The following is a 43,994-nucleotide window of genomic DNA, read 5'->3' on the forward strand; positions in this document are numbered from 1 at the left end:
ACTATTTCAAAGAAACAAAAGCACCAGTAGGTTATGAATTATCTAAAAAAGAATATCCGTTTGAAATCACAGCGGATAAGTTAAGTGAAGTAGAAACGGTTACTGCGACCAACAAAAAAGAAGTTAAGTTAGGCTCAGTCATTCTGAAAAAAGTAGATAGTAAAGAGTCAGAAATAACCTTATCAGGCGCAGAATTTTCTCTTTACAACGCAGAAACAAAAGAGTTATTAAAAGAAGGACTTACAACAAAAGCTGATGGCCAACTAGAAGTAAAGGATTTGCCACTTGGCAAGTACTATTTCAAAGAAACAAAAGCACCAGTAGGTTATGAATTATCTAAAAAAGAATACCCGTTTGAAATCACAGCGGATAGGTTAAGTGAAGTAGAAACGGTTACTGCGACCAACAAAAAAGAAGTTAAGTTAGGCTCAGTCATTCTGAAAAAAGTAGATAGTAAAGAGTCCGAAGTAACCTTATCAGGCGCAGAATTTTCTCTTTACAACGCAGAAACAAAAGAGTTATTAAAAGAAGGACTTACAACAAAAGCTGATGGCCAACTAGAAGTAAAGGATTTGCCACTTGGCAAGTACTATTTCAAAGAAACAAAAGCACCAGTAGGTTATGAATTATCTAAAAAAGAATACCCGTTTGAAATCACAGCGGATAAATTAAGCGAGGTAGAAACAATCACAGCGCCCAACCAAAAAGAAGTGGTTTATGGAGCTGTAACATTGAGAAAAGTAGATTACACGAATAAAGATATTCTTTTAAAAGGTGCGCAATTTGCCTTATATAATGCTGAAACAAATGAGTTGTTGAGAGAGAAGATTGAAACAACAGACTCAGGAGAAATTACACTTTCTAAATTAATTCCAGGTAAATATTATGTGAAAGAAACGAAAGCACCGATAGGGTATGAGTTATCAACTAAAGATTATCCATTTGAGATTAAAGCTAACGAAATAAGTAAGGTAGGTTTATTAACAATCACAAATGAAAAATCAAGAATACCTAAAAGCGGTTCTGTAATTTTAGAAAAAGTAGACGAAGCACAGAGTGATAAAAAATTAGTGGGAGCTGAATTTACGCTATATACTGAGGAAGGCGAGGTCCTTCAAACCGGTTTAACAACAGATGAGAACGGTCAACTTAGAGTGGACGACTTGCTAGAAGGTAACTACTATTTTGTAGAAACGAAAGCACCAGACGGTTATGAACTTTCAGAAGAACCATATTCATTTAATGTTAAAGCGGGAAAAGAAAGTAATATTACACGACTAAAAGTAACGAATAAAGCTAAAGAATCAGTTGGTTCAGTTGTTTTAGAAAAAGTGGATGAAGCACAAAGTAATAAAAAATTACCGGGTGCCGAGTTTTCACTTTATACGTCAGATGGTGAAATGATTCAATCTAGTTTAGTAACTAATGAAGCTGGAATTCTCCAAGTTGATAATTTAAAAGCTGGATCGTACTACTTTGTAGAAACGAAAGCGCCAACCGGTTATTCGACAACTTCTGCTAAACAGTCATTTGATATTAAAGAAGGTGAAGTAGCCGAAGTAGCCCAAGTTAGAGTGACTAATCAAGCAATAGCTTATAAAGGGTCCGTTATGCTAACTAAAACAGATAATATAGATGAGACCAAAAAATTGTCAGGAGCAGAATTTACTTTATATAAAGAAAGTGGCGAGATTGTTCAGGATGGATTAGTAACAGATGCAACAGGAGTCTTGCGTTATGACAACTTATCTGAGGGGGCATATTACTTTGTAGAAACGAAAGCACCAGTTGGTTATAGCTTATCTCAAGAAAAACACTCGTTTGAAATAAAAGCAAATGAAATGAGTGAAGTAACTCAAGTTTATGCAACCAACGCAGCAGAAGCAAAGGAACCAACAGGATCAGTAGAGTTAACCAAGGTAGATGAGCTAAATCAAAGCCAAGTTTTAAAAGGTGCTGAGTTTGCATTGTATGACGCAAACGGCAGAATATTGAATGAAAAGCTAACAACAAATGAAAAAGGTATGTTACGAGTAGATGGGTTAAAATTAGGTAATTACTACTTTAAAGAAACCAAAGCGCCAATTGGTTACCAATTATCACAGGAAGTCTTTAACTTTGAAATAAAAGCAAATGATACAGCTAAAGTAGTCCAAGTCAAAGCAACTAATCAAGCAGAAATTAAATTAGGTTCTGTTGAATTAACGAAAGTAGATTCAGCGAATAAACAGAAGGTTTTAAAAGATGCTGAGTTTGCTTTGTACAATAAAACTGGTATTCCAATAAACGATAATTTAGTAACTGATGATCAAGGGAAAATACATGTTGAAAACTTGGCAGCAGGTGATTATTATTTCGTAGAAACGAAAGCACCAGCTGGATATAAATTGTCGAAAAATATTTATGAATTTAAAATTATTGCAAATGAAACAAGCAAAGTCATCCAAGTGGAAGCAACTAATGAGGCTGAGGATGAGGAAATTAAATTAGGTTCTGTTGAATTAACGAAAATTGATTCAATAGATAAAGAAAATGTATTAAAAGATGCTGAGTTTAATTTGTATAAAGAAGGAACTATTAAACCTATTCAAACAAAATTAGTTACTAACGATAAAGGAAAATTACAAGTACGTAATTTAGAGATAGGCAACTATTACTTTAAAGAAACAAAAGCACCAATAGGTTATCAATTATCATCTAAACATTATACGTTTGAAATAAAAACCGATGAAATATCTGAAGTAGTTCAAGTTATGGCAACGAATGAAAAAGTGAAAGAATTAGGATCTGTGGAATTAACCAAAGTAGATTTCAAAGATAAAACAAATGTATTAAAAGATGCCGAGTTTTCATTGTTTAATTCAAAAGGAAAATTATTAAAAGAAAAATTAACAACAGATAATAATGGGAAGTTGCGAGTGGACAATTTAACAGTAGGAAGTTACTATTTTGAAGAAACGAAAGCTCCGAAAGGTTATCAAATAGACAGAAGTAAACATTTATTTGATATCAAGAAAAATACAATAAGTAAGCTAGTTTCTCTTCAAGTAACTAATAAAAAAATTGGGTACTTAGGTTCTGTTGAGCTAACGAAAGTGGATGGTGTTGATAAAAACAAAGTATTAGAGGGAGCCGAGTTTTCATTGTACACTTCAGATGGAAAACTGCTTCAAGAAAAATTAACAACAAACAAAGACGGAAAATTAGTAGTAGCAAAATTAAAATTGGGAAGTTATTATTTTAAAGAAACAAAAGCCCCACAAGGGTATAAGTTATCAACTGATAATCATCTGTTTGAAATAAAAGCAAATGAAACAAGTCCAGTTGAAAAAATAGTTGTTACAAATACTAAAATACCGGGAACACCCTCTAAACCAAATCCATCTACAAAAACAACGATTAAAAAAATTCTGCCAAAAACAGGAGAAGAATTACATGAGTTCTTTGTGTATGGATGGTCTGCTTTACTAGGTTGTGTGTTTTTATTTTGGAAAAAGAGACAAAGTAATCAAGATATCGAATAAATAAAATAAGAGATTACCCTGAAAAAAAGGGCAATCTCTTATTTGTTTACTCTGAAAGAAATGGTGTAGCTTTGACTGTTAATGATTCCTTGGTGAAAGGATGAACTAAACTTAACTCTTTTGCATGAAGCATGAGTCGTGAAGCGTTCGTTGGTTTTGAATGATAAAGTGGATCACCTAAAATAGGTTTACCAATAGAGGCAAGATGAACTCTGATTTGATGGGTTCTTCCAGTTTCTAACCAACATTCTACCCAAGTTAAATGGCCGTCTTTTTTTTGAGTTGTAATATGTGTGATGGCTGTTTTCCCACTTTTTTCATCAACCACTCTTTTTCGTCTGTCGTGTCTGTCACGTCCAATTTTTTTATTAATAACCATAGTATCTTTTGGAAGTGAGCCGTTTATTTGGGCTTCGTAAACACGATGAATTTCTTTTTTTTCTAACATTCTACCTAAAATAGGTAAGACAATTGGGTTTTTAGCAAAAAGAATTGCGCCACTTGTTTCTTTATCTAAGCGATGAACTACGTATGGTAGTTGATTTTTAGGTTTTAAGTAGGTAGCCAAATCATTAAGTAAAGTGTCTGATTCATCTGGTTGATTAGGATGTGTTTTTTTCCCGAACGGTTTATTGACGATAATTAAATGCTCATCTTCCCATAACACATCAATTTGATTTTCTTGACCTAGATTTATTGTTGGTGTTTCGTAATCTTCTGATTCAAAAAGTAAAGAGATCACGTCACCTGGTTTAACTAATTGATGAAACATTGCTTGTTTGTCATTAATTTGAACATTTTTTCTCACGCGTAAAAAATGACGAACTTTTCGGGGGATTAGCCATTCAAATTCTAACAAATCCTTAAGATTATCTGCATTTACGTCTTCTGGTAGCACAAATTTAAATTCCATGATACACTCCTGTGTGACTTATTGGTAAAAATTTATAATTTTTTTAAAATTGTAACACACTTTGTTAACAACTTCATGTTAAGATAATTGACATTAGTAAGATAAGTCCTTAGCCTCATCAATTAAAAACAAGGCTATGATAGAATGAATATAATAAAAAGACAAAAGTAAGAGGAGCTGCGAATGGAGCATATAAAGAAATTTTGGGAGATAATTAAAACCTATACAGCAAAATTTTTGGCCTGGTTTGGGCCTTATTTTCAAACATTTAGAGCTTGGCGAAAACGAGTTTGGAAAAAATATCATATTAATAAAATTTTGATTTTAGCTGTGTTAACAGTGGTTTTAGTCATGAGTGTTTATTTGTTTTATTTAGCTAAAAATACGAATGTTTCCAGTTTGAAATCAGGTTTAGAGCAAGTGACTACTATTTATGATAAAGATGGAGATGAAGCTGGAACGCTAGCAAAATATGGTTCTAAAGGAAGTTTTGCTCAAATAAATGACATTTCACCTTATATAAAAGATGCGGTTATTTCAACTGAGGACCGAGGATTTTATGAACATAAAGGCTATAGTATCAAAGGAATTGCTCGTGCAGCTGTTAGAAAAGTTGTCCGGCGTAACAATAGTGGTGGTGGTGGTAGTACTATCACACAACAACTAGCTAAAAATGCCTTTTTAAGTCAGGAACAAACGATGACGCGTAAAGCTAAAGAGTTGTTTTTAGCGATTGAAATTGAAAAAGAATATACAAAAGATGAAATTTTAGAGATGTATTTAAATAAGTCCTATTTTGGTAATGGTGTTTGGGGCGTTCAAGATGCGTCGTTGAAGTATTTTGGTAAGAATGCCAAGGATGTTACGGTTGATGAAGCAGCAGTGATTGCAGGTATGCTTAAAGGGCCAAGTATTTATAATCCCATTGATGATATGGAAAATGCTGTAGCAAGACGAGATACTGTTTTATCAGTGATGGTAGATAATGGAAAGCTAGAAAAAGCAACAGCAGATGAGTTAATGAAGCAACCGATAAACCTTTCTGATGCTTACGTACCAGAACATGACACATATAAATATCCTTATTATTTTGACTCAGTGATTGCAGAAGCAATTAAAAAAACCGGATTAAAAGATGAAGATATTTCAACAGGTGGTTACAAAATTTTTACAACACTTGATCAGCAATATCAAATTGGAATGGATCAAACTTTTGAAAATGATAGTTTATTTCCAGCTTCAGCCGCTGATGGTGCCATTGTGGAAGGTGCTTCTGTTGCGCTTAATCCAAAAACAGGTGGTGTGATGGGTATCGTAGGTGGGCGAGGTGAGTATACTTACAGAGGATTTAATCGAGCAACAGACTCAATGCTATCGCCAGGTTCAACGTTAAAACCAATCTCAGTTTATACGCCTGCTCTTGAAGCAGGATATAAACCAGATGATGTGTTAAAAGATGAGGCACTTAGTTATTATGATGTTCAAAACTACTCGAGAACGTATGCAGGTGAAGCAACGATGACACAAGCTTTGATTCAAAGTTTAAATGCTCCAGCTGTCTGGTTATTAAATGAAATAGGGATCGATCGAGGCTTTAAAAAAGTTGAGCAATTTGGGATTAAATTAGATGAAAAAGATCATTACCATGGTTTAGCTTTGGGAGGTTTAACTAAAGGAACGACACCTCTTAATATGGCGAGTGCCTATAGTGTGTTTGCTAATCAGGGAAACCAAACAACACCTCATTTTATCACAAAAATAGAAGATGCTAATGGTGCGATTATTTACGAAAATGAAAAACCTAAATCTAAAAGAGTTACAACACCAGAAGTAGCTGATGAAATGACAAGTATGCTTCAAGGGGTGTTCAGCTCAGGAACAGGGATGGAAGCAAAACCAGCTGGTTACACAATAGCAGGTAAGACAGGGACGACTGAAAATATTAATGCAGACGGTATGTCAAAAGATCAATGGATTATTGGATATACTCCTGATGTAGTTGTTTCAACTTGGATTGGTTTTGATAAAAGCGGTCCAGATCATTTCTTGACAGGAAGTAGCGGAAGTAACTTAGCTAATATCTTTAGAGATGAAACACAACGTGTCTTAGCAGCTTCACCTAACACACCGTTTTCAGTAGGTGATGTTACACAAGAAAATACTGAAGAAGAGAATAAACAAGGCATTAATGACTCCTTAAATGAAATCAGTGGAAAAGTGAAAGATGGAGCAAACACTATTGGCGATGGTATCAAAAAAGGTGTCGATGCTGCAGGTGAAATGTGGGGAAAACTTTGGAATAAAGTTACCCAGTAATTGATAGGATTTTATCTTTAATAATGTTACAATGATAACGGATATAAAAAGTAAAGGAGCTATTTTTATGACAGCTAATATTTATGATAGCGCGAATCAAATCGAACGCGACATTCGTCAAATGGACGAATTCAAGGCATTACAAGAAGCATTTGAAGCAATGAAAAAAGAAGAAGAATCTTTTGTTTTGTTTAGAGATTTCCAAGAATTACAAATGGAATTACAACAAAAACAAATGCAAGGCTTAGAATTTTCTGAAGAAGATGCCACAAAAGCTCAAGAAATGGCAGTTAAAGTTCAAGATACTGCAGTCATTCAAGATTTGATGGCAAAAGAACAAGCGTTTAGCATGATTATTAATGATTTAAACCGAATCATTATGAAACCTGTTCAAGAATTATATCAAATGGGTGAATAATAGTAATAGGGGGAGGTTAAGTAAAAACTTGACTTCCCTATTATTTTTTTATAGAAAAATGTACTTGAAATAGGTATGATGTAAGGAAGGAGTGATTAAGATGAGGTTTATTCATACAGCCGATTTACATATTGACCAACCTTTTTCTGGGATTAATTCAGAGCAAACGTATATTCAGGATTTGCTAAAAACATCTAATCAAGAAGTCTTATCAAAAATTGTTGATCGATGCATAGAAAAAAGAGTGGATTTTTTATTAATCGTGGGAGATACATTTCATCAAGCGCAGTCATCTATTCACACGCAAAAATTTTTAATGGAACAATTTTTACGTTTAGAACAAGAAGACATTAAAGTGGTACTTTCGTTTGGTAACCATGATTATTATCAAGAAAATCGTTACTGGTTCGAGTGGCCAGCTAATGTCATTTTATTTAAAAAAGAAGAAGTTCAAACTAAAACAATTCAACTAAAAAATGGAGAATCAGTTTCAATTAGTGGATTCTCTTATGAACATCAGTGGGTTGAACAGCCGATGGTGAACGACTATCCGGCTAGAAGCCAAGAAACAACATATCATATAGGCTTTTACCATGGTGATAATACAGGTAAATATGCACCATTTTCACCAGCAGAGCTATCAAGTAGTTATGATTATTGGGGATTAGGTCACATTCATAAGAGTGAGATTATTTCTGAAAATCCATTAATTGCCTATTCAGGAACACCTCAAGGACACACAAAAAAAGAAGACCAAGTGCAAGGTGTGTTGTTAGTTGATATTAATGCAGGTGGTAGCGATTTTGGTTGGTTGGATGTTTCTAATATCAGTTGGAACAAAAAAGAGATTGAAATAACAGAAGAGCTATCTAAAAAAGAACTCTTAGCAGCTGTTGAGAGTCAAATAAGCGATGCACATTATGCGTATCCACTTAATATTATTGAGGTAAATTTAACGACAACAGCAGAAAATGCGAGTGACTTGTTAAATGAAAAAGAAGAGATGTTGTTATATTTGCAAGAAAGCTTATTAAAATCATCTAATTATAAAGTATGGTTGAAAGATATTAGCGTTCTTCAAAGCACCTCTGATAAATTAATTATGGGATTTGAAACGACTTTAATTGATGATTTAGGCAGAAAGTACCGTAACAGAAATAATTTTGATAAAGCGGTGAGTGATTTGCTACAACAACCAGCAATTGCAAAATATTTATCTTGGGAAGAAGAAGATATTGTTGCATGTGTCAACGAAAGTAGCCAATTAATTAAAGATAAAATGATTTTTAAAAATGAGGCAAGCCAATGAAACTATTACAATTAAAAATTGACGGATTTGGAAAATTTAATAATCAGGTATTTGATGTGAATTCGCAAAACCAATTGTTTTTTGGTGAAAATGAAGCGGGAAAATCAACTGTTTATCAGTTTATACGCACGATTCTTTTTGGATTTCCTAAAAAAAGAGAAATGATTCGAGATTTTACACCAGTTAACGGGGCTATTTATGGTGGGAAAATTATTTTTGAAGATAAACTTCATGGGAAAATAACTGTTGAGCGTTATAAAGAAAAGAACAAAGGACAAGCAGCCATTCAATTTGAAAATGGTCAATTAGGTAATGAATTAACTCTTGAAAAATTGTTAGCACCTCTAACGAAAGAGACTTTTGACCAGATATTTAGTTTCCAACAAGAGCAATTAGTAGAACTAAATCAAATGAATGAAGTTAGGTTGCAGCACTTACTTTTAACGGTAGGTTTAACAGGTAGTGAACGTTTAACTAAAATGAGCGATGTCTTTTTAAAAGAACGTCAAAAACTTTTTAAACCAAGTGGTCGAATTCCTGAAATTAATCAGCGATTACGTCAATTAAAAAAATTAGAGCAACAGATTGAATTAGTAGAATCTCAAGAAGCGACTTATCAAGTGAAACGCCAAAGAATGAGTGAGTTAACGCAATTAATTAATAATGCAGACAAAGATAAAAACCGCCAATCTGAGTTAGAAAAAACTATTTTAGAGCAACAAAAACGATTTCCAATGTATATTGAATGGGAATCGTTAATGAAAGAGTTATCTAGTGATGTGGAAGCGCCAAGTACAAAAATTGAGTCAGTAAAACATGGCTTAAATAATCATCGCTTTTTGTTAAATAAAGAAAAAGAATTACTTGAAAGTCAGAGTAGCAATTTGGAAGTTGAATCTCCTGCTTATCAATTTTATTTGGAAAACCAAAGTATTTTTGATGACTTATTAGAAGATCAATTAGCAGTTGAATCGATGACTGAAAGACGTCAATTATTAGAAGAGCAGTTAGGTGAGTATCGTAAAAGTAAAGAAACGCTTTACGAAAAATATCGGTTATCTGAGGAAAAAATCAATATCGATTTATCTCCTGAAGTTGAAGAGGAAATTCTTGCTTTAGCCAAAAGTGAAGAAGAGCTTGTTCGTGAAAAAGTTATTCTTTCTAACGAGAAGAGTCGGTTAGTTATTAAACAAAAAGATATGGATACTCAACTAACGACTGTTGAAAATCAATTGGCCGTTATTCCAACGGATGAAGTAGAAAATGACTCTAAAAAAATGACGGATCCATTATCTAAAAAGCTGTTCTCTGGTTTATCAATTGCAGTTTCGTTGTTATTTTTATCATTAGCGGTAGTTCTTAAAATTAATTGGATTTATATTCCTGTGGTGGCATTATTTGGTTTAGGTGTTTATGGTTTTTTAACGGCTAATAAAGCATCTAGCAAAGAAAAACATGCTTCAAAAGAAGTGACACAGGAAGATTATTTACTGCAGTTGACAGCATCTGATGAAGTGGAACATTCTCTTCATGAGCTTGAAAGTCAATTAGCTGATATAGAAGCTAAAATAGTAACGTTACAAGATAAAAAACAAGAGTGGGCAGACCGCTATGGTTTTTCAATGAAAGAAACGATGACGTTGTGGTTATCTCGAATTCCAATTTATATGCAACTTCAAGATATTCAAGAAAAAGAAGAAGAGATGAAGAAGAATTTAGCTGATGCAGACCGAGTATTGCATTCGTATGCTGAACTATTAACATTTTCTAAGCAATGGATACCAATAGAAAATAAATCAACAAAAGAAATTTACCATGAGATGAAACGGTTTGTTGATGAGCAGCAGACTTATTTAAAAGATAAGGCGATGGCAAGTAACAACCAGCAAAACTTCCAAGGTCAACTACATAGTGTCAAAAAACAAGTAGAAAAAAGTGAACAAGATTTATTAGCACTTGTCGGTAATTCTACAGTTTCAAGTATAGAAGACGTGAATATTTGGTTGAAAAAACAAGAATTATCTAAACAAAGTCAATCAAGAATAGAAGAACTAGAAGTAACATTAGGTGGCTATTTTGATTTAACAAAACGTTATACTTTAGTAGATATTAATCACCATTTAATTAGTGTGAAAAATCGAGAAGATGATTATTTAGAAACAATTAATCAACATCAAGATGAATTTCAAACACTAAAATATGAGTTATCCCAAATGGAAAAAAATGGATCTTTAGATACTCTTTATCAAGAGCGAGAAAATAAATTGTCAACGATTAAAGAATTATCTGACCAATGGATAACGAATAAAATAGCAGAAGAATTGACACAGGATGTGTTCCAATATTTATCTGATCAACAACTACCTGCTCTTTTAGCGACAGTTACTTCTTATTTTAAAATCTTAACAGAAGGTACTTATTTCAAAGTATTTGTTAAAAATAATCAATTGTATGTGAGAGATAAAGAACAAAAAGTTTGGCCGATTATTCAGCTCTCAACAGGTGCTAAAGATCAATTGTACACCGCTTTTAGACTCGCATTTATTCATCTTCATACAGAAGATTATGAGGCACCAGTTATTATTGATGATGGTTGGTTACATTTTGATGCTAAAAGGAAATTAACGTTATTCAAGTTATTGGACGGTTTTAGTAAGCAAACTCAAGTGATATGCTTATCTTCAGACCAAGCGGTTAAATCATATTTTGAAACACATGACTTATCAATTGTAACTATCGGAAGGGATGAAGCAATGTGAAAAAACTTAGAGAATTAGCTGTGGATGAAACATTTGAATTGTTTGTCTTATTAAAGACAGCCGATGTAAGAGTAGCAAGAAATGGTAAAAAATTTATTGCTTTTACGTTTCAAGATACCTCGGGAACAATTGATGGCAAGTATTGGGGTGCTTCAGAAGACGAAATTGAGAAATTTGTTGTTGGTAAAGTTGTTTTATTAGGTGGTAAACGAGAAGTTTATCAAAATATGGCACAAATCAAAATTCTTAGTTTGCGTTTGACACAAGTAGGAGAACCAGATGACCCAGCGTTATATATGGAAAAACCTCCTGTTCAAATAGAAGAATTGAAAGAAACGTTTAATCAATATTTATTTGAAATAACCAATGCTAAATGGCACCGAATTGTACGTCATATTTTGGGGAAATATCAAAAAGAATTTTTTGATTTTCCGGCAGCCAAAAAAAATCACCATGCTTTTGTTGGTGGACTAGCTTATCATACTATTACTATGTTAGAACTTGCTAAAGGTGTATGTGGTCAGTATCCTGAACTTAATCCATCACTACTTTATGCAGGTGTTATCTTGCATGATGTTGGTAAGGTAAGAGAGTTATCAGGACCAATTGGAACAGAGTACACACTAGCAGGGAATCTGCTGGGGCATATTGTTATGATTGATGAAGAGATTACGAAAGCATGTGTGGAATTAAATATAACAGAAACAGATGAAGAAGTATTGGTATTAAAACATGTCTGCTTAGCACATCACGGTTTATTAGAATACGGTTCACCTGTTAGACCTAAAATTATGGAGGCGGAAATACTGCATCATCTAGATAATTTAGATGCCTCTATGCAAATGATGTTAGGTGCGTTAAAACAGATTGAACCTGGGGAGTATACTGACCGTATATTTGGGTTAGATAATCGTAATTTTTATTTACCCAAAATTTAAATAAAAAAATAAGAGGTTGGGACAATAGGTCTCAATCTCTTATTTTGGCTTTTAGTAATAATTTGTTTGATCCATTTCAAATGCTTCTTGCATGTATTTAGGAGCAACTTTCCCCTTAACTTCCCGGATAAGTTCTCCTTGGACAATTAGACGATTTGCACCAGACACATCACAGGTGACTAAAGTAACAAGCTGTTTGCCTTTGACATCATCGATTACTTCAACCTTTGTTGGCTCAACGTATTCTTTAGAGACTGTTTTATACTCATATATATACTCTAAGTCTGTTAAAAGAATGGTATCCCCAAGTTCAACGTTAACTAAAGGAGCAAATAGAAGAGCTGGATCATACATGTAATGACTGGCAAGAGCGTAGTTACCGTAACCCATTCTCTGTTCTTCTTTCATCGTTCCTGCTCCAACTGCTAAAACGTAATTAGATACGCCTTTAAAAATGGGAAGATTTAATTTAACACTTGGTATAGCAATTCCACCAATCGTATCTAAACCAGTATCCCGTCCTTTTGTTGCTTGTGCAACTAAGTTGAAATCAAGAGATTCAACTTGGTCAAAATCAAAGTTGGCGTCTTTTTTTTCATTTTTTTTGACATCTTCTCGTGTAACGTTACTAATTGTATGTTTTTTAGTGGTATCTTTAACCAAATAATTTTTAATTTGGTTATTAAAAACTAAAGACAAACCAACTAAGAGTAGTAAAATCATTAACAAGTTAATAATCGTATTTTTTATTCGTGTACCGATTGATTTCTTTGGCTTTTTTTTATGTTTTAAGGATCTTGTGTTTTCTTTCTTGCTAATTAGAATAACCTCCTCTAATAGAGTTTAACTAATAATAACACAAAATAAGCTGAAAATGAAAAAAACAAAACGGAACTCTTAAATATTACATAAGTATTTCCGGAAACCGTTTCACTTTGTGACTATGTAATATAAACTTAATTTAACGGACAGTCTTTTCCGATTCAATTTTATTAAATAAATGGTATAGTTATAGTAATGAAATTAGTAAGAGCGAGGTGAAAGGTGTTGCAAGATTATTTGTATATTCATTTAGATGCGATTAGTAATTCCATCTTAGCTAAGGGAATGAGCCATGAAGATTTTAATCGTTATACACTTAATCGTCCTGAAAACCTTCTTTTACTTAATCACAATGAACGAGAAGGAGAGTATGAAACTCACACAGGATTTCGTGTCATTCGAGGAATGGAAGAGGTTAATCAGTATTTTTCTTTAGTTGAAAGTAGAAGTCATAGAGAAGTTAAATGGATTGATTTTAATGAGTATGATGTTTTGAAACGTTTAACACCCAATGAAATATCTGAGTTGTTATACTTTGGTCATATGAAAAATCAATTACGTTCTCCTTTTTTCTATCAACTTCAAAATAATTTTGCCTTCTTTGAATTAAATCCAGAAACTGTTAAAATTTATTATCGCAACATTGAAGATTTCTATCAAACACTGTCTCAAAAAATAACTAGTGTTGTAACAAGTCAAGCAAGTGGACCTAGAACTTTTTTTAATAGAAAAACAGTGACGATAAAGGAATTACCAAAAGATATTGTGAGTCATTTAAAAGGGGTTATGCAAGAAGGAATTGTTTTCAATTTTTCTCAAACAGGATTTATTGATGAAAAATATGTGGTACCAATTCATGTTGTGGAAGATAATTTAAGAAAAGTTGATAATTATCATTTTAAACAAGAAGTTAAGATTGGTACACTGATTTATTCAAAGGAAACAGATGAGTGGGAAATTGTAAAAGAAGAATTTGAATCAATTTTATTGAAACAATAATCTGGACTACTAGCCTTTGTGTTGACAAAACGGCCTAGTGGTCTTATTATTTTTATATTAAAAACGCAAATTGGTTTTTTAGATAAAAATAAAGTATAATGTAACTCGATGAAACTTAGGAGGACTAGCATGAAAATTACTCTGATCTATGGAGGTAAAAGCGCTGAACATGATGTGTCAATCTTATCAGCCTTTTCAATTTTAAAAGCTATCTATTACAATTACTACGAAGTACAAATTGTATACATAACTAAAGATGGACAATGGTTAAAAGGACCAGTATTTAACGAAGCACCAGATTCTGAAGAACTTCTACATTTAACGCTGAAGAATGCTCAGCCTATATTGCCAAGTGATATTAAAGAAGCCAACAGTGTGATTTTCCCAGTTCTACATGGCCCTAACGGAGAAGATGGCACCGCTCAAGGTCTTTTTGAAGTATTAAATATGCCGTATGTGGGTGCTGGAGTATTGGCAAGTGCTTGTGCGATGGATAAGATTGTTGCAAAACAGTTGTTTCAACAAGCAGGAATTCCACAACTACCTTATGTATCTGTGATCAAGCGTCATTACATGAACGAAACAGATGCTGTACTTTCAGAATGTGAGGGAACGTTAATCTATCCGATGTTTGTTAAACCGGCTAACATGGGTTCTAGTGTAGGAATTAGTAAAGTAGAAACGCGCGAGGAATTAGTCAAAGCAATTGAAAATGCTTTTTGCTATGACCGACGTGTGATTGTTGAACAAGGGATTGCTGCAAGAGAATTAGAAGTTGCTGTATTAGGCAATGATGAAGTCCGGACAACAGCTGCAGGTGAAATTGTTAAAGACGTTTCTTTTTATGACTATGATTCGAAATATATTGATAATAAAGTTGTGTTACAAGTACCGGCAGAAGTATCAGATGAAATTCATTTAAAAATGCAAGAATATGCTAAAAAAGCGTACATTGCTTTAGATGGTAGTGGGTTAAGTCGCTGTGATTTCTTTTTAACTGCGAATGGTGAAATTTTCTTGAATGAAGTAAATACTTTGCCAGGATTTACACCGTTTAGTATGTACCCGCTTCTTTGGGAACATATGGGGATTACATATAGTGATCTGTTAGAAGAATTGATTCAATTAGCTAAATTGCGTCATGAAAAAAAGCAAGCGATTGAATTAGGACAAGAATTTTAAGCTGGACGGCCACGTTCAGCTTTTTTGCTGATTTTAAAGGAGAGAGTGATAGATGAAGTTAACAGTGAAAGAAGTTGTTCAAGCAGTAAAGGGAAAACTTTTGGGAGCATTGTCACCAGATACAGAAATTTTCCATGTTGAATTTGATACGAGAAATGTACAGTCTGGGACTCTTTTTGTTCCTCTAAAGGGAAATCGAGATGGTCATGAATTTATTAAACAAGCCTTTGAAAGAGGTGCCGTTGTTACGTTTTCTGATCATTTATTAGAAACTGATACTCCTTACATTTTAGTTGAAGATACATTGAAAGCTTTTCAAGAGCTGGCAAGTTTTTATTTAAACAAATTAAAACCTAAGGTCTGCGCTGTCACAGGAAGCAATGGTAAGACGACAACAAAAGATATGATTGCAGCTGTTTTAGGTACTAAGTTTATAACGTATAAAACACAAGGTAACTACAACAATGAAATTGGTTTGCCATATACAATAATGAGTATTGATGAGAGTGTTGAAATGCTTGTTTTAGAAATGGGAATGGATAGAAAAGGAGACATCGAGTTACTAACTAAAATTGGTAATCCAGATGTTGCGGCCATTACCATGATTGGAGAGTCCCATATTGAACATCTTGGTTCAAGAGAAGGGATTGCTGCGGCTAAAATGGAGATTGTTCAAGGTATAAAACCAAACGGTATATTAATTGTCCCAGCAAACGAACCACTTTTGAAACCATTGATAAAAGAGGTGAAGCAAACAGTCGAAACATTTGGTTTAACTGAAGGTGCAGATTTATCAGCGACCATTCTAGAAGAAAGAAAAGACCAAACGTCATTTACAACGAATCAGTTTAAGGACATGGTATTTACAATCCCTGTTTTAGGTCAGTACAATGTGAGTAACGCTCTTGTAGCATTGTCAGTAGGGAATGCATTTGGCGTTCCGGTTGAAAAAATGGTAAAGGGCTTGGCAACCTTTGATATGACAAAAAATCGAACAGAATGGCTAGAAACAAAAGATGGGATTCATATTTTGAGTGATGTTTATAATGCAAACCCAACAGCTATGAAGTTAGTATTAGATTCATTTTCAAAATTAGAAAAAACAGGTAAGAAAATTGTTGTCTTAGGAGACATGCTAGAGTTGGGTGAAGAGTCTAAAGAAATGCATGCAAGTGTTTCTGAATATATTAAAAAAGACGAAATAGATGATGTCTTTTTATATGGCAAGCAGATGGAATCGTTGTATGAAGTATTAAAAAATTCTTTTGATTCATCTAAATTACATTTTTTTGAAGCAACAAAAAAAGAGGTGTTAATGAAAGCTGTCAGTGATAAAATAGAGTCAGGAGATACTGTTTTTCTGAAAGCAAGTAACGGAATGGGACTTAAGGAAGTTGTTGATTATTTATTAAATAATCATTAATGGATAGTGTTCTATTGAGAATTTTAGAATTATGTGATAGTATTACACGAATGCTCGTTTTCAATTTTTTTCATAAATGTATGAGAGATGATTGACGACTGAGGCATAGTCATTAGGAGGATATCATTTGAAATTTAGTGAATTAAATTTAGACAAGAAATTATTAAAAGCGGTAGAGAACATTGGTTTTGAGGAAGCAACCCCTATTCAAAGTGCAACGATTCCATTGGCATTAGAAGGTAAAGACGTTATTGGACAAGCTCAAACGGGAACTGGTAAAACAGCAGCCTTTGGTCTACCAATGCTTGATAAAATAGATACAGAAAAATCAATGATTCAAGGTTTAGTTATTGCTCCAACAAGAGAATTAGCTATTCAAACGCAAGAAGAAATTTACCGATTAGGTAAAGAAAAAAGAATTAAAGTTCAAGCAGTTTATGGTGGAGCAGATATTGGTCGTCAAATTAGATCATTAAAAAATAATCCACATATCGTTGTTGGAACTCCAGGTAGAATGTTAGATCATATCAACCGTAAAACGTTAAAATTAGAAAAAGTTGAAACGTTAGTTTTAGATGAAGCGGACGAAATGTTAAACATGGGATTCTTAGAGGATATTGAATCAATTATCTCTAAAGTTCCAGAAACTAGACAAACATTACTATTCTCAGCAACAATGCCTGATAGTATCAAACGCATTGGTGTTAAATTTATGAAAGAACCCGAACATGTTAAGATTAAAGCCAAAGAAATGACAGCTAACTTAATCGATCAATACTTTGTTCGTTGTAAAGAATTTGAAAAATTTGATGTTATGACACGTCTTTTTGATGTTCAAAACCCAGATTTAACAATTGTCTTTGGTCGTACAAAACGTCGTGTTGATGAATTAGCACGTGGATTAGAAATGCGTGGTTACAAAGCTGAGGGAATTCATGGTGATTTACCTCAACATAAACGTATGAGTATTTTAAAAGCGTTCAAAAATGATGAAATTGATATCTTAGTTGCAACAGATGTAGCAGCACGTGGATTAGATATTTCAGGTGTTAGTCATGTTTACAACTACGATATTCCACAAGATCCAGAAAGCTATGTTCACCGTATTGGGCGTACAGGCCGTGCTGGTAAAGAAGGAATGTCAGTAACTTTTGTTACACCAAACGAAATGAGTTACTTACATGTCATTGAAGATTTAACTAAGAAAAAAATGACAACTCTTCGCCCACCTTCAAAACAAGAAGCAATTGAAGGTCAAATTGGCTCAGCGGTTGCACAAATTAAAGATTTAATGGTTGATAATGGTTTAGAAAGCTACCAAGAAGCAGCAAGTAACCTATTAGAAGAATACTCTGCAGAAGATATCGCAGCATTGTTAATCAAACAAATCTCTAAAGATGATGCTTCTGAAGTGCCGGTTAATATCACACCAGAACGTCCACTACCTTCTCGTAAAGGTAACGGAGGCCGTGGTGGTCGCGGTGGCGGGAATAACCGTGGAGGCCGTGGTGGTAACTACCGTGGTAACAGTAACAACCGTGGTGGAAATCGTGATAATAATCGTAAAAAAGAGCAATATAACAAGAAAAAACGTAACGAAAACCAACCAGGTGATAATCGTAAACGTGCTAATAACACTAATAAAGATAAAGCCCGCGGTTTTGTTATTCGCAACAACGCAAAATAAACAAATTTTAGCTAATACTTTTGGTATTAGCTTTTTTTATTGAAAATCCTTATAATAAATAAAGAAGTTTAATCAAAGGAGAAAGTAATGATTACTGGAATTGGTGTTGATATCGTGGAGTTAAAACGAATGAAGGAAGTAATTGAACGGAACCCTAAATTTATTACTCGTGTATTGACAGATAAAGAGTTAGAAACGTTTAATCAATTAGGTGACAAGCGTAAAGTTGAATTTTTAGGTGGTCGATTTGCGTGTAAAGAGGCATTTTCAAAAGCTTATGGTACCGGGATTGGTAAAGTGAAATTGACGGATATTGAAGTATTAAACGAAGAAAACGGCAAGCCATTTGTTTCTAAGTCACCGTTTGAAGGTAATGTTCATGTTTCAATTTCTCATACAGATAGTATGGCGATTGCACAAATTGTTTTAGAAAAATAAAAAGAGGCTTAATCATATTAAGATTAACCTCTGTCATTTTATTTAGTTGAATTGTTTTTAATAATAGAAATCTTTTTTATGTTTTTAGCTGAAATCATCCGTACTTGATTATTCTTTTGAAGTTTAATTACTAAAGAATCAGGATTAGATGCATGCTGATATATACGACCAACAAGGGTTTCAAAACGATTAGAGGCTTTAGCCTGTAAGTCATCTCTATATTGAATCACAACAATACTTTTTTGAGTGATTGCTTGATTGATTTGTTGTAAGATGCGATTTTCTTGTTTTTCTTTTTCAGAATCTTCATCGATAAAAGAAGCAAAGAAACGTTGAGACGAGCGAGAAATAAAACGTGTGAATTTTTTTACACTATTGTCTGAATCGGAATCCATCGACCTGTTACTACTTGTCATTGTTTTGCCCCCCTATATTTCCTATTATTCATTATACGAATGGGAATGGTCTTAGTCAAATAAATAATAATATTATTTTACCCTTTACTTTGAAAGGAGAGAAATAAATTGCTTAAAGAATTATACCCATCCAATTTTAAATCATTGAATTTTGATAATAGTGCAGAATGGCTACCATTTTTTGATTCCAAGAAAAAGACCGTGGCTGAAATGTCGACACGTATAGTTAAGCTAAATGAAAAAGATGCTTTTTTTGCTTACTACGATAAAAATCATTTACTATTCATTGTTGGCGCAAATTTTAGCCATGAAATTATGGAGGTAAATTCTATATTAGCAATGAATTCGTCTGTTCGACTAAAAGATTATCAAAAAGGGTTAGAAGAAATAGGAAAAAGAAGATTTCTGAAGAAAATAATTATTAAGTTAGCTAGACAACCTATTCAAATAGAAGAACAATTGAGAAAAATAAAATATGAATTTAACTTAAATGAAGGCTATGTCACAGAGTTGATTTATCATACTGGACTTGTTCTAGGTGGAGGAGGAGCAAAAGGGGCGTATCAGATAGGCGTCTGGCGAGCGTTAGAGGAGATGCAGATACCATTTGCTATGATTAGCGGAACGTCTGTTGGCGCGCTAAATGGAGGCCTTATTTTGCAGGGAGATTTGAAGAGTGCAGAGGAAATGTGGCAATCTATTGTAACAGAGAAGATTTTATCAATTCCAAAAGAAACACAAGAAAGCACGTATTCAATGAATCAATTAATAAATGACTTGCAAAAGCTAACAAAAGTGGCGATTCAAGAAAAAGGAGTTAGTACGGAACCTCTTTTTTCTTTAATTAAGGACTTAATGCGTGGTGATAAGGTATTTAAGAGTAAAAAAGAATTTTATTTAGTAACGACAGAAACACCTAAAATGGAAGAAAAAATTGTTTCTTTAGAAGATATGACAGAGGAGACGTTTCCTCAATGGTTGCTGGCTTCTTCCTCATTCTTTCCAGCGATGCAAGCCTGTCAAATAGCAGGGACATATTACGTTGATGGTGGTTATCGAAATAATGTCCCAAAAGATGTGCTAGTAAAGAAAGGCGCAACCGAATTGATTGTGATTGATGTTAATGGTCCTGGGATAACTAAACCATATAAAGTACCAGAAGATATTGTTGAAATTAATATTAATAGTTCCTGGGGACTGGGAAACGTATTGTTGTTTGATGGCAATCGTTCACGCTGGAATATTGAACTAGGCTATCTTGAAACGAAAAAGAAGTTGGGCTATTATCATGGATGTGAGTATACCTTTTGTGATGCCGAGTTTAAGAAAAGTAGTTTACAGTTGAGTCGTGAATTTTATAGCTTTTTGAAAAAAGTTCCTAGATTTACAACATGGTTTGAAAAGAAAACAACAGTAAAACCATGGGAATGGTTATTAAAAAATGATATAGAACCAGAGTTTTTTAGTATATTACTATTAGAGTCATTGGCAAAAAAAGTAGCTATTCAACCGACAACTTGTTATAAAATTACTGAGCTCTGTCAATTGGTGATACAAGAGATTAAATTAGAAGGAAAATCAGAACTATTAGGCTCAGAAGAACCAATGATGCGATCATTAAGTGAGTGGCTAACAAAATACATCCAGAAGAAATTACCAATTACAGATAGTCAATTAACTGCCTCTTATTATTATTACTTTAAAGAATTTGAAGATGATAAGCGGGAGATGTATAATTTATTAATGGATGTCTCGTGGAAAAACGCTTTAGAAGCATTATTTTTAATATTTTTAGAAATGAGGAATGGATAAATGGCATAAGAGTTTTCTTATGAAATTGTTGAAGAAATTGTGGTTCTTTCAGAAAATCCAAAGGGATGGCGTAAAGAATTGAACTTAGTTAGTTGGAATGAACGTGCACCTAAGTTTGATTTAAGAGACTGGGCGCCTAATCATGAAAAAATGGGTAAAGGTGTAACGTTATCTAATGAAGAATTTAATGCCTTAAAAGAAGCAATAAAACAAATGTAGGTGAAAAAAATGAAAAGTATGACAGGGTATGGTAAAAACCATTGTTTAAAAGAAGATTATCAAATTGTTGTTGAAATTAAATCAGTTAATCATCGTTATTTAGATACACAAATTAGAATGCCAAGAGAGTTTAGTTTTCTAGAAATGTCGATGAAAAATTGTGTTAAAAAATATTTAACACGTGGTCGTGTTGAATGTTTTGTAACTATCCAAAAAGAGGCTGAAGCGTATCAAAGTATGTCTATCAAATGGAATTTGTTAGATCAATTAGTAGGAGAGTTAAACGAAGCTAAAACGACTAGATACCAAGGGAAGAAATTTTCACCAAGTAAAATTTTAACTGGAGCAATCATGCATCCAGATATTTTTGAAGTAGCAGATAAAAAAGAAGTTGATGAAACTTTTGAGCAAGATTTACTGGAAACTTTCGAAAAAGCAATTCAAGACCTTGAAAAAAGTCGATTAGCTGAAGGAACAGAAATTCAAAAATACTTTGCTACGTATCGGTTAGATATTGAAGAAGCTATAAAAAAAATAAAAGGTCAATCAGAAAAAATTGAATCTGAATACCAAGAAAAATTGGAAAAGAAAATTTCTGATTTAATTGGAGATAAAGTTGACGAAAATCGTTTATTAACAGAAGTTGCTTTATTAATAGAAAAAGGAGATATTAATGAAGAACTTGATCGTTTAGCAATTCATTTAAATAAACTATCTCAATTGTTAAAAAAAGAAACACCTGTTGGAAAAGAAATGGATTTTCTGATACAAGAAATGAATCGTGAAGTGAATACAATAGGCTCTAAATCAACAGCAATTGAAATTAAAGAACAAGTTGTTTTCCTGAAGACGGTTGTTGAAAAAATAAGAGAACAAGTTCAAAATATTGAATAGAGACGTGTTTTTTTAATTTTTTAATGAAATCAACCTTGCAAATTTTCCTTTCACAGTGCATTATAGTAAATAAAACTAAAAAAGTGTGTGAAAGGAAGACAACATGTCAGAAAGAGGGTTATTAATCGTATTATCTGGACCGTCTGGTGTTGGTAAAGGTACGGTAAGAAAAGCGATATTTGAAAGTGAAGGCAACGAGTTTGAATATTCTATCTCAATGACAACACGTCAAATGAGAGATGGAGAGAAGGAAGGTATTGACTACTTCTTTCGTTCAAAAGAAGAATTTGAAGAGTTGATTCAATCTGGAAAAATGTTAGAATATGCAGAGTATGTGGGCAATTACTATGGTACCCCTTTAGATTATGTGAATCAGACATTAGATGCGGGCAAAGATGTCTTTTTGGAAATTGAAGTTCAAGGTGCTTTAAAAGTAAAAGAACAAGTGCCAGATGGCGTATTTATCTTTTTAACACCGCCTGATTTTGATGAGTTGAAATCACGAATTGTTAACAGAGGAACAGATGACATGTCTGTTATCGAAGAAAGAATGAAAGTTGCACGTGAAGAAGTTGAAATGATGCGACATTATGATTATGCTGTAGTTAACGACCAAGTGGAACTTGCCGTTGATCGCATTAAAAAAATAATAGAAAGCGAACACTACCATGTAGAACGTGTGATTGATCGCTATGAAAAAATGTTAAAGGAGTTTTAATTATGTTAAATCCATCAATCGATAAATTATTAGAACAAGTAGACTCAAAATATTCTTTGGTTATTCTATCAAGTAAACGTGCGCACGAACTTGATTTAGGGGCACAACCGATGATTGAAGAAGATAAATTTGTTTCAGTTAAAAATGTTGGTCGTGGCCTAGAAGAAATCGCTAGCGGTGACGTTGTGATTGATCCTAATCCGGAATTAAAAAGAGAACTACTTAAACGTCAAGAAGAAGAAAAAAAAGCATTGAAACGTCGTGAACACCAAGAATTAGAAGCAAGAATTCAAATGGATCGTAAAATATAATTATCTGATTTAGATAATGTGATGACTAACAAGAAAAAAGAATCTGTGACTGTTGACGTCACAGGTTTTTTTTCATAAGAAAGACCAGGTGATTTTATGAACTTTAATCATTTGAAAAATGAAGCAAACAAAGTGATTAATCCTAAAAAATATTCAAATTATGCTGAAGGTGGACAAGTAGCAGCAGCTCTTGAGACGGCTTCAGGTAATGTTTATACTGGGATTTGTATTGATACTGCGTGTTCCTTAGGATTTTGTGCTGAACATGCAGCTGCGGCAGATATGTTAAAACATGGCGAAACGCATATTGTTAAAATGGTTGCTGTAGATCAGGATGGAAATTACTTAGCACCTTGTGGTAGATGTCGTGAGTTTTTATCTCAGTTAGATGATAGAAATGATGGAATGATAGTAATTTTGGGAGAAGATAAGACATATTTGTTAAGAGAGCTCTTACCTTTTGATTGGAAAAAGTAAATAGAAAAGGTACTGATCTAGCAAAAAATGCTAAAAGAAGTACCTTTTTTAAGTGACTATTTAAATAAGATAGAAACAGACAAACGACGCAATTTTTAGTACAATAAAGCAGATGAGAAAGGAAGAGATGCATGCTATTTATTGCAGATATTATTGTGGATGTACCATCAATGCAGACAGATCAACCTTTCAGCTATATTATTCCTGAAAATTTACAAGACGTTATTGAAGTGGGGATGCGTGTTGAAGTACCATTTGGTAATGGTAATCGTCACATTCAAGGGTTTATCGTTGCGTTAAAAAAAGTAGATAATATAGAAAATGACTTAAAACCAATAATTAATGTGTTGGATTTATACCCTGTCTTAAATGATGAGTTACTTGAATTAGCAGATGAAATGAAGGAAACAACTTATTCGTTTAAAATTACCTGTCTTCAAACGATGTTACCAAGCGTGATGCGCTCGTCTTATAAAAAGTTCGTCACATTAACAGATAATCAAGTACCACAACACGTGAGAGATGAGTTGTTTTTAGGTTTAGCTGAGATTGAGTGGGAAGAAGCAAAAGAGTCACCGCATTTTCCAGAACTACTTCGACTAAAACAAGATGGTAAAGTAGATGTTCGTTATGAAATCACAACGAAAAATAAAGTGAAAACAAAGCGTGTCATTCGAAAAAGCATCTCAAATGAAGTTTTAGAAAAAGAAAGAGAAACCATTCGTAAAAATGCCAAACAAAAATTACGATTGCTTTCTTTTTTAATGGAGATTGATGATAAAGAATATAGTATTAAAGAATTGATGGAAGAGCATCAAATAAATAGAACAGCTATTAATGATGCGAAAAATGCTGGTTGGTTAGTTATTGAAGAAAAAGAAGTTTATCGTGATCCTTATGCTTTTCATAATTTTAAAAAGGATACGCCGTTAGTTTTAAATGATGAGCAACAAGTAGCGCTAGATACTATGGTAACGTCAATGGATCAACAAAAATCAGATGTTTTCTTATTAGAAGGTGTGACAGGTAGTGGTAAAACAGAGATTTATCTACAAGCGATAGCTCATGCATTAGAAAAAAATCAAACGGCTATTATGTTAGTGCCAGAAATTTCATTAACACCGCAAACAGTGACTCGTTTTAAAAAACGTTTTGGTGATGAGGTAGCTGTTCTTCATAGTGGCTTATCCCAAGGTGAAAAATATGATGAATGGCGAAAAATTGAACGCAAGGAAGCTCGTGTAGTGGTTGGTGCCAGGTCAGCAATCTTCGCTCCTCTTAAAAACATCGGGTTGATTGTAATTGATGAAGAACATGAGGGAAGTTATAAACAAGATGAGACCCCAAGATATCATGCCAAAGACTTAGCTGTTTGGAGAGGTAAGTATCATCATTGTCCAGTATTATTAGGAAGTGCAACACCCTCTTTAGAAGCAAGAGCAAGAGCTCAAAAAGGCGTGTATCAATTATTAACGTTAGAAAAAAGAGCCGTCTCTAAATCAGTTTTACCAAAGATAAAAGTTATTGATATGCGAGAAGAAATGAAACAGTCCCTGACAACGAGTTTCTCAGGACCTTTACTTGAAAAACTAAAGGAAGGTATTGAAAAAAAAGAACAGACCGTCTTAATGTTAAATAGAAGAGGTTATTCATCTTTTGTGATGTGCCGTGATTGTGGGTATGTTTTGCCATGTCCTAATTGTGATATCTCATTAACTTTGCATATGGATACAAAACAAATGAAATGTCATTATTGTGGGCATGAAGAACGAATTCCTTACCGTTGTCCTGTGTGTGATGGGGATAAAATTCGTTATTATGGAACAGGAACTCAAAAAATTGAAGAAGAGCTGAAGGAGATATTACCAGAAGCACGTGTTATTCGGATGGATGTAGACACGACTCGAAAAAAAGGAGCCCATGAGAAATTACTAAAACAATTTGGTAATCATGAAGCTGATATTTTATTAGGGACTCAAATGATTGCTAAGGGATTGGATTTTCCCAATGTCACGTTGGTTGGTGTTTTAAATGCAGACACAGCTTTAAATTTACCTGATTTTAGGTCAAGTGAAAAAACCTTTCAGTTATTAACACAAGTAAGCGGAAGAGCTGGTCGTGGTGAAAAAGCCGGTGAGGTACTGATTCAAACCTTTAATCCGGGTCATTATGCGATTCAACTAGCGAAATTACAAAACTATGAACAATTTTATCAACAAGAAATGAAAATAAGACATCAAGGAAATTATCCTCCTTTTTATTTTACAACGCAACTTGTTGTTAGCCATGAGGAAGAACACTTGGCTGCTAAAAAAATGTATGAAATTGTTAATTTACTAAAAAAGTTTGTTTCACCACAAGCTATTGTCTTAGGTCCAACGCCTAAATCAGTTGCTAGAATGAATAAAAGGTATTATTATCAAACAGTCATTAAATATAAAAATGAACCTAACCTTTCAAAGGGCTTAAAAATTATTTTAGAAGAATCTCAAAAAGAGATTCGAAACGGTTTAAGAATAACTATTGATATGGAACCTCAACATTTTATATAAAGGAAAGGATGACAACGTGAGAAAAATTGTAATGTACCCAAATGAATGTTTAACAAAACCAACAAAAAAAGTGACGCATATTGATGATGATATCATTGAATTATTGGATGAGATGTATCAACTAATCAAAAAAAATGACGCTATAGGTATAGCGGCTAATCAAGTCGGTATCTCTAAAAGTATTGTGGTCATTGAACTAGATGAAGAGTCAGGGCTTTTTGAAATGCTTAATCCAGAAATCATTGCTTGTAAAGGCAAATCAATAGATGTAGAGGGCTGTTTAAGCTTTCCTGAAGTGTATGGAACAGTTGAAAGATATGAAGAGGTCACTGTGCGCTATGTAGATCGTGATGGCTATGAAATGGAAGTTGATGCAACAGGTTATTTGGCACGAGCATTTCAACATGAATTGGAACACTTAAAAGGTGATGTTTTTACCGATAAAATTATTGAGACAATCGCACCTGAAAATTTAGTAGCGTATATGGAGGAGCATGGTTATGACTAAAATAGTCTTTATGGGGACACCAGATTTTTCAGTTCCAATCCTAGATGGCTTAGTTGAAGCTGGTTATGATGTGTTACGAGTGGTGACACAACCAGATCGACCTGTGGGAAGAAAAAGAGTTTTAACGCCACCACCGGTGAAAGCAGCTGCGTTAAAACATAATATTAAAGTACTACAACCAGAAAAAATAAGTGGTTCAGATGAAATGACAGAAATTATGGCACTGCAACCAGACTTAATTGTAACAGCTGCTTTTGGTCAATTTTTACCAACGGCTTTATTAGAAGTGCCTAAATTTGGTGCTATTAATGTCCACGCCTCTCTTTTACCAAAATATCGCGGCGGGGCACCTGTTCATTATTCGATTATTAATGGAGATGATAAAACTGGCGTCACTATTATGCGAATGGTGAAAAAAATGGATGCTGGTGATATTTTAACGCAAGAATCATGGCCTATTGAAAAAACAGATGATGTTGGTAGTATGTTTGATAAATTAAGCTATCTTGGTAAAGAGATGCTTTTAACAATGTTACCAGAATTTTTAGAAGGTAATTTTAAGGAAACTCCTCAGGAAGAGTCGTTAGTTACGTATTCACCTAATATTACACGTGAAGAAGAACAAGTGGATTGGAATAAAACAAGCCAACTGATTGATTGCCAAGTAAGAGGGATGAGACCGTGGCCTGTTGCGTATACGATGTATCAAGATAAACGAATGAAGTTATGGGATGCAACACCTTTAGAAGAAACGACAACTGAAAAAGCTGGAACAATTATTCAAATTAATAAAAAGAATTTCTGGGTTGCGTGTGGAGAAGGCACTGTGTTACAAATTAATGATCTACAACCAGCAGGAAAAGGGCGCTTAAAAGCTACTGAGTACTTAAATGGTGTGGGTCGTGAAATGGAAGTAGGCAATTATTTTGAATAAAAATCGTAAATTACCAAGAAAAGTATATGAGTCACCTCGATTGGCAGCACTTGAGTTACTGATTCAAGTCTCTGAAGAAGATGCATACTCTAATTTACTTGTAAAAGAATACATTAGTAAGCATCGCTTGTCTGAAAAAGATGGACGCTTAATGACAGAGGTTGTTTATGGCACAATTAGTCGAAAAATAACGTTAGAATATGGTTTAACTAATTTTGTCGAAGACACATCAAAAATTGAAAATTGGGTAAAACAATTGTTATTACTTTCTATGTATCAAATGGAATACTTAGATAAAATACCTGTTTATAGTATTATTAGTGAAGCTGTTGAGATTGCTAAAGCAAAAGGAAATCCTGGGATTGGTCGTTATGTTAATGGTGTCCTTAGAAATATTCAACGCCAAGGACCAAGACCAACAGATACCATTAAAAATAAATTGAAACGGTTATCTACAGAAATTAGTATTCCTAAATGGTTAACTAAAAAACTGATTGATGAAATTGGTTATGAAGAAACACAAAAGTTAGGCGAATCTTTACTGCAACCAAGTAAAGTTAGTGCGCGAGTTGATATAAATAAAATTTCCCGAGATGAAATTATTGAAAGACTAGTTAGTGAGGGAATTTCTGCAGAAAAGAGTAATGTATCGCCGTACGGTGTTGTAGCTGAAAAAGGCTTTTTAGCAGGTAGCACACCTTTTAAAGAGGGGTTAATGACTGTCCAAGATGAAAGTTCGATGTTAGTTGCTCCAAGCATGCAGATTGAACCTGGACACCATACACTTGATGCATGTGCTGCACCAGGTGGGAAAACCGTTCATATGGCAACGTTCCTAGACAAAGAAGCAGGAGGAAAGATTACAGCATTAGATATTTATGAGCATAAAATAAATTTAATCAATGAAAATGCTAACCGCTTAAAAGTGTCGGATGTTGTGGAGACTAAGTTACTAGACGCAAGAGAAGTGGCGACTACCTTTGAAGATGAAACATTTGACAGAGTACTTATTGATGCGCCTTGTTCTGGTTTAGGATTATTACGCAGAAAACCTGATATTAAGTACAGTAAAAATAAAGAAGACTTTTTAAATTTACAACAGATGCAATTAGAAATTTTAGAAAGTGTTGTTACAAAAGTAAAGGTATGGGGTATAATAACGTATAGTACGTGTACTATTACTTCAGAAGAAAACAAAGAAGTAATAGACCAATTTTTGGAAAAACATCCCAACTTTGAAAAAATAGATATTGTTGGTACTGAACCAGTTTCAGAAAGTTACCACGAAAAAATGTTACAAATTTATCCACATCAATATCAAACTGACGGTTTTTTCATTTGTTGCTTAAGAAGAAAAGCATAGTTGGCCGAACGAAGGAGTGAAATCATGCAAATTGAATTCCAGACTAATGTAGGACGCAAAAGAAAAAGTAATCAAGATACAGTAGGCGTATATAAAAACAAATCTGGTGTTATTATCGGAATTGTTGCTGATGGTATGGGCGGGCATCAAGCAGGAGACACAGCAAGTTTCTTAGTGGTGACAGGTCTTGGTAAAACGTGGGAAGAAACAAGTTTGAAAGATCAAGAAGAAGTTGCTCGTTGGTTGGTATCGGATATTCAACGAGAAAACAAAATTATTTATAGCGAAGGAAGTAATAATCCTGATAAATTTGGTATGGGCACGACGGTTGTCATTGCCGCGCTTTTAGACAATCAAATTCTATTAGCACATGTGGGTGATAGTCGAGCGTACATCGTTAGAGATGGAGCCATTAGACAATTAACAGATGATCATTCATTAGTTAATGAGTTAGTCAAAACAGGAGAAATTACAGAGGATATGGCAGCTAAACATCCTAAGAAAAATATATTAGTTCGCTCAGTTGGTGTGCCGGGTGAGGTAGAAGTTGATTTATCTGTTTTTTCAATTAAGGAACAGGATCATCTTTTACTTTGTTCTGACGGACTAAGTAACATGCTATCAGATTCGGAGATTAAAGGAATTATTCAACAACCAAAACCTCTTAAAGAAAGAGTGGAACGTTTAATTAGTGAAGCTAACGAGGCAGGTGGTACTGATAATATCACTGCTTTATTAATTGAGTTTAGGTCTCCAAGTAAGGAGGATTACGAAGCATGATAAAATTAGGCACTAAAATAGGTGAACGTTACGAAGTCATTGGTAACATTGGTAGTGGTGGTATGGCTAATGTTTACTTAGCCAAAGATTTGATTTTAAATCGTGAAGTGGCTGTAAAGGTACTTCGTTTCGACTTTCAAAATGATCAAGATGCCATTAGACGTTTCCAAAGAGAGGCGCTAGCTGCGACTGAAATGGTTCATCCAAATATTGTGAGTGTTTATGATGTAGGTGAAGAAAATGGCATGCAATATATTGTCATGGAATACGTCAAAGGAACCGATCTTAAACAATACATCAAAAATCAAAAAAATATCCCGTTAAATACGGTGGTAGATATGATGGGACAAGTGTTATCAGCAATTTCACTAGCTCACCAACATCGAATTATCCATAGAGACTTAAAACCACAAAATATTTTAGTAGATGAAGATGGTACGGTGAAAATTACCGATTTTGGTATTGCAATTGCTTTGTCAGAAACATCTATTACTCAAACTAACACGCTACTTGGTTCTGTTCATTATTTATCTCCAGAACAAGCTAGAGGTGGAATGGCTACGCGCCAATCTGATATCTACGCTTTAGGGATTATTTTGTATGAATTATTAACAGGCGGTGTTCCTTTTGAAGGAGAGTCAGCTGTTTCAATCGCTTTAAAACATTTCCAAAAAGAGATGCCATCAGTTCGCGATAGCAATCCTCAGATTCCACAACCTTTGGAAAATGTTGTGCTGCGTGCAACCGCAAAAGAAACAGCGGATCGTTATAAAACAGTAGATGAAATGTTTGCAGATTTAAAAACAGCATTAAACTCTAATAGAGCAAATGAAGAACGCTTTGAACCTTCTGCTATGATGGACGAAACGATTATGTTAGATCCGATTGATGAAAGCTATGTACCAAATCAAGTAGCAGTGAAAGAACCTAGCATTAAAGAGTTAGATGATGATGATGACGATGAGTTAGATGATGTGAAGAAAAAATCGAAACGCGGCATGAAAATTTTCTTTATCTTACTAGGTTTAGTTCTGTTAGTTTCAGGAGGATTCTTTGTTCTTGGTCGTAAAAATGGTGATGTTGAAATTCCTGATGTGAGTGGAAAAACAGAAACAGAAGCGATTATGATACTACAAGACAAAAAAATTAAAGTGGGAAAAACGAAAGAAATTAGTGATGATAAAGTCGATAAGGATTTAATTGTTAAAACAGATCCACCAATAGGAACTTCTGTGAAGAAAGAAAAAGGGGAAGTTACCCTTTATGTAAGTTCTGGTAAATCAGGTATTAAAATGAAGGATTATACGAAAGAAGAAGTCATGGATGCCAAAGATGATTTATTAAGCAAAGGATTTAAAGAAGAAAACATAAAAATTGAAAAAGTTAAGTCAGATTCTGCTAAAGAAGGAACTGTGGTGAAACAAACGCCAAAATCCGGACGTGAAGTAAAACCAGAAGATACGAAAGTAACTTTAGTTGTTAGTGAAGGTGCGGAAACTTTTTCATTAAGTAATATGGAAGGATATACGCGTGAGCAAGCAATGAGTTATCTAGATAGTGTTGGCTTAGTCTTTATTGATGGTGGGTCAGACTATTCAAATGTAACACAAGGAAACGTTGCATACGCTTATCCAAAAAATGGAAATGGAAATAAAGTTAAAAAAGGCGATGAAGTCTATGTGATTTTCTCAGCAGGAGCAAAAACAGTTCAGTCGAGTTCGTCATCAAGTTCAAGTTCCGTGCCAGAACCATCAACAACAGAAACCACACCGCCGGTAACAACAACTGATACTGGAGATTCCGGTCAACCAGAAGAAAGTAAAGAAGAAGTTAAAAACGAAGGTCATGGAAACTAGAAAGAGAATCTTTTGATTTCTCTTTCTTTTTTTGTTTTAACTTGTGTTACAATGAAAAACATAGAGAACAAGATTATTAAAGGAGGGACGCTATGCCAAAAGGACAAATAAGAAAAGCATTAAGTGGTTTTTATTATGTATATCATGAAGGCGAAACGTATCAAACTCGAGGCCGTGGTAATTTTAGAAATCGTAACATTACTCCTTTAGTTGGTGATTGGGTTGAATTTGAAAGTACGAACTTAACGGATGGCTACTTATTAGAAGTATTAGAAAGAGAAAACGAACTCATTCGTCCACCTGTCTCAAATGTTGATTTAGGAGTAGTTGTGACGAGTTGTGTGCAACCTAATTTTTCTTATAATCTGTTGGATCGTTTCCTAGTAACATTAGAGTCTAAACGAATTAAACCGATTATTTATATAACAAAAGTAGATATTGCATCAGATGATGTGATAGAAGAACTTCAACAAATGCGTGAGTACTACGAATCAATCGGCTATCCTGTTTTATTTTCAGAAAACGGAAAAAAAGAAAAATTAACGGAATTTTTCACCGATAATTTAACTGTATTTATGGGGCAATCAGGTGCGGGAAAGTCCACTCTTCTAAATAATATTGCGCCACAACTTGATTTAGAAGTTGGTGAGATTTCGGAAGCTTTAGGTCGAGGGCGCCATACTACAAGACATGTGGAGTTATTAGAAATAAATGGTGGTTTGGTTGCTGATACCCCAGGTTTTAGCTCGATTGAATTTTTGGAGATTGAATTAGAAGATTTACCTAAAGAATTTCCTGAATTTCTAGAAGCTTCTCAATTTTGTAAATTTAGAGAATGTATGCATCACAAAGAGCCAAAATGTGAAGTAAAACATCGAGTAGAAACTGGAGAAATTCTTCAGTCTAGATATGATAATTATTTACAATTTGCTGAAGAAGTTAAAGCAAGAAAACCTAAATATAATAAAAAGTAAAAGTGAGGAAGATAACTATGGTAAAAATAGCACCATCAATTTTAAGCGCAGATTTTGCAAATTTAGAAAGAGATATTAAATTAGTGGAAGAAAAAGGAGCAGATTACATCCATGTAGATGTGATGGATGGCCAATTTGTCCCTAATATTACGTTAGGAGCAAATATTGTTTCAGCTATTCGACCTGTAACAAAATTACCTTTGGATGTTCATTTGATGATTGTTGAGCCAGAACGTTTCATTCCTGACTTTGCTAAAGCTGGATCAGATATTATTACGGTTCATGCTGAAAGTACTGTTCATATTCATCGTGCGATGCAAATGATCAAAAATGAAGGCGTGAAAGCTGGCGTTGTGATCAATCCGGGAACACCAGTCTCAGTGATTGAGCATGTCTTACCCTTAGCTGATTTAGTTTTAATTATGACAGTTAATCCTGGTTTTGGCGGACAAGCATTTATATCAGAATGTCTTGAAAAAGTTGAACAACTAGATGTATTAAGAAAAGAAAAAGGCTACACATACGAAATTGAAATTGATGGCGGTGTGGATAATAAAACAGCAAAAACTTGTGTTGATGCTGGTGCTGATGTGTTGGTGGCAGGTTCTTATGTTTATAATTCACCTGATGTAGGTGAAAGAATTGCTACATTGAGAGAAGTTGTTAAGTAATGATTACTGATGTGGTTATCATAGGAGGCGGTAATCCAAATGAGTGGCCTTCTTTAAGTGACTATCAAAAAGAAACAACGGCGTGGATTGGTGTGGATAGAGGGACACTTTACGGCTTAAAAGCTAATTTACCACTTATTAAAGCGGTAGGTGACTTTGATTCATTATCAAAAGAAGAGTGGATTTGGGTAAATGAGAAACTTGTTGATATAGAGTCGTGTCAGGCTGAAAAAGATGATACAGACATGGAACTAGGTGTATTAACAGCAATGGAAATGTTTCCAGAAGCCAATATTATTATAATTGGTGGAAGTGGTGCGCGTTTAGATCATTATTTATCTAATTTATGGTTACCTCTTCAAGAACGTTTTTTTCCTATCCTTGAAAAAATAACTTTGCTAGATAACTTGAATAGTGTGAGTTACTTTAAACCGGGTAATCATCAGGTGAAAAAAGAAAGAGACAAAAAATACTTAGCATATATTTGCTTAACGCCGGTTACTAATTTAACGTTGTATGATGCCAAATATAAATTAGAGAATGTTGATTTCACTTATCCGAGATCACTATCAAGTAACGAATTTGTAGGTGAAACAAGTGAATTTTCTTTTGATTCTGGCTTGATGTGTGTGATCCAAACAAAAGATAGAGAGTAGATAATGAAAAAAAGAAGAATGCGATTGTGTAGCGACCCCCAAAAGTTAGACCAAAAAATCTAACTTTTAGGAGTCACAACATTTTGCATTCTTCTTTTTATTTAGTTATTAATTAAAAAAATGGATTTCCATATTTGTCACAATACTTGTAAAAACCATGTTGATTCATATAAATTGTTTTTTCTATCGCCTCATCTGTGTCAAAACGTATGGCTTTTAAAACTAATTCAGTAAATTCTATTGGTCCTGTTCCATTTGCTGTAATTAGGTTACGATCGGAATAAGCTAATTGTTCTACAAAGTCTTCAGGGTTAGAATAATTAGCAAAGTCAGTCCATAAAAATTGCGAATTTCCTGTATGTTTATAATGAGATAGCAAGCAGTTTCTAGCTAAATAGTCAACGGCACCACAAATGGCTCCAACAGTAATATTTTGGTTTAGATAATGATTGATTGAGTTGGATAAAGTGTCATTTGTCAGGTTCCACGAGTTACTACCAATCAGGATGAACAAATCAATTTTTTCAGGTAATTCGCCAAGCAATAAGTCTACTTTTGTTTTAAAACCTCCAATTGAAGTGACTTCTTTTTGAATAGAAGCTGTTTTTACGGTCCAATCTGTGGATTTATTTAAGGTGCTTGATAGATAAGCTCCTTCCCAATCAGCGTACTCATCTAGTAAAAAAAATATAGCAGTTTTCATCTTTACCTCTTTCATGTCAAAAATTTATTGGTAACTTATTATAACATTTTTTAGTTAAAAAAGAACGTACATTCGTAATAAAAACATACTTTTTTTAATTAAAAAGAAGGAATGCACTGAGTGTAAAAGATAGAAAAATACTTATGAATGTTAAATAAATTATTTGATTTAAAGGACGTTTAAACAAGAAGAGACACAAGGAAAAGGTTAGTATATCTAAAAGTGATGCAATGCTTAACTCCGGTTGCTTGTAAGTAAATGTGTAATAAAACATGACAGCAATAACTCCAATAGTTAGAATTTTTCCAAATCGAGTGTTTTCCCTAGTGTACCAACATAAATAAGCTAAAAAGGGAGAGATTATGGTGAGAATAATCCAGTATATTACTTTATGATAAGGAAATATGCCGAGAACTGTGGCGGAGTATGTATAATAACTACCAATCATTCCAGCGTAAAAGAAAAAAACGCTGATGGCTGCTTTTAATGGTGTTTTACTAAATAAGGTAATAACCAAGGCAAGTAGTAGCCAGATGGACATTCGACTTAAAAAACGATCAATTTCAAGAATATCAAGATACAGTGGTAAAGTTCCACGAGGTATTTCATCTAAAAATTTTGATAAAACGCCTAACCCGGTACCTATGAAAAAGATACAAAGAATAGATAGTGGTTCTTTGAGTGTAAATTTTTTAGAGTGCGTATGATTGGATGGTAAATAAGATTGCATAGTATTTCACTCCTTTATTCGATAATTCTCCTTTATCGTAGCATAGAGGATGTGAAGAGAGCTTAATATTTTCTGAATAATATCTTAAATAAAAAAAGCCACCGCTCACATTTTTGTGAAGGGTGACTTATTTTTAAACAAAAAAAAACCAAAATTTTCATTTTAGTCTCTTTCTTCATTTTAATCTGATTGTAAAATCTATATGTCTCAAAAAGATCTAAACGCGCTCAACTTTTCCGGATTTCAAAGCACGAGCAGAAACCCAAACTTTTTTAGGCTTACCGTCAACTAAGATACGAACTTTTTGTAGGTTTGCACCCCAAGTACGTTTAGAAGCGTTCATTGCGTGAGAGCGAGTGTTACCAGATCTAGCTTTACGCCCAGTTATATAACATTCTTTTGCCATGATATTCCCTCCTTTGCTTTGAATAATATCATTTGTACATTAATCACACTAGAATAATTTATCATAATTTCCTTGTTTATGCAATAAGAATTTTATGAGATTGTGTAACTAGTTGAAAAAAACCTGATATTAATGATTTTTTCTTTAACAATATTAGAGATTGTGATAAACTGGTGGGTGATAATGGGAATTACTGACTATAGGGAGGTAGTAAAATGGCTGTAAAAATTAAAACACAGACTGGAACCATTGAAATTTCTAATGATGTCATCGCTACTGTTGTAGGTGGAGCTGCGACAGATATCTATGGTATCGTTGGTATGGCAAGTAAAAATCAAATTAAAGATAATTTAAATGATATTTTAGGTAAAGAAAATTATTCTAGAGGCGTTGTCGTACGTCAAGAAGAAAATGGTGTCGCAGTTGATGTGTATATCATGGTAAGCTATGGAACAAAAATTTCTGAAGTAAGTCGTAACGTGCAAGAAAAAGTGAAATACAATCTTGAAACAATGCTCGGGGTTGTCGCGAATTCTGTTAATATTTTTATCCAAGGTGTTAGAGTACAACCTGAATAAAAATCGATTGCACAACATATGAAGATATATGTTTTTTGAATGAAATGAGGAGGAACATTTTAGTGGAAGTGAAAGCAATCAACGGAGGACAATTTCAAGCAATGGTTCAAGCAGGTGCTAATCGTCTGAATCAAAATGCCGAATTTGTCAATTCTTTAAATGTTTTCCCTGTACCAGATGGTGATACAGGAACAAATATGGATTTATCAATGACAAGTGGTGCTAAAGCAGTTAGAGATGCAACGAGTGAGCATGTAGGTGAACTTGCAGCAATTCTTTCAAAAGGATTATTAATGGGAGCAAGAGGGAACTCAGGCGTTATCTTGTCTCAAATTTTCCGTGGTTTTTCAAAACAAATCGTTAATGAAGAAGAGCTAGACGCACAACAATTGGCAGATGCTTTTAAAAATGGTGTAGAAACAGCGTATAAAGCAGTAATGAAACCAGTAGAGGGAACAATTTTAACTGTTTCTCGTGGAGCAGCTATTGCGGCTGAGAAAAAAGCGAAAACTTCTGATGATTGTATTGAAGTAATGGAAGCTGCTTTAAAGGGTGCTAAAAAAGCATTAGCTAAAACACCTGATATGCTACCAGTTTTAAAAGAAGTTGGCGTAGTCGATAGTGGTGGTCAAGGTTTAGTCTTTGTTTATGAAGGTTTCTTTGAATCATTATCAGGTAAAGTTGTTGAAAGTGATTTACATCAACCAACACCTGGTCAAATGGATGCAATGGTAAATGCTGAGCATCACCGAAGTGTATCTGGAGCTGTTGCAACTGAGGATATTAAATTTGGTTATTGTACTGAAATTATGGTACGTATCGGAGAAGGCCCAACAGTTGATAGTGAGTTTGACTACGATACCTTTAGAAATTATTTAAATGAGTTAGGTGATTCATTATTAGTTGTTGCTGATGATGAAATTATTAAAGTTCATGTTCATACAGAGCAACCTGGTGAAGTGATGAATTATGGTCAAAAATTTGGCTCATTAATTAAAATTAAAGTAGATAACATGCGTGTTCAACATGAAACAATCTTAGAGCACGAACATGAATCTGAAAAGGAAACACCAAAAGAGCGTGTGCCTTATGGTATTATTTCAGTGGCTGCTGGAGAAGGTGTGCAAGAGTTATTCCGTAGTATGGGAGCAAATTACATCATTAGTGGTGGACAAACAATGAACCCAAGTACTGAGGATATCTTAAAAGCAATTGATGCCGTTCATGCTGAAAAAGTGATTATTTTACCAAATAATAAAAACATTTTTATGGCAGCAGACCAAGCGGCTGAAGTGAGTGAGATTCCAGCAATTGTTATCCCGTCAAAAACAATTTCGCAAGGTATGACAGCTTTATTAAGCTTCAATGACCAAGTGTCACTTGAAGATAATGAATCTGCTATGAGAGATATGTTAGAAGATGTGGTTAGTGGACAAGTGACAACAGCTGTCCGTGATACATCAATTGATGGCGTTGAGATTACAAAAGATGATTTTATCGGCATGATTGAAGGTAAAATCGTTGTTTCTAAAGCAGACAGATTTGAAGTGTCTCTTGATACATTAAAAGGTATGCTTCAAGATGACTCTGAAATCATCACAATTATTATTGGTGAAGATGGCCAAAAAGAAGAAGCTGAACGCTTGGAAGCAGCACTTATGGAAGTTGATGAAGATTTAGAAGTTGAGATCCATCAAGGCGATCAACCTGTTTATCCTTATCTATTTTCTGCAGAATAAATAAAATTATAGTATGTTCAAATAAAACAAGAGGCTTGCCACTAACGGTCAGCCTCTTTTTTCTCATAGAGGAGGATATGTGTGAGCCTTTTAGAAAATTCAGTTAGTACGTTAAAAGGTGTTGGACCTAAAAGGGCTGAGACATTACAAAGCTTAGGAATTCAAACCATATATGATTTATTAACGTATTACCCGTTTAGATATGATGATATTCAAGAAAAAATGTTAGATGATATTCAAGATCAAGAAAAAGTTGTTTTAAAAGGAACGGTATTAGCAGAACCGGTTGTCAGTTATTACGGATTTAAGAAAAGTCGGTTAGTATTTCGAATGATGACTGAGCAAGCGGTTATTAACGTTACTTTCTTCAATCAGCCTTTTTTAAAGTCGAAAATCAATGCTTCTGAAGAAGTGGCGATTTATGGAAAATGGGATGGCAGAAGAAAAGCATTGACTGGTATGAAGATTTTAGCGACACAAGATGAGCAAGAAGATTTTTCACCAATTTATCACGTGAATAAACAGATTAAACAAAAAACATTGGTTGATTTAATTAGAAATGCTTGGGAATTACATGGCGTTGAGATGGAAGAAAATTTACCGGAATGGTTGCTTGAAAAATATCGTTTAATGCCTAAAGTGAAAGCGGCATATGCGATGCACTTTCCAGAAGACATTGAAGAAAATCGCCTAGCAAGAAGAAGATTGGCTTTTGAAGAATTCTTTTTATTTCAAATGAAGATGATTCAATTGAAAAAACAAGAAACGAGTAAAGAAGTCGGGAAAGCTATTCTTTATGATGTGCATAAATTAAAGGGATTTATTCAAACTCTTCCTTTTGAATTAACTAATGCGCAAAAAAGAGTGGTTAATGAAATTTGTGCTGATTTAAGAAGTGAAGACCATATGCATCGATTACTTCAAGGAGATGTAGGAAGTGGAAAAACAATTGTAGCAGCAATTGCTCTTTATGCTGTTGTTAGTGTTGGTTATCAAGGTGCATTGATGGTGCCAACAGAAATATTGGCTGAGCAGCATATGGAAAGTTTATTGGGCTTGTTTGATCCACTAGACGTAAATGTTGCACTTTTGACTAGTTCTACCAAACAGGCAGAAAGACGCCGAATACTTGCTGAGTTAGAATCAGGGGAGTTAGATATATTGGTAGGGACGCATTCTTTAATTCAAGAAGAAGTTCAGTTTAAAAAAGTAGGGCTAGTTATTACCGATGAGCAACATCGATTTGGAGTTAATCAACGGAAATTATTACGTGAAAAAGGTGATAATCCAGATGTTTTATTCATGACAGCTACACCTATTCCTAGAACATTAGCGATTACAGCTTACGGAGAAATGGATGTTTCAGTTATAGACGAATTGCCAGCAGGGCGTATTCCGATTGAAACAAGATGGATTTTACCAAAACAAATTGATTCAGTTTTAACGTGGATGACGAAACAATTACAAAAGGGACAACAAGCTTATGTTATTTGCCCTTTGATTGAAGAATCCGAAATGTTAGATGTTAAAAATGCTACCGAAATTTATGAACATTTACAACAATTTTTTGAACCTAACTTTAAAGTAGGCCTCCTTCATGGGAAAATGAAATCTCAAGAAAAAGATAGCATTATGAACGAGTTTAAAGAAAATAATATGCAAGTTCTTGTTTCGACAACGGTTATTGAAGTAGGGGTAAATGTACCCAATGCGTCAATGATGATGATTATGGATGCTGATCGATTTGGATTGGCACAGCTTCATCAATTAAGAGGTCGTGTTGGTCGAGGTAGTATTGCCTCATACTGCATTTTAGTCGCAAGTCCAAAAAGTGATCAGGGAAAAGAGCGAATGAAAATTATGACGGAAACAACTGATGGATTCGTTTTAAGTGAGAAGGATTTAGAGATGCGTGGACCTGGTGACTTCTTTGGTTCTAAACAATCAGGTATTCCAGAGTTTAAGGTAGGAGATATGGTTGCTGATGCCCCTATTCTTGAAACGGCACGTTTAGAGGCGATTGCTTTATGGAATGAAAAGAACTGGGAAGAAGAGCCTAAAAATGCTGTTCTTGTTCGAAGTCTTGAAAAAAGAAACAATCAATCAGAGTTCTTAGATTAAATGGATTGTGGTAAAATAATAGATAGTTTGATATGAAAAGAGGGAATTATGTGAGAATAGCAGTCGACGCTATGGGTGGAGATAATGCTCCTCAAGCAATTGTAGAAGGAATTAATTTGGCTAAAAAAGATTTTCCAGAAATGACATTTTTGTTATTTGGAAAAGAAGCGGAAATAAAAAAATATTTAACAGATGAAACCAACGTTCAAATTATTCATACTGATGAGAAAATTGAAAGTGATGATGAACCTGTGCGTTCAATCCGTAAGAAAAAACAAGCTTCGATGGTTTTAGCGGCACAAGCTGTAAAAAATGGAGAGGCAGATGCCATTTTTTCAGCAGGGAATACAGGAGCGCTTTTAGCGGCTGGACTTTTTATAATTGGCCGTATAAAAAATGTGGAACGACCTGGATTAATGACGACAATGCCAGCCTTTACAGGTGAAGCAGGAGCAGGTTTTGATTTTATTGATATGGGTGCTAACGCAGATAATAAGCCAGAACATTTATTAACGTATGGTATTTTAGGTTCTTTCTATGCTAAAAAAGTTCGTAATATTGAAAAACCTAAAGTAGGTCTTTTAAATAATGGAACAGAGGCGACAAAGGGTAGTGAATTGACAAAAGCTGCGTATGAGTTACTCGAAAAGGAAGAAAGTATTCAGTTTATAGGAAATGTTGAAGCACGTGATTTATTTGATGGTGTGGCTGATGTGGTTGTAACAGACGGCTTCACAGGAAATGCTGTGTTGAAATCGGTGGAAGGTACGGCACTTTCTTTAATGAATATCTTGAAATCTTCTATTATGGATAGTGGTCTTAAAGGTAAAATGGGAGCATTGATGTTAAAAGATAGCCTAAAAGGTATGAAAAATCAGCTAGATTATTCAAGTCATGGTGGAGCGGTCTTATTTGGTGTCAAAGCGCCAGTTATTAAGACGCATGGTTCAACAGGACCAGATGCAGTAAGACATACGATTGGTCAGATTAAAACAATGCTTGAAACTAATTTAGTTGAGGAATTACAAGAGTTTTTTGAAACACCAAAAAATAATAACTAATTCCTAAAAGGATAGACAAACAGCCCTATTACAAGTAAAATTGGAATTAAGATGATTGTAAACGCATGAAAATTTGAATGGAGGTGCGATTAAATTGACACGTGAAGAAGTTTTTGGAAAAATTAAAAATATTGTAATTGAACATTTTGAAATTGATGAAGATAAAATAACTGAAGCTATCAGTATAAAAGACGATTTAGAAGCAGATTCAATTAGTATTATGGAATTTGTTTTAGAATTAGAAGATGTCTTTGAAGCTGAAATTTCAGATGAAGACGCAGAAAAAATTGAAACGATTGGGGCAGCTGTGGACTATATCATGGCGAACCAGTAAAGATAGAAAGATAACTATTGATTGTTTGATCAAGTTGGTTATCTTTTTCTTTTTATAAAAGATTGAGTAATAAAAAAATTAAATGAGATAATAGTTTTATTGGAATTAGAAGGTGCTCATTTAATAGAAAACTTTTTTGAGATAAATGAAAACTTGTTTTTTTATTGGTGAAAAGATATTTTTTAGTCCGTGATGTTAGTATTATTGATATTTTTTAGAAAATTTGTAAATTTTTGAAAGATAAATAACAATTTTTTATTTGTAAAAAAAGCCTATTTCCATAAGGTTTATGAGGGGAAACACCAACTTTTTTAATCTTTGTCTCATAAAACGGTGCGAGAGACTATTGCTAAAAGCGTATAATTCTAATATAATTATAAGATATCATAGGGTTTTTTATGAAGAATCTATGGCAAATAAATGAAGAGTTAAAATAAATGAAGAAATGAAATCGGTACGGGAATAGAACAGAAAGGAGAATTCTATTGTTTGTTGACAACAAGTTATTAGAAGTTAGAAATTTGCACACTGGTTTTCGCATCAAAGATAATTATTATGATGCAGTAGATGATGTGTCAATCACATTAGATAAAAATGAAATTTTAGCGATTGTTGGGGAGTCTGGTTGTGGTAAGAGTACATTAGCCATGACGATTATGGGGTTACAAAATCCTGACCAAACAAAAATCACTGGAGATATCATCTACAATGATTTGAACTTAGTAGGATTATCAGAAACGCTTTATAATAAGGTAAGAGGAAATGACATCGGGATGATTTTCCAGGATCCTTTATCAGCGTTAAATCCATTAATGAGGATCGGAGATCAGATTGCTGAGGCGCTGTTTTATCATACTGATTTAAATGAACAACAACGAAATGAAAGAGCGGTGGATTTACTTGACCAAGTAGGTATTGTTAATCCTAAGCGAGTGGCTAAGCAATATCCCCATGAGTTATCAGGAGGAATGAGACAACGTGTTATTATTGCGATTGCTATTTCATGTAAACCGCCAATTATTATTGCAGATGAACCAACAACAGCTTTGGATGTAACTATCCAAGCACAAATTTTAGATTTATTGAATGATTTACAAAAAGAAACAGAATCAGGCATTATTTTAATTACTCATGATTTAGGTGTTGTAGCTGAAACAGCCGACCGTGTAGCCGTTATGTATGGTGGTCAAATTGTTGAAGAAGCACCAGCAGATAAGTTATTTAAAAATCCACAACATCCTTATACAAGATCACTACTTAACTCAATTCCTCAAGAGGATGCACATGATAGTGATTTACACGTTATCGAAGGCGTTGTACCTTCTCTTAAAAACATGAACCGTGTGGGTTGTCGTTTTGCTGAACGTATTCCTTGGATTCCAGAGGATGCACACGAAGCTAATCCGACATTACATGAAGTAGAGCCAGGTCATTTTGTCCGTTGTACATGCTATAAGCATTTTCACTTTAAAGAAGAAGGAGAAGCATAATGGGATTAATAGAAATTAAAGATTTAAAAGTACACTATCCTATTCGCGGCGGATTCTTCAATAAGGTTGTTGATTATGTTTACGCAGTAGATGGTGTCAATTTTGAAATCGAATCAGGAACAACTTACGGTTTAGTAGGTGAATCTGGTTCTGGTAAATCAACGATTGGTAAAACAATTGTTGGACTTGAAAAAGCAACATCAGGAAGTATTATTTTTGAAGACAATGATGTTATTAGTAAAAGCGTGAGAAAAAAAATTGGCTACAACAAAGATGTTCAAATGATTTTCCAAGATTCGATGTCAAGCTTGAATCCTAAAAAACGTGTTATTGACATCATTGCTGAACCAATTAGAAACTTTGAAAAATTATCTGATCAAGAAGAAAAGAAAAAAGTTCAAGGTTTACTTGATATTGTAGGGATGCCAACAGATGCTCTTTATAAATATCCTCATGAGTTCTCAGGTGGGCAAAGACAACGTTTAGGTGTAGCTCGTGCAGTAGCGACAAACCCTAAACTAATTATTGCTGATGAGCCGGTTTCAGCACTAGATTTATCAGTGCAAGCCCAAGTGTTGAACTTCATGAAACGTATTCAAGAAGAATATAATTTGAGTTATTTATTCATCTCTCATGATTTAGGTGTAGTTAAGCATATGTGTGATAACATCGCTATCATGAACAAGGGTCGTTTCGTTGAAATTGGCTCAAGAGAAGATATTTATAACAACCCTCAACATATCTACACTAAACGTTTGTTATCTGCTATCCCTAAAATAGATGTTGATAACCGTGCTGAACATAAAGAAAAACGTCGTATCGTCGAAAGAGAATACGATGAACTTTATAATCAATATTACGATGAAAATGGTCGTGTGTATGACCTACAAACTATTAGTCCAACTCATCGAGCAGCCGTTAATTTAAGTGGAAGAGGGGGAGAATAGTTATGTGGAAAACGAT

General features: G+C 34.0%; 39 protein-coding genes. 33 read left to right on the forward strand and 6 right to left on the reverse strand.

The annotated features are described in order from the left end of the window. The coding region (locus RR554_RS05475; protein ID WP_332467582.1) for a SpaA isopeptide-forming pilin-related protein at positions 1-3,524 on the forward strand (3,524 nt) is incomplete at its 5' end. 46 nt (positions 3,525-3,570) lie between these two features. Here the strand turns inward: RR554_RS05475 and RR554_RS05480 are convergent. Further along, complete coding sequence (locus RR554_RS05480; protein ID WP_332467583.1) at positions 3,571-4,437, reverse strand: RluA family pseudouridine synthase; 867 nt, start codon at positions 4,435-4,437, stop codon at positions 3,571-3,573. Positions 4,438-4,620: 183 nt separating this feature from the next. Between RR554_RS05480 and RR554_RS05485 the strand changes: the two genes are divergently transcribed. From RR554_RS05485 to RR554_RS05505, 5 genes are all read left to right on the forward strand, one after another. Next, positions 4,621-6,753, forward strand: a complete 2,133-nt coding sequence (locus RR554_RS05485; protein ID WP_332467584.1) for a PBP1A family penicillin-binding protein — start codon at positions 4,621-4,623, stop codon at positions 6,751-6,753. A 67-nt stretch (positions 6,754-6,820) separates the two neighbouring features. Beyond that, entirely contained in the window at positions 6,821-7,171 is a 351-nt protein-coding gene (locus RR554_RS05490) for a YlbF family regulator (RefSeq protein ID WP_332463140.1), read from the forward strand. A 100-nt stretch (positions 7,172-7,271) separates the two neighbouring features. Next, on the forward strand, positions 7,272-8,480 hold the full coding sequence (locus tag RR554_RS05495) for a metallophosphoesterase family protein (protein WP_332463139.1): 1,209 nt from the start codon (positions 7,272-7,274) through the stop codon (positions 8,478-8,480). After that, entirely contained in the window at positions 8,477-11,239 is a 2,763-nt protein-coding gene (locus RR554_RS05500) for an AAA family ATPase (RefSeq protein WP_332467585.1), read from the forward strand. Before RR554_RS05495 ends, RR554_RS05500 begins: the two co-directional genes overlap by 4 nt. Further along, positions 11,236-12,177, forward strand: a complete 942-nt coding sequence (locus tag RR554_RS05505) for a 3'-5' exoribonuclease YhaM family protein (protein ID WP_332463137.1) — start codon at positions 11,236-11,238, stop codon at positions 12,175-12,177. Before RR554_RS05500 ends, RR554_RS05505 begins: the two co-directional genes overlap by 4 nt. Before the next feature lie 51 nt (positions 12,178-12,228). On the opposite strand, the gene RR554_RS05510 is transcribed toward RR554_RS05505, so the two are convergent. Beyond that, a complete protein-coding gene (locus RR554_RS05510; RefSeq protein ID WP_332467586.1) occupies positions 12,229-12,900 on the reverse strand; it encodes a class A sortase in 672 nt (223 codons plus the stop codon). Positions 12,901-13,221: 321 nt separating this feature from the next. On the opposite strand from RR554_RS05510, the gene RR554_RS05515 reads away from it, so the two are divergent. The 5 genes from RR554_RS05515 (at position 13,222) to acpS (ending at position 18,728) form a co-directional block, all read left to right on the forward strand. Continuing rightward, positions 13,222-13,998, forward strand: a complete 777-nt coding sequence (locus RR554_RS05515) for a hypothetical protein (protein WP_332463135.1) — start codon at positions 13,222-13,224, stop codon at positions 13,996-13,998. A gap of 129 nt (positions 13,999-14,127) precedes the next feature. Then, entirely contained in the window at positions 14,128-15,180 is a 1,053-nt protein-coding gene (locus RR554_RS05520; RefSeq protein WP_332467587.1) for a D-alanine--D-alanine ligase, read from the forward strand. A gap of 52 nt (positions 15,181-15,232) precedes the next feature. Continuing rightward, positions 15,233-16,603 (forward strand): UDP-N-acetylmuramoyl-tripeptide--D-alanyl-D-alanine ligase, encoded by a 1,371-nt coding sequence (locus RR554_RS05525; RefSeq protein ID WP_332467588.1) that lies wholly within the window; start codon positions 15,233-15,235, stop codon positions 16,601-16,603. A 127-nt stretch (positions 16,604-16,730) separates the two neighbouring features. Further along, a complete protein-coding gene (locus RR554_RS05530; RefSeq protein ID WP_332463132.1) occupies positions 16,731-18,290 on the forward strand; it encodes a DEAD/DEAH box helicase in 1,560 nt (519 codons plus the stop codon). Between the two features lie 87 nt (positions 18,291-18,377). Next, complete coding sequence (gene acpS / locus RR554_RS05535) at positions 18,378-18,728, forward strand: holo-ACP synthase (protein WP_332467589.1); 351 nt, start codon at positions 18,378-18,380, stop codon at positions 18,726-18,728. 38 nt (positions 18,729-18,766) lie between these two features. Here acpS and RR554_RS05540 read toward each other — a convergent pair whose 3' ends face one another. Beyond that, positions 18,767-19,144, reverse strand: a complete 378-nt coding sequence (locus RR554_RS05540; RefSeq protein ID WP_332463130.1) for a hypothetical protein — start codon at positions 19,142-19,144, stop codon at positions 18,767-18,769. Between the two features lie 108 nt (positions 19,145-19,252). Here RR554_RS05540 and RR554_RS05545 point away from each other — a divergent pair, with 108 nt between their 5' ends. The 15 genes from RR554_RS05545 (at position 19,253) to RR554_RS05615 (ending at position 33,869) form a co-directional block, all read left to right on the forward strand. Then, complete coding sequence (locus RR554_RS05545) at positions 19,253-20,956, forward strand: patatin-like phospholipase family protein (protein ID WP_332463129.1); 1,704 nt, start codon at positions 19,253-19,255, stop codon at positions 20,954-20,956. A gap of 36 nt (positions 20,957-20,992) precedes the next feature. After that, complete coding sequence (locus tag RR554_RS05550; protein WP_443081322.1) at positions 20,993-21,175, forward strand: YdbC family protein; 183 nt, start codon at positions 20,993-20,995, stop codon at positions 21,173-21,175. Positions 21,176-21,184: 9 nt separating this feature from the next. Next, the gene (locus RR554_RS05555) at positions 21,185-22,069 is read left to right on the forward strand and encodes a YicC/YloC family endoribonuclease (RefSeq protein ID WP_332467590.1); all 885 of its coding nucleotides are present in this window, start codon (positions 21,185-21,187) and stop codon (positions 22,067-22,069) included. Between the two features lie 103 nt (positions 22,070-22,172). Beyond that, a complete protein-coding gene (gmk, locus tag RR554_RS05560; protein ID WP_332463126.1) occupies positions 22,173-22,787 on the forward strand; it encodes a guanylate kinase in 615 nt (204 codons plus the stop codon). After that, the gene (gene rpoZ, locus RR554_RS05565) at positions 22,787-23,098 is read left to right on the forward strand and encodes a DNA-directed RNA polymerase subunit omega (RefSeq protein WP_332463159.1); all 312 of its coding nucleotides are present in this window, start codon (positions 22,787-22,789) and stop codon (positions 23,096-23,098) included. Before gmk ends, rpoZ begins: the two co-directional genes overlap by 1 nt. Before the next feature lie 96 nt (positions 23,099-23,194). Continuing rightward, positions 23,195-23,575, forward strand: a complete 381-nt coding sequence (locus tag RR554_RS05570) for a cytidine deaminase family protein (RefSeq protein WP_332463125.1) — start codon at positions 23,195-23,197, stop codon at positions 23,573-23,575. A gap of 131 nt (positions 23,576-23,706) precedes the next feature. Next, the gene (priA, locus tag RR554_RS05575; protein ID WP_332467591.1) at positions 23,707-26,127 is read left to right on the forward strand and encodes a primosomal protein N'; all 2,421 of its coding nucleotides are present in this window, start codon (positions 23,707-23,709) and stop codon (positions 26,125-26,127) included. Between the two features lie 16 nt (positions 26,128-26,143). Further along, complete coding sequence (gene def / locus RR554_RS05580) at positions 26,144-26,635, forward strand: peptide deformylase (RefSeq protein WP_332463123.1); 492 nt, start codon at positions 26,144-26,146, stop codon at positions 26,633-26,635. Beyond that, complete coding sequence (gene fmt, locus RR554_RS05585) at positions 26,628-27,569, forward strand: methionyl-tRNA formyltransferase (RefSeq protein ID WP_332463122.1); 942 nt, start codon at positions 26,628-26,630, stop codon at positions 27,567-27,569. Before def ends, fmt begins: the two co-directional genes overlap by 8 nt. Beyond that, entirely contained in the window at positions 27,562-28,932 is a 1,371-nt protein-coding gene (gene rsmB / locus RR554_RS05590; RefSeq protein ID WP_332467592.1) for a 16S rRNA (cytosine(967)-C(5))-methyltransferase RsmB, read from the forward strand. The genes fmt and rsmB overlap by 8 nt, the downstream gene beginning before the upstream one ends. 24 nt (positions 28,933-28,956) lie before the next feature. Beyond that, entirely contained in the window at positions 28,957-29,712 is a 756-nt protein-coding gene (locus RR554_RS05595) for a Stp1/IreP family PP2C-type Ser/Thr phosphatase (RefSeq protein WP_332463120.1), read from the forward strand. Next, positions 29,709-31,568 (forward strand): Stk1 family PASTA domain-containing Ser/Thr kinase, encoded by a 1,860-nt coding sequence (pknB, locus tag RR554_RS05600; protein WP_332467593.1) that lies wholly within the window; start codon positions 29,709-29,711, stop codon positions 31,566-31,568. The genes RR554_RS05595 and pknB overlap by 4 nt, the downstream gene beginning before the upstream one ends. A gap of 92 nt (positions 31,569-31,660) precedes the next feature. After that, on the forward strand, positions 31,661-32,542 hold the full coding sequence (gene rsgA, locus RR554_RS05605; protein WP_332463118.1) for a ribosome small subunit-dependent GTPase A: 882 nt from the start codon (positions 31,661-31,663) through the stop codon (positions 32,540-32,542). A gap of 17 nt (positions 32,543-32,559) precedes the next feature. Continuing rightward, positions 32,560-33,213, forward strand: a complete 654-nt coding sequence (rpe, locus tag RR554_RS05610) for a ribulose-phosphate 3-epimerase (protein WP_332467594.1) — start codon at positions 32,560-32,562, stop codon at positions 33,211-33,213. Next, on the forward strand, positions 33,213-33,869 hold the full coding sequence (locus RR554_RS05615) for a thiamine diphosphokinase (RefSeq protein ID WP_332463116.1): 657 nt from the start codon (positions 33,213-33,215) through the stop codon (positions 33,867-33,869). The genes rpe and RR554_RS05615 overlap by 1 nt, the downstream gene beginning before the upstream one ends. Before the next feature lie 112 nt (positions 33,870-33,981). Here the strand turns inward: RR554_RS05615 and RR554_RS05620 are convergent, their stop codons facing one another. The 3 genes from RR554_RS05620 to rpmB form a co-directional block, all read right to left on the reverse strand. After that, positions 33,982-34,572 (reverse strand): type 1 glutamine amidotransferase family protein, encoded by a 591-nt coding sequence (locus RR554_RS05620; RefSeq protein ID WP_332463115.1) that lies wholly within the window; start codon positions 34,570-34,572, stop codon positions 33,982-33,984. Between the two features lie 94 nt (positions 34,573-34,666). Then, entirely contained in the window at positions 34,667-35,302 is a 636-nt protein-coding gene (locus RR554_RS05625; protein ID WP_332467595.1) for a hypothetical protein, read from the reverse strand. A gap of 217 nt (positions 35,303-35,519) precedes the next feature. Next, complete coding sequence (rpmB, locus tag RR554_RS05630) at positions 35,520-35,708, reverse strand: 50S ribosomal protein L28 (protein WP_126793526.1); 189 nt, start codon at positions 35,706-35,708, stop codon at positions 35,520-35,522. A gap of 215 nt (positions 35,709-35,923) precedes the next feature. Here rpmB and RR554_RS05635 point away from each other — a divergent pair, with 215 nt between their 5' ends. The 7 genes from RR554_RS05635 (at position 35,924) to RR554_RS05665 (ending at position 43,978) form a co-directional block, all read left to right on the forward strand. After that, positions 35,924-36,286, forward strand: coding sequence for an Asp23/Gls24 family envelope stress response protein (locus RR554_RS05635; protein ID WP_332463114.1), 363 nt, complete (start codon positions 35,924-35,926; stop codon positions 36,284-36,286). Positions 36,287-36,348: 62 nt separating this feature from the next. Continuing rightward, complete coding sequence (locus tag RR554_RS05640) at positions 36,349-38,025, forward strand: DAK2 domain-containing protein (RefSeq protein WP_443081321.1); 1,677 nt, start codon at positions 36,349-36,351, stop codon at positions 38,023-38,025. A gap of 81 nt (positions 38,026-38,106) precedes the next feature. Then, on the forward strand, positions 38,107-40,146 hold the full coding sequence (gene recG / locus RR554_RS05645) for an ATP-dependent DNA helicase RecG (protein ID WP_332467597.1): 2,040 nt from the start codon (positions 38,107-38,109) through the stop codon (positions 40,144-40,146). 50 nt (positions 40,147-40,196) lie between these two features. Continuing rightward, positions 40,197-41,207: a phosphate acyltransferase PlsX gene (gene plsX, locus RR554_RS05650; protein ID WP_332463112.1), complete on the forward strand. Its 1,011-nt coding sequence runs from the start codon at positions 40,197-40,199 to the stop codon at positions 41,205-41,207. Between the two features lie 94 nt (positions 41,208-41,301). Continuing rightward, the gene (gene acpP / locus RR554_RS05655; RefSeq protein ID WP_332463111.1) at positions 41,302-41,541 is read left to right on the forward strand and encodes an acyl carrier protein; all 240 of its coding nucleotides are present in this window, start codon (positions 41,302-41,304) and stop codon (positions 41,539-41,541) included. A gap of 485 nt (positions 41,542-42,026) precedes the next feature. Further along, entirely contained in the window at positions 42,027-43,031 is a 1,005-nt protein-coding gene (locus RR554_RS05660) for an ABC transporter ATP-binding protein (protein ID WP_332463110.1), read from the forward strand. Next, a complete protein-coding gene (locus tag RR554_RS05665) occupies positions 43,028-43,978 on the forward strand; it encodes an ATP-binding cassette domain-containing protein (RefSeq protein WP_332463157.1) in 951 nt (316 codons plus the stop codon). Before RR554_RS05660 ends, RR554_RS05665 begins: the two co-directional genes overlap by 4 nt. Positions 43,979-43,994: the final 16 nt, after the last annotated feature.

This window comes from Vagococcus sp., from assembly GCF_036639995.1.
Classification (GTDB): domain Bacteria; phylum Bacillota; class Bacilli; order Lactobacillales; family Vagococcaceae; genus Vagococcus.

Excerpts from the sequence above, each read along its gene's own strand:
- acpS (WP_332467589.1), top strand. The coding sequence starts at position 18,378 with ATGATTACTGGAATTGGTGTTGATATCGTGGAGTTAAAACGAATGAAG.
- rpe (WP_332467594.1), top strand. The coding sequence starts at position 32,560 with ATGGTAAAAATAGCACCATCAATTTTAAGCGCAGATTTTGCAAATTTA.
- pknB (WP_332467593.1), top strand. The coding sequence starts at position 29,709 with ATGATAAAATTAGGCACTAAAATAGGTGAACGTTACGAAGTCATTGGT.
- RR554_RS05540 (WP_332463130.1), bottom strand. The coding sequence starts at position 19,144 with ATGACAAGTAGTAACAGGTCGATGGATTCCGATTCAGACAATAGTGTA.
- RR554_RS05525 (WP_332467588.1), top strand. The coding sequence starts at position 15,233 with ATGAAGTTAACAGTGAAAGAAGTTGTTCAAGCAGTAAAGGGAAAACTT.
- RR554_RS05595 (WP_332463120.1), top strand. The coding sequence starts at position 28,957 with ATGCAAATTGAATTCCAGACTAATGTAGGACGCAAAAGAAAAAGTAAT.
- RR554_RS05625 (WP_332467595.1), bottom strand. The coding sequence starts at position 35,302 with ATGCAATCTTATTTACCATCCAATCATACGCACTCTAAAAAATTTACA.
- RR554_RS05485 (WP_332467584.1), top strand. The coding sequence starts at position 4,621 with ATGGAGCATATAAAGAAATTTTGGGAGATAATTAAAACCTATACAGCA.
- RR554_RS05495 (WP_332463139.1), top strand. The coding sequence starts at position 7,272 with ATGAGGTTTATTCATACAGCCGATTTACATATTGACCAACCTTTTTCT.
- priA (WP_332467591.1), top strand. The coding sequence starts at position 23,707 with ATGCTATTTATTGCAGATATTATTGTGGATGTACCATCAATGCAGACA.
- RR554_RS05620 (WP_332463115.1), bottom strand. The coding sequence starts at position 34,572 with ATGAAAACTGCTATATTTTTTTTACTAGATGAGTACGCTGATTGGGAA.
- rpmB (WP_126793526.1), bottom strand. The coding sequence starts at position 35,708 with ATGGCAAAAGAATGTTATATAACTGGGCGTAAAGCTAGATCTGGTAAC.
- RR554_RS05555 (WP_332467590.1), top strand. The coding sequence starts at position 21,185 with ATGAAAAGTATGACAGGGTATGGTAAAAACCATTGTTTAAAAGAAGAT.
- rsgA (WP_332463118.1), top strand. The coding sequence starts at position 31,661 with ATGCCAAAAGGACAAATAAGAAAAGCATTAAGTGGTTTTTATTATGTA.
- RR554_RS05635 (WP_332463114.1), top strand. The coding sequence starts at position 35,924 with ATGGCTGTAAAAATTAAAACACAGACTGGAACCATTGAAATTTCTAAT.
- RR554_RS05520 (WP_332467587.1), top strand. The coding sequence starts at position 14,128 with ATGAAAATTACTCTGATCTATGGAGGTAAAAGCGCTGAACATGATGTG.
- RR554_RS05490 (WP_332463140.1), top strand. The coding sequence starts at position 6,821 with ATGACAGCTAATATTTATGATAGCGCGAATCAAATCGAACGCGACATT.
- fmt (WP_332463122.1), top strand. The coding sequence starts at position 26,628 with ATGACTAAAATAGTCTTTATGGGGACACCAGATTTTTCAGTTCCAATC.
- RR554_RS05480 (WP_332467583.1), bottom strand. The coding sequence starts at position 4,437 with ATGGAATTTAAATTTGTGCTACCAGAAGACGTAAATGCAGATAATCTT.
- RR554_RS05500 (WP_332467585.1), top strand. The coding sequence starts at position 8,477 with ATGAAACTATTACAATTAAAAATTGACGGATTTGGAAAATTTAATAAT.
- RR554_RS05570 (WP_332463125.1), top strand. The coding sequence starts at position 23,195 with ATGAACTTTAATCATTTGAAAAATGAAGCAAACAAAGTGATTAATCCT.
- RR554_RS05615 (WP_332463116.1), top strand. The coding sequence starts at position 33,213 with ATGATTACTGATGTGGTTATCATAGGAGGCGGTAATCCAAATGAGTGG.
- RR554_RS05510 (WP_332467586.1), bottom strand. The coding sequence starts at position 12,900 with ATGATTTTACTACTCTTAGTTGGTTTGTCTTTAGTTTTTAATAACCAA.
- gmk (WP_332463126.1), top strand. The coding sequence starts at position 22,173 with ATGTCAGAAAGAGGGTTATTAATCGTATTATCTGGACCGTCTGGTGTT.